This is a genomic window from Denitrobacterium detoxificans, assembly GCF_001643775.1.
GTDB classification, from domain to species: domain Bacteria; phylum Actinomycetota; class Coriobacteriia; order Coriobacteriales; family Eggerthellaceae; genus Denitrobacterium; species Denitrobacterium detoxificans.
On record NZ_CP011402.1, the window covers coordinates 1,604,727 to 1,662,397 of the forward strand.

Genomic DNA, 57,671 nt, shown 5'->3' on the forward strand with positions numbered 1-57,671 from the left:
GGGCGGCAACTCCACCAATGGCTCCGCGGGCACGGGCGGCAACGGCGGTACCTCCATTTCCGGAGAAACCGGCGCGGGCGGCGCGGGCGGCAGCTCCGTGAACGGATCCGCAGGCGCAGGCGGCGAAGGCAGCCCAGTGGGAGATTCCGGTTCCATTGACTACACCCCCGCCGAGGAGTTCGTGAACACCTACCTGAAGGCATCCGCCACGTCGACCATCTACGCCAACGCCGACGGCGATAACTACGCGCAGATAATGAGCGGATCGGATGCGTGGAACGCACTGTCCGAGGTGCAGCAGGCGCGAGTGAACCAGATGCTGACGGAAGCCGGCAATGCCGCAGATGCCGATACCTACCCCGAAATCTTGGCAACGGCCACGGCAGGCGACGCATTCGTGAGCCTGTACTTGACCGACGACGAAGTCATCTACAGCGAACCCACCGCTCACAATCACACGAAGATCACCATGGGCGCAGAGCCCTGGCAGACGCTCTCGGCCGCTTCGCAATCGGTCGTCAACGGCATTCTCGCCGACAATGGCAACGCGGAAGCATACGACACCTACCCTGAAATGCTCGCTGCGGCCCAAGGCATGGAAAACGACGCCCAGACGTTCCTCGATACATACCTGACTGGAACGAACGGCATCTACAAGTCACCTACCGCAGCAAACAATGCGCAGCTGTTGGCGGGCAAAGACGACTGGACGGCCCTTTCCGGCGAAGCCAAGGAACTCGTGAACCAGGCCTTGGCCGAAAACGGCAACGCCGAAGCCTATGACACCTATCCCGAAATGCTCGATGCGGCTTCAACGCAAGCCGAACACGCAAACGCGTTTATAGATGCCTACCTCGTCTCGGATGGAAACATGGTAACCGAGCCCAGCAAGACGACGGCAGCGCAGGTTGCCTCGGGCGGCGACACCTGGAGCCAGCTGACCACCGTCGAACAGGAATTGGTGAACGCAGCCCTGGCTGCAAACGGAAACGCAGCGCCCCACAACACGTACGAGGGCCTTTACACGCCCTCGCGCGCACTGGCCTTCGTGCTGAGCTTCCTCACCGAAGCCGATGGCTCAACTACGATCAGAGCTTCGGAGGAAAACGCCGTGCGCATCGCCTCGGGCGAAGCGGAATGGACGCATATGTCCATCAACGAGCAGACGCTCGTAAACCGCATCCTGTCTGAAAACGGAAACGCCCCCGAAAGCGACACCTATCCCGAACTGCTGACGCAGGCCAATGAGATCCTAGACGCGCTTTCCGGCATCGAGGTCTACCGCCTGTACAACCCGGGCTCGGGCGACCACCTGTACACCACGAGCGCAGAGGAGCGCCAGATCGTCATCAGGGCCGGATGGCGCGACGAGGGCGTGGCATTCGTGGCCCCCTCGCAGAAGGGCGACCCCGTCTACCGCGTGTACAACCCCGTAGTGGGCGGGCACCACTACACCACGAGCGCAGCCGAACGTGACGCGCTCGTGAGGGGCGGCTGGAACGACGAGGGCGTGGCCTTCCTGTCCGCCGACCCGGCCAAGGGCTCGCCGGTGCGCCGCCTGTACAATCCGAACCCGGGCACGGTGTGCCACCTGTTCACGACCAGCCTGACCGAGGCGAGCAACGTGGAGGCCTCGGGCTGGAGGGCCGAGGGCATCGCGTTCTACGCGCTCTCCTAGCCTGTGGATCCCCGGGGGCGGCGCGCCCGCCCCCCTCCGGGGCACCCGCTCCGCTGCTCGCACGGCGGGGCCGCAGAACGAACAAGGGAACGCTCGGTCAATCCGGGCGTTCCCCTTTTGCGTCCGAGGGAGCCGTGCTCGTGCGCTCGCTGGTTCATGCTTTCACTTGCGCTGCTTGGGGTTTGCTCAATGATTAGCCGGAAGCTTCGCTTCCTCCCCCATTGAGCAAACCCCAAGTTCAGCGCTTCTTTTTGCTTTCACAGTGCCCCTACGGGGAGCGGGTGCGCCGCCCTCGCGAGTCTATGCGGGGATCGGTAGAAGGCGCTGCCAGACTCGGAGGTAAACCTGGTTGGGGCGGCATCGCTTTGCTCGCCGCCCAACTGGCTGACACCCCTCTCCCACCGTAGAGCGAACAAGCCTCCGCCCCCTTACTCACGTCACCGACTTGCATTTTCACCCGCAGGGCTCATGCCGCCAGATTTCCATGCTGGCAAGGGGAGGCCCTCGGCGGCACTGTGAAAGCATTCTCTATACGCGCTACGTTTGGGATGCGGCGTAGAGGGCGGGAAGCGCAGCTTCACGCATATCTACGCCGCATCCCAAACAGCGCAAGTAAAAGCATGAGCCAGCGCAGCGCACGAGCGTAGGCTTAGGCCCGTGCGGGGCCTAAGCCACGCGAGCAGCGGAGCGGTGCCGCAGAGGGCCTCCCCTTGCCAGCCCAAGCGCCTCTCGGCATTAGCCCTGATAAAACCTCCCCACCCGCAAAACCACCCGCCCATTTTCCGCATTCCACCCGCCAACGTGTCTGCATGCCCCACGCGCAACCGCATAGGGTTGAGGCCACAGAAGGGACACCGCGCACAGCGGGTCAGTGGGAAGGAACAACATGGACAACATTACCTCGCGTCATATTTCGCGACGCTCGTTCGCGGGCCTCATGGGCATGAGCGTTATCTCCGCCGCGGCATTCGCAACGCTTTCGGGCTTCCGCGATGCCGAAAAGATTGCCGCTACGCACGACTACGATGTCGTAATCATCGGCAGCGGTGGTGCTGGCACGTCGGCCGCAGCCTTCTCCGCACAGGCGGGCGCCAAGACCATCTGCCTGGAGAAGCTTGCATGGCAGGGCGGCTCGAGCTCGCTGGCGCTGGGTACGTTCTACGGTTCCGGCACGGTACAACAGAAGGAACTGGGCATCGAGGACACCCCCGAAGACCTGTACAACTACTTCATGAAGAGCGGCGGCCAGTACGTGAGCGCCGAAATGAATCGCTTCATGGCCGACCACGCCGGCGAGACCATCGACTGGCTGCGCGAGGACCTGAAGGTCCCGTTCAAGGACACCATCAAGGGCAACGGCACCGACAAAGTGCAGCGTGGCCACATGTGCGCCAACGCCGCTATCGACGCGCTGACCGCCGTCCGCGCACTTGCCGACGGCAATGGCGCCGAATTCCGCTTCAACTGCGCCGCCGAAGCACTCATCAAGGATGAATCCGGCCGCATCGTAGGCGTGAAGACGCGCACCGACAAGGGCGTCGAAGTCTACAACGCCAAGACCGTCATCGTGGCCAGCGGCGGCTTCGCGCGCAACGAGCAGATGATCGAACAGTACTGCCCCGACTTCGAGGGCGTCTACACCGAGGTGGGCGTTGGCCTTACCGGCGACGGCGTCCGCATGGGCCTGGACGCTGGCGCCGCCTACTATGGCAACGGCGGCGTGAACGGCATCCTGGCATGCCAGGTCGACCCGGGCCAGTCCTCCCTCATCAACAAGAACACGCTGTGGGTAAACTCCCAGGGCGAGCGCTTCGCAAACGAAGCCGGTGAATCGCACTTCATCTTCTACACGGTCGCCAAGTATCCCGACCAGCACTTCTACGCCATCTACGACCAGGACATGGTCGACGCGCTGAAGGACGCCCAGAAGGGCAGCTTCCAACATGGCCTGGAAATGGGCATCTTCGCCCAGGGCGACACCGTTGAGGAAGCGGCTGCGAAGCTCGGCATCGACGCTTCGGCCACGCAGCAGGCATGGGACGCCTACAACGCTATGGCGGAAGCCGGCGAAGACACCCTTTTCCACAAGAAGGCCGAAATGCTCATCCCGCACACCAAAGCCCCCTACTACGTGCTCACCATGGGCGTTTGCACGCACGGAACGTTTGGCGGCCTGCAGACCAACACCGACTTCCAGGTGCTCGACAACGACGGCAATGTCATCCCCGGCCTGTACTCCGCTGGCGAGGTATGCTGCGGCACCTTCATCTACCAGAATTACCAGGCTGGTGGCTGCGGTCTGAACTTCAGCTACACCTCGGGTCGCTTCGCGGGCGCCAACGCCGCAAACGAGGCACTCGCCTAAAAACGGCATCACGCCGCATCCCCTCTGCGGATTATGCAAAACGGCCACGTCCCCCTGCAGCGGAACGTGGCCGTATTACATTTTGATTCTTCGTGCCGCCAGCAGACATTGCCCGTCTCAAATCCAGCAACGTTCTACCGCTTCCCCGCTAAAGATCGCGACAGCAGTGCGCCATACCCCCGTTGGAGAGAACCTAGAAACTACGAACGGTAATACTTCTCGCGCAGCTGCTCCTTGTTGTGCACGTCCATCTTGCTGTAGGCGTTCTTCACGTACCCACGCACGGTGTTTTCGGAGATGAAGAGCTCGCGCCCCACCTGGGCCTTGCTCTTGCCCTGCATGAGGTAATCGATTACCTCGGCCTCGCGTTTGGTAAGACCATATACCTGCACCAAATCGACGCGCTGTGGACCATCGGATGCCAAAACCGCAGAGGGCACGTCGGAAGCAAGAACGCGCTTGCCAGCATCGAAGCGCAAACCCTCGAACATCTCGCGCTTCACGGGAATGCGATCGGTGAACATAACGGCAATGCTCATGGTGAGCGCCAGAATCATGAGCACGTCAATGAACGTGACGAAGTCGTCATGCGGCGGAACCAGCATAACGAAGATGCGGCCCGCTTCACGCGCGAGCAGGAACACCGACCAAACAACGCCCAAGAACACGTACGGAATGACGCTAGCATGGCGCGCAATGTCGTAGCAGGTGAACCACAGCACGGAAAGCATGACAGTATTCACGATGGCAATGCTCGTGGAGCCAAGCGAAAGCCCATACCAGTTCAGCGACGTGAGCAAGATGATGCCCACCGCCACCAGCGCAAGCATGAAGCACCACAAGGTGCTATAGCGCATGAAGCGATTGCGCACGAGCACGATGTAGAGCCCCGCAAACGAAATGCCAATCACACCTACCTGGTGCAGCGTTTGGAACACAGGCGCAAGCTCGAATGACGAACCATGCGGAAAGCCACGGGCAATGCCCATGGCAAACTCGATAAAGGCCAAGCCCAGTAGCAGGCGCACCCACGTAGTGGCGGGCTCGCTATCGTAACGCGTATCTTGCGGTGCAGGATCGAGCCGCCCCTCCTCCAAACGCCCCTGCGTAAGACGAAGTGACCACGCGAGCATGGCAAACGAAACCGTGGGCATGACAACGCTCACCATAGCGCCCACCCGCTCGGGCAGATACCCCAGTACCATGCCGCCAAGAGAGCCCAACGCAAGTGACACCAGCGCATAGAAGAACGATTCATCAGGCGAAAGCCGCAGATAGAACTCCATCCACTGGCCACCACCCCATACAAGGCCGCAGCCAGCCAGAATGCAGGCGAGCGCATCAAACGTTCCTGGATGCAGCTGGGCGTCTACCAGGAATAGCACGCTGCCAAGCGTCATCGCGGAAACGGAGAACCACGAAAGAATGCGACGCGCATTGCGCGGAAAGCCGCACTTCAGGATGAATGCAATGACGATGGCCGTAAGAATGACGCGCGATGCGTTGATGACGACGCTCGTAAGACCGGCATCGGTGAAGGCGTAGCGATCGTAAATGGTGCATTGAATCCAAATGCGAACGGCGGCAAGCCCCAAAAAGGCCCAGGAGAAATCGCGCAGAATGGCGCGTATGCGGGGAGCGGAACCAAGGAAAGACCCCGCCTTGCCCGCCGAAGACGTGCCAGAATCAGCCGAAGAGGCGGAAGCGCGTACGTCTTCCGCCTCGTTGGCTGCAAAACTCATGTTCCCGCTCTCCCCCACAGCAGAAAACTACTTCTTGATTTGCGAGGGATGCGGTGCGAAGAAGTCGGTACGGGGAGGCAGCTCGCGCACCAAATGGCGCTTCTCTTCCAGTTCCGCCGTGCCGCACAGCTCTTCCATGCTGTCGAAATCGTAATTCCAGCTGAAGAACTCATCGAACTCGAAGTTCAGATAGTCGCAGATCTTTTCCGTGCCACGCGGGACCACGGGATGCATGAGCAGCGTGGCAATGCGCAGCAAGTAGAAGCAGTCGATGAGCAGCTGACGACGCGCTTCGTCGTCGGCGTTTGCCTCCACCACACGGATGCCATCGCTCCAATACTTGTTCGCATAGCGAATGAAATCGTCCATCTGCGAGAGGATGGAATGCAGTTCCACCTTCTTCATGGTTGCGTCGTAGAGCGAAAGCGCTTCGAGCGCACGATCGCGCACCTCGGGCGTAACCGCACCCAGGGGCATGTAGCAATCGAAGTGGTTCTTCGCCTCGTAGAGGCAGCTACGTGCCAAGCGGTTGAACACACGCGTGAGCAGCGCGCCTTCCTTCAGCACGGGGTCGGACACGCGCGGATCGGTGCGCTTGTCGGCATCGGGCTCGAACGCCTTGGGCTTGAAGCCCACGGAACGCTGGTCGAGACCCAGGGCAAGCCAATGCGCGCGAAGCTGCTCCACCGTGTAATGTTCCAGCAGCTGGTCGGCCGTGGGAGGCTTCACCTTACTGGAAGAGGAGGCCTTCTTGTCGCCCAGCAGCATGTGGTAGTTGGCGATGAGCTGCGTCTGACGCAGGTCGTCGTCTTCGGGATTCAGCAGGCGCTTGTTCTCCTTCTGCAGGGCCGCGAACAGCGCAGGCTGCGCAACGCCATAGAAGTAGATGTTGTCCTGGCCAATGAACTGGTACACCTTGGCATCGTCGTCGCACCAGAAGCTGCGCCATTCGTCGCGCGGCAGGCCCATCTTGTCGTTCGCCGCAATGGTGAACGAAATGGAAGCCCACAGGCTTTCGGGCCAGCACCAAACGGTAAGACCGTCGGTACCTTCCAGTTCGGGGGCCTTTACGCCCCACTCGATGTTGCCAGTAATGCGGAACGGCACGAGCGCCTTGCCCGTGCGGAAGCGGATGGACGCCCCAGCCAGCACGTCGCGTGCGGCATCGCGTGCTTCGATATCGGCAAATTCCAGCTCGAAGCTCTGCTTGCCATCCTGGGCCGGGCGATATGTATGCGCGGGCAACTGCGGCTGCACTTCCAGGTACGCCTCGTAGGCCTCGTTCTTGACGAAGATGATGGGCGGAACCAGAAACTCGCGCACGGTTTCAGTGACAACCGAACGAACGTCGGGGTCGAGCTCTTCCTGATGCACCAGCTCGCGCAGGTAATCGGCAAAGCCAGGCAGATCGAAATACCAGTTGACCACGGGGCGCATCTCGGGCACGGCACCCGTGATGGACGAACGCGGCGCGATGAGGTCGACCGGAGAATACTGATGGCCCAGATCGCACTCGTCGGCATAGGCGTTTTCGCTCTTGCAACCCTGCACGGGGCAGCGGCCATGCACCTGACGGCCGTTCAGGAACGTACCGGCTTCGGCATCATAGAACTGCAGCGTCTCCTGCTTGCGCAGGTAGCCGTTCTGATACAGGCGGTTGATGACGTCATTCGACATTTCCTGGTGTACTTCGCCCGCATGGTCGAGCCCACTGCCCTCGAAGATGTCGAGGCTGATGTCATAGGTGTCGAGCGTGGCCTTCTGGGCGTCGTGATTGCGACGCACGTAGTCGGCGATGGAGCCTTCGAACTCCCCCGCTTCCACGAGCTTGCGATAGCCCTCGTTGATGGGCGAACCGAAGCAGTCGGTGCCCGAGACAAAGCGCACGTTCTCGGCGCCAATGCGATCGCGCAGGAAACGGGCAAAGCAGTCGGCGGGAACGAACACGCCTCCCACATGCCCGAAGTGCAGCGGCTTGTTGCCATAGGGCATGCCCGCGGTAACGACCGCGCGCCGGGGCCACTCCACGCTACTGGGCGATTCCGTCATTCTCGTTCAGCTCCTTCAACGCCGCGGCAAGATCCGCAGCGGTAATTGACGTATTACTGCTTGACGATGATAGCAGGTCAAGCAGGCCGTAAAGGCTATCCTGTGAAATCTGCAGGTTCTTAGTGGAATACGAGTCATCCCTAATGCCCGCGAGCATGGCAGCGTAGGCAATGGCGTCTTCGCGCGTGCCCACTTCGTCAGCCAGGCCATTCTCAATTGCCTGCGTACCCGTGAAGGGCAAACCCGTGGCCAACGCGCGAACCTCGACTTCGGTCATATTACGACCATCGACCACGTTCTGCACAAACACGTCGTTGATCTGGTTAACCATGTCCTGATAGTACGCGATCTCCTCTTCGGTGAGGGGGCGCGTGCCGTACGAGGAATCCTTGCTGTCGGCGCTGGCGATGTTCGTTACGTCCACGCCCAGCAGCTCAAGCAGCTGCGAGTAGTCGATGGACTGCATGATGGTTCCGATGCTGCCAATCTCCGTGGTTTGAGCCACGTAGATGTAGTCAGCCTGCGAGGAGATCTCGTAGGCAGCCGAACAGTTTATCGACGCACTGGATACCACCACGGGCTTGCTGAATTCGCGCACATACGTAGCCATTTCCTCGCCCGCCGTAGCCGTGCCGCCACCCGAATTCACGCGCAGGACGACCGCGACGATGTTCGGATCGGATTCAGCCTGGTCGAGTAGGTACTTCAGCCCTTCGGGGCTGCACGACGTGCCATCGTACTCAATGGTGCCCGCCAAGTCGATAACGGCAACCGTGTTCGGCTGAGACGTTTCGACGGCACTGCCGCCCATCAGGGCATTCGTGCACGATGCAATGGAAAAGACGATGACGGCCACCAGAGCCAGAATAATGACGGGGACCACCCACCTGCGCTTACGCGGCGGTTCGGCATACGCCACCTGAGGCGGCTCGGGCGCACCCGAAGACGCAGGCGTTGGGGGTATGGGCGAAGCAGATGCCGACGAGGGCGCGACCGGCTTCGCGTAGAATTGATCGGCCACAATGCACTCCTCACACGAATCCCCGCGCCCACAGGACGCGGGGATGTCGGTTTACTACAGTTCGAACTTGTCGTCGGAACGGCGACCCTGCGCCTTCTTGGCAGTGCGCAGCAGGAATTCCTGGTTGGTTTCCGTTTGCTTCAAGGACTTGATGAGCATGTCCATGGCGCGTTCCGTGTTGTTCATATTCGCAAGGATGCGGCGAACGGCCCAGATGAGCGGCGCCTCCTGCGGATCGAGCAGCAGGTCTTCCTTGCGCGTGCCGCTGGCCACCGGGTCGATGGCCGGGTAGATGCGACGATCAGCCAGGTTGCGGTCGAGCTTGAGCTCCATATTGCCTGTGCCCTTGAACTCCTCGAAGATGACTTCGTCCATCTTCGAACCCGTATCGATGAGGGCGGAAGCCAGAATGGTCAGGCTGCCACCGTGTTCGATGTTACGGGCAGCACCCAGGAAGCGCTTGGGCGGATACAGAGCCGTGGAGTCGACGCCACCGGAAAGGATGCGACCGCTGGCGGGCTGCGCCAGGTTGTAAGCGCGCGCCAGACGCGTGATGCTGTCAAGCAGAATGACGACGTCTTCGCCCATTTCCACCAGGCGCTTTGCACGCTCGATGACCATTTCCGCAACCGCGATGTGGTTGTCGGAGGGCATATCGAACGTGGAGGCAATAACCTCGCCCTTGATGGAGCGCTGCATGTCGGTAACTTCTTCGGGGCGCTCGTCGACCAGCAGGCACATAAGGTGCACTTCGGGGTTGTTCGCCGAGATAGCAGCCGCAATCTGCTTCAGCACGGTGGTCTTGCCGGCCTTCGGAGGCGACACGATCAGGCCACGCTGGCCCTTGCCGATGGGAGCGACCAGGTCGATGACGCGCGACGTGGTGGTAGTGCGGCCATGTTCCATGTTCAGACGCTCGTCGGGATACACAGGCGTAAGGTCCTTGAAATGAGGACGACGGCCCATTTCCTCCAGCGGCACGCCATTCACGGCGTGAATATGCTGGATGGCGGCGAACTTCTCGTTCTCACGCGCGGGGCGCACCTGGCCACGGACGTAATCGCCCTTGCGCAGATGGTTGCGGCGAATGAGCGAGGTAGCCACATAGCAGTCGTGCTCGCCGGGCAGATAGCCCTCGGTGCGCAAAAAGCCATAGCCATCGGAAAGGATGTCGAGAACGCCTTCGACCTCGACGAAGCCCTCCTTCTTCACGCTGGCATCGTACACAGCCTGAACCAAATCGGCCTTCAGCAAGCCCTTCGAATCGATCTCGAGCTCGGCAGCCTTCTCGCGCAGCTCGGCCACCTTCAGCTTCGAAAGCTCTTCGAGGCTGGTCTTGGGCGCGACTTCGCGACGTTCGTTGCGGTTATTGCGGCCACGACGCTGATGGCGGTTGTTGTTCTTGCCGCCATTGTTCTGACCGTTGCCGTTGCTCTGGCCATTGCCCTTCTTGCCGTTCTGCTGCTTCTGGGAACGAGAGCCCGTCTGCACGCGAGAATGACGGCGCGGCGTGCGCTCACCCGCGGAAGAGGAATCGCCCTCTGGAGACTTCGCGGCGTCGGAAGACTGCGCGGGGGCATCGTCCTGCTTCGGAGCCTTTTCGGCCTTATCGGCCTTGGCCGCCTTTGCGGTCTTCTTCGGCTTTTCGGCCTGGCTCGATGCCTCGGCGCCTTCAGGCACAGGAGTATCAACCTGCTTGGAAGCACGACGAGCGCGAGGCTTGCGCTTCGGCGCTTCGGCGGCTTCCGCTACCGGCTGTTGTTCGGTTTCACTCATGCGTTCTGCACTTTCTCCCAGTCCTTCATGAAGGAATCAAGGCCACGGTCAGTAAGCGGATGCTGAACCATCTTCTTCAGCACGCCGAACGGAACGGTGGCAATGTCGGCACCCATGAGCGCGCACTGGGTAACGTGATTGGCGCTACGCACGGAAGCGGCGATGATCTCGACCTGCTCGCCGTTGACGGTGCTCGAGGTGAAGTCGTAGTTGTTGATGGCCGTTACGATGTTGGCCACCTGCTCCAGGCCATCTTCGGAGATGTCGTCGAAGCGGCCGATGAAGGGGCTGATGTAACGAGCGCCAGCGCGAGCGGCCAGAACGGCCTGCGGTACGCTGAAGCACAGCGTCATGTTAACGGGCACGCCATGCTTGGCGAGCTCCTTGGTGGCGGCCAGGCCTTCCACCATGGTGGGAACCTTCACGACCACGTTGTCGGCGATTTCGGCCAGCTGCAGGCCGTCGCGCACGATCTCGTCGCGCGTCATGGCAACGCTCTCGGCCGAAACGGGGCCGTCGACGATGTCGCAGATGCGCTTGATGTGATTGTGGAAGTCGCTCAGCTTGCCGCCGATGCGCGAATACAGCGTAGGATTGGTGGTAACGCCAGCAATGGCACCCCAGCTCGCTGCTTCCTCGATTTCATTCAGGTCGGCAGTGTCCAAGAAAAACTTCACTTGGATTTCCTCCTTAACGTGGGAATAGCTGCGCGAAACGCGCTGATACATCGGAATGATGTATATGGAAATGGGAAACGTTCGCGACACATGCGCTGCGCGAACGTTTCAATAGTACCAAACGTAAGTGCGGATGCAAGGAAAAACCCACGGAGCCCATATTCGAGGCACGCATGAAAAAACGATTGGCGCCCCTACTGGACGCCAATCGCTCGATGCCGGAGGGTGGCATCTTATTCCGAAACCCCTGCATGCAAAGCATGCGTCTGCAGAACGGGGCCTAACGGCTCAGTTTCCAACGTGCCGAGTGGGCACCTACAGGGAAGCAATGTAGTCACGCGCCGCGTTTGCCGCATTGCGTCCCGTGTTCACCTGATTGCCCACGGCCGTACCGGGCATGTTCTGCGTATACACGTTGCGCCAAAGCATGGCCCCATCCAGCCCCACGGCATAGAGGCCAGGAATGGGATTGAGCTCCTCGTCAAGCGCCTCGCAGCGAATGTTGGTCGTGATGCCGCCATCTACGACGACGATGTTGTTCACGATCTTGGCAATATAGAACGGAGGCGTCTGTATGGGGGCCAAGAACGAGGCGTCCTTACCCAGGTCGGCATCAAACCCCGCACTGGCCAGCTCGTTATAACGAGCAACCGTTTGCGCAAGCTGCGCTGTATCGAGCCCGAAATGACTACCAAGCTCTTCGATGCTGTTCGCGCTGAAGACGCTTTCGGGATATTCTCCCGCCGTAGCCTTGTCCAAGATGGCCTGGTCGTGCTCGTCCAAGCCAAGACCGTTAACAAACGCCTGGTCGAAGATTGCATAGTTTTCCTTGTTGCCCAGGCAAGCGCAGGCATTGGCCGCCATGTTGTAGACCACCGCAATGGATTCATCGCAAAAGCGATTGGCATCCTGGTCGACCCACAGCGCAGGCCCCAGGGCAACCAGGCCATTACCACCATTCAACGGGCTGTTGTAGGGAACCGTCTCGTCGTTTCCGAACGCCGTTACGCCTTGGAACGATTGAATGGCAGCATCGGAAAGGAAGCTCTTCGCGCCCATTTCGCTTGCCATGCGATACCCATCGCCCGCCACATTGGGAGAGCAGACGATCATCATCTCGTCGACTTTTTCCTGCGTCCAACCCGTTTCCTTCAGGTACTCCGGATTCGCGCCAATGCCACCCGAAGCGAGGATGATGGCCTTTGCCTGAATCTGGTACTCGCCATCCTTGCCATCGACCACGACGCCGACGATTTTGCCATCCTCCTCGATGAGCTGCGTCGCAGGGGAATTGAAGCGAAACTCGACGCCATTCGCTTCGGCAGCGGCCTGCATAGGCGGCACGTACCCAACCGCACCCGCGTTATCCTTCCACCAATGCATGGTGTTATAGAGACCAACATGATAATTGTCGACCACGCCGCTAAACTGCATGCCCTGTTTCTGCAACCACGCGAAGTTATCAGCCGACTTACTTACCAGGTCGTACCAAAGGGAGCCGCTACTGCGCCATTGCGATTCGCTCAACTCGGTATGCACGATTTCGCTTGCGGAAATCTCGATTCCCTGTTCCTTCTGAAGCGTGGAACCCACCGCGAAGATTCCCTCGGTTCCCATGCCGTTGCCACCGGCGGCTCCGCCCTTTTCGAGAACGATGACCGATTGGCCGTTTTCGGACGCCTGCACGCACGCAGCCAAGCCCGATATGCCCGCGCCAACCACGACCACATCCACCGATTCAGCCTGCGGGTCGAGCGAGACGCGTTGCACCTCGGCGCTCGCCTCCTTGGTCTTCGCGCTCTTTGCGGAAGGCGCACACGAAGCCAAGCCCACGGCAGACACCGCCGCCATCGCGGACCCCGCAAGAAACGCCCTACGATTCATCTTCACCTGCGTCATATGAAACCCTCTCTTATGTATGCCACCAATGACGCACATGGTAGAAACGAAAAATCGTTATATCAATTTGGATATGTGGCTATAAAACACCTGATGGAACTGTCATGACGACAGTCGAAGGCGCAGATAGTTACAGTCGTATGCCTATTTTCGGGAAGACAGACGCAGATTGCTGTGCATGCGGGTATACCACGCAGCCAACACGACTTCGCCCGACTCGCTTAACCCACAATGGGCCTTCTGCGTAACGGCATCGAGTTCATCACGTGCGCTCGAAGCCACACGCACCCCCTTCGGCGTACAGCGAAGAACCATACGACGCGCATCGAAGGGGTCGACGCGCTGCATAACGAGGCCCAGACGAATAAGATTGTCCTTATACAGGGAAAGGCCGCTCTTCTGCAGGCAGAGGTACGCGGCAACATCGCTCAGCATCATGCTTCCCCGACCCGATAGGACGTCGAGAATGCGATACTCATCGAAGGACAGCCCGCAACCATCACGCAGAATGCGCTTCCACTGGTCAACGAGAACGCGCCATTCCACAAAGTACCCCGAAGAAAAGAACTCGCCTTCCTCGTTCCGGCCGGCCCCATTACGCGCATCCATTCCAAAGCCCGGTACGTCATGCCCTCTCAAATTGACGAGCCCTCTGTCAATCATGGAAAAGAGCTCGAATTCGCTGGCTGGCAAAGCAGACAGAAATGTCTCTTGGAGCATAGTAGAAACGCCACGGCACGCTTCACGTACGAAGGCTTCGCCCGAATCGGTAAGAGCGCACATCATGTAGCGCGCGTCGGTCTCATCATCCGCTTTAGACACGAAGCCCCGATCTTCAGCATCCAAAAGCAGCGGCAGAACGGTATTGCGACTCAGCATGAGGTAGTCCACGAGCTCAGCAACAGAAACAGGTTGGCCGACCTCCAACATGCTCAGGAGCAGGGAGAAAGCGTTGTAACGAAGGGCGTACTCGCACTTAAGAAAACGCGAGATGCGCTTGACGTGCTCGTAGATAACCGTGGATGCTTGCATGCTAAACGGTATGGAAGACCCAGCCGGCACGTTGCCCTTTTCTTGCTTTAGGCTCATCGCCAAGACACGCTACCCCAGCAGGGCGCTTTCCCATTCGGCCTCGCGGAAGCCCAGCAACACGAAATCGGGGCCCACCACGACGGGCCGCTTCACGAGCATGCCATCTTCAGCAAGCAGGTTATAACAACCCTCGTCGTCAAGCCCGTCATCAAGCAGCGCCTTGATATTGCGCTGCCGGTAGAGCATGCCGCTCGTATTGAAGAAACGCCTGATAGGAAGACCGCTGAGCGCATGCCATGCACGAAGTTCGTCGGCCGTGGGATTCTGCTCGACAATATGCCTCGCCTCGAACGCAACGCCATGTTGCTCAAGCCATACGCGCGCCTTGCGGCACGTGCTGCATTTCGGGTATTCCAAAAACAAGACAGCCATGTTCAGCCCTTTCACGCGAGGATACTACAGTCGACGCAAGCCCTCCCAAGCCCACATCTCAAGCGGAGCTGGCAAGATTTTACCAGCGATGCGCATGATGACCCCGCTGACGCAACACGTGGCAACGGGATAGTTCACGCGATTCACGAACAGAGACCAACGCACGACGCGTTCGGGCGAAATGCTGGGAGCGGGATTCTTCACGGTTGTGCCATTGGCCGTCTGACGTGCCACATCGATGAATTCGGTGCGCACCCAGATAGGACATACGGCCGTCACGTAGATGCCACGACCCCGCAATTCAAAACGAAGCGCGCGCGTATACGAAAGCACGAACGCCTTCGTTGCCGCATACACGTCCAAACCTGGTAGCGGCTGAAACGCCGCGCTCGAGGCGATTTGCAGAATGCGACTTCCACGCGTCATGAACGGCAGCACCGCCTGAGTAAGGCAGACAAGCGCGTTGCAGTTCACGGTGATCATACTCGACACTTCGGCAGCGGTGAGGTCGGCGTACGTGCCGAACTTTCCAAAGCCAGCCGCATTGACCAACAAACCAACCGTAGGCTTTTCGCGCTGCAAGAGGGCGGATAGTTCTTCAATTGCATTCGCTTGGGCCAGGTCGAGGGAAATGGCGCGAACGGGCGTAGCGCACGCGTTCGCCAGCTCTTCCAATCGCTCGGCACGCCGCGCGATTACCCAAAGCTCGTCGTAGCGGCCGCTTTCATCGGCGGCACGCGCGTACTCACGGCCAAGACCGCTGGACGCTCCTGTAATGATTGCAATATTCATGGGGGCAATGGTAGCGCGACGCCCAAGGAAGCTCAATGCGAAACCCGCGCACATCACCAATCCGTTTCCTTTTTTGAAAAAGGCAGACCATTGCAGACGCAGACTGCCTTCGACCTGGGAGAACCAAACGTAGACCAGCACGAAAGCCGCTCTATCGTTTCCTTTTTCGAAAAAGGAAGAGGCACTATACATTCCTATCGAATACGTGAGAGAATACCCAAATCGCTATGCGAAGGAGGGTCGCATGTCGCAGATCGAACGCAAAGGAAACATGCCCTGGTACTGCTACACCGGGTTCAACTTGCTCGTGCTTTGGAACTTCGTCTCGTTTTCGCTCGACAGCACGCAAGTATTCTCACGCGGCGTTGCACTCGACGTCACGAGCGTCGCCTGGATTTCCTTTGCCATCGCGCAGGCCATTGGCATGATTGCCCTTGCCGACCTGTCGCGCACGGCGCGTATGAGAAGCGCCTTCGCATCCTCCCGCGCAACCATTGGCGCGGCCGCAGTCCTAGCATCCCTGGGAACCATCCTCATGACATGGGACATCACCGCAATTGGCATATGCGGCGCCATCGTCTCGGGGCTGAGCGTATCATGGCTCTGGGCGTCGTGGGCCCAGTTCTACGCAGCGCTCGAAACGGGCGAAGCCGAACACGCCATCCTGCGCTCGATGTTTGTTTCGGTAGTGGGCGCAGCCGTGCTCCTTGCCCTTCCCGCCACCATTCGTTTCCTATGCGCCCAGGCAATTCCGCTTCTATCGGCCGCTTGCTCCATCGCCGCCGTAAGCTGGTCGGCGAAGCGCACCCCGCATCTCCACGAACCACCCGCCAAAGAGAATCCAAGCAAAGACACGCTTGCCCATTCCGTGCTCAGCCTCATGTATGGGCCCGCCGACCGGCCCGAAAGCACGATTCGCATCGCCAAAATGGCGATGGGGCTCACCGCCCCAGCCTTCTGCGCGTTCCTCATCACGCCCTTCGTTGCTAACCCGCTCTCCGAGCTGGGAAGCCAGCTCTACCCTCTCGTCGTTCTGTCATCGTTTCTGCTTGCCGCGTTGCTCACTTGGCTTTTCCTGCGCGTTTCGCCAAGCGTTACGCTCGCATTCATCTTTCGATGGCAGATGCCCCTCATCGCACTTGCATGCTCGCTTATCATCATTGGTGCGCCCATGGCGCTATCGTCGCTCGCACTCAACGCAGCGCTCATCGTCATTTCCGAATTCACGTGGATTTGCCTCTGCCGCGCCATGCGCACAAACGCAGCGCAAGCACTTACGGTATTCTTGGGCGGATACGCCTTGTTTGACATAGGATCGGCCCTTGGCTCGCTTGCAGCCGCAGGGTACACACGCGCCTTCGGCATCGCCCCCATCCCCACAATGCACATCTCCGGTGTTGCGCTGCTCATCATCGTCATCGCCCTTGTGGTCATGCTTCCGGGCCTTGCAAGCAATAGGCAGGCAAAGGGAGACACAACGACCGCATCCATGTCGAACCCCGCTGCGGCCATCAATTCCACGCCCGAAGCTTCGGTACAACTCGACGCACCCATACCAAACGAGAAAGCCACCCCAGCCGAAGAATCCGACGAGCCCATTGAACCCGACGAGGAGTTCTATCGCTTCTACGGCATCACGCCACGCGAACGCGAAATCATCGCTTACCTCATGCGTGGTCGTTCGGTTCCCTACATCCGCGACGAATTGTTCATTTCGCAAAACACCGTGAAGACGCATATCAAGCACATCTACGCAAAGACGAACGTGGGCAGTCGCCAAGAGCTGCTCGACCTTATCGAGAGCATGCGCCCCTAGCGTTTGCGCGGTACCCCAACGCGAAATCGCACCCCGTGCAGCGCACCATTTTCCTGCAACCAATCACCCAATTACCCTAGAACACGCACTTCACCTGGGATAACAAATATCACCCTTTTAGCGGTATACGCTCCTCCGCCGAAATTCCTACACTCGCCCCGAAGGCATTCGCAATGGCTTGCCCACCGCGAATGCAAGGCATCGAATGGAGGAGAATATGAATCATTCCGTATCACGTAGGTCGTTTCTAACGGGAGCTGCAATCGCGGGAGGGTCGCTTGCAACCACGGCTCTCGCGGGATGCGCATCGCCCAAGGCGGCTTCCACGCGCACGGCCGAAGCAAGCACGACTACCACGTCTGAAAACTGGTGGGGCGAACCCGCCGACGAATCGTCGTTTACCATTTCTCAGGAAATCGAGACCGAGATCCTCGTTTGCGGCTGCGGTCATGCCGGCATGACGGCAGCACTCGTTGCCTCGGAGCAGGGAGCCGATGTTCTGGTCATCGAGAAGACGGGCACCTATGGCCTCTTCCGCACCTTCCCCGGTGCCGTCGATTCGCAGGTGCAGAAGGACGCGGGCGTGACAATCGACAAGCAAGCGCTCGCCAACGACATCATGCGCTACGCAAGCGGTCGCGCCAACCAATCGCTCATCAACCTGTGGATCAACGAAAGCGGCGAATGGTTCGACTGGTTCTGCGGCGTCGTCGAGCCCGAAGGCGTACGCATGACGGCCGAACCCGACGTGGGAAGCGGCTGGCATGGCTGCTATCGCGCATGGCCCACTTCGATGGTCGAGCATATCCCCGAGGAGAAAGCCGACAATTCGGCGGCCACGCCCAGCATGGGCCCCATTCTGGTGGAAATCGCCCAGAAGCAAGGCGCGCAGTTCATGTACAACACCGAGCTCGTGCAGTTCGTAAAGGAAGGCAGCAAGGTCGTAGGCTGCATCGCAAAGACGAAGGATGGCTACGCGCGCATCACCGCCAGCAAGGGCGTGCTGCTCTGCACGGGTGGCTACGAAGGCAGTGCCGAGCTCATGGAAACGCTGAACCCGGCCGCCTCCGTCACCGTTGCCTGCGCGCAGTATATGATGCAGAACGACGGCGCAGGCATGAAAGCGGGCATTTGGGCTGGCGGCGTAAAGGACCCCGACCCCACCGCCATGCTCTTCGACCGCGGCGGCCTGGCGCCTGGCGCCGAAACGGGCTTCCCCGTTCAGGGCCAGCTCTTTTGGATGGGAAGCCAGCCGTTCCTGAAGGTAAACACGCAGGGCAAGCGCATTGGCAACGAAGATGTTCCCTATGACAGCATGATTGCATCGGCGAGCATCCAGAAGGACCATGTATGGTGCTCCATCTGGGACGCAAATTGGAAGGACCACGTAAAGCAGTTCCACACGCTGTGCTGCTCGCGCATCGAGCCAAGCCCCACGCCCGACGCCTGGTCGTTCACCTACGAGGCCATCGAGGGCATGAACATGGGCCTGAAGCAGCAGGGCATCATCTTCGAATGCGATACGCTCGAGGAACTGGCCCAGAAGCTCGAGATCCCCGTCGATGAGTTCGTGAACACCGTGAACGAGTACAACGCCATGTGCGCAGCAGGCGAAGATACGCAGTTCGGCAAGGACGCGAAGGACATGCTTGCCCTTACCACTCCGCCCTACTGCGGATGCCGCGTGGGCAGCGCGCTGCTCTGCACGCTCGACGGCCTGCGCATCGACACCGACTGCCACCTGATCACCGAAGACGGCGAGATCATCGAGGGTCTCTGGGCTGCGGGCAATTGCACGGGCGGTTTCTTCAGCGACAACTACCCCGAGCTCATCCCCGGCATCGCCAGCGGTCGCACCGCCACCGAGGCGCGCCACGCAATCCTGAACATGCTCGGTATGAAGTAGCCAATCCCTTTGCACCCCGCTGGTCTCCCCCTACGCCAGCGGGGGTTGCAACAATAGAATGCACGGACAACCCCCTCACCGTGTTTCTCGCGACCCGGCATCGTTTCCCTCCCACGCGATTGCCGGGTCGCACGCTTTGCGCGCAAGGGGTTCCTAGGGCTCCTATCCCCTTGGAGCCCTACCCCTGGGATTTCCGGAAATTCCCTTCGAAAGGAAACCCCACCCATCCTGCTTATCCCACTCACCCCACTCATCCGAAGGATGGCACGCACGCGTCGGTACGAGTGCTACACTCTGCCCGTGAGAGTAGAAAGGTGCACTATGTTCGCTGACGCTATCGTCATTACGAAAAACCTGTTCACGGGCCTGGACGACACGGCCCAACCCGGAGCCTTCGCCATTCAGGGCGAACGTATCATGGCCGTGGGCAGCGAAGCGGACATGATGACCTACGCGCAATGTTCTACGCGCATCATCGACGCAGGCGAAGCATTCGTCTGCCCTGGGCTACACGATTCGCACCTGCACTTCTTCCATTCCGCGCTCTACGCATCGCCCCTGGCCATGCGCTACTGCGGAACAAGCGAGCAGGATTGCGTCGCCGCGCTTGCGCCCCTGGCCGCACGACGTCCCGAGGGCAGCTGGCTACTCTGCCAAGGCTGGCGCAACGCCCACTGGAACCCCTCGACGCTTCCCACCAAGCACTCGCTCGACGCCGTCTACCCTAACCAGCCCGTTGCCATGTACTCGGGCGATGCCCACACGCTCTGGCTGAACAGCTACGCCTTGCAGCAGCTGGACATCCGTAACGACTCGCCCGACCCCGAAGGCGGCAGCTACGAACGCGACGAAAAGGGCGAGCTCACGGGCCTTGTCCACGAAGCAGCCGCCATGGCGCTCATGCCCCGCATCGTGGAATCATTCACGCCCGACGAACTGGCAAGCGCATACCGCGCGCTCATCAATCGCTGCGTGGCGCATGGCATCACAAGCATCTGCGATATGTCGCTCATGGCACTGCCCGGCCTCGACTTCGTACGCGACGACATCTTTGCAGAGCTCGAACGACGCAACGATCTGAACATCCGTGTGCACATGTTCCCCACGCTCCTGGAAGACACGAGCCGCCTTACGCGCATGCAGGAATCCTATACGGAAGGCAAGATGCGCGCCTGCGGGTTCAAGCAGTTCTTCGACGGCGTTTCGAGCCAGCATACCGCCTGGGTGAAGGAGCCCTACACGAACGCGCTCAGCGAGCACGACTGCGGCCGACCCACTATCGACCCCAACAAGATGCGCGAACTGGTAATGAAAGCCCAGCGTATGGGCCAGCCTGTTCGCGTGCATGCAATTGGAGACGAAGCGATTCACGTCATCCTCGACATCTTCGAAGATGCACGCGAGGCAGCAGGGCCACTTCCCCAGGGAAAGCACCACTGCATCGAGCACCTGGAAAACTTCCAGCCCGCCGATATCGCACGGCTAGCGCAGCTCGATGTCGTAGCCGCCGTGCAGCCCATGCACATCACGCTCGACCCCGGCGCCCCCGAAGCCGACCTGGGACCGCAGCGCGTACCGTACATGTGGCCTTTCCGCACGCTGCTAGACACGGGCGCAACGCTCGCCTTTGGCACCGACAGCCCCGTCGTGGACATCGATCCGCGCGCCGGCCTGTTCACCGCCGTAACGCGCCAGTTCCTACCCTCGCAGCAACCCGAAGAAGGCTGGCTGCCCACCGAGCGCATTACGCAAGCAGAAGCCCTGCGCGCCTACACGCTGGGCAGCACACGCGCCTGCGGTCGCGAAGACGAACTGGGAACCATCGAACCCGGTAAGCTCGCCGACTTCGTCATCTGGGACACGAACCTCATATCCTGCGAGCCCGAAGCCATCCTAGACGCAACCGTCCAAGCCACCTACCTCGGCGGCCGCTGCGTCTATCAAGGAAAATAGCAAACCATCGCCCTGCGACCCCGAGCTTTCGCTACCGAGAAAACGAGCGGGACCGAAAAGCGTGCAGCTGGCGAGCGCAGTAGGCCCGACAAGCGAAGGAGTTGGCTAAGGCCAACGACTAGAGCTTGGAGCGCCTAATGCGCCGCCAGATGTGCGCGCTAGGCTTGGTTTTCTTCGGCGACCAAATGCTCCACGCCATACATTTGGCGCAAACGCGGCTTTTCGATCTTGCCCGTGGCATTGCGGGGCACGTCGGCGAAGATAACCTTGCGCGGACGCTTGTAGCGCGGAAGCGATAGACAGAAGTCGTTGAACGCGTCCTCGCTCAGCTGCTCGCCCGGCTTTAGCTCCACCACAGCACACGTGATCTCGCCCAGGCGTTCGTCGGGCAGACCAATAACCGCCACGTCCTTGATGGCCGGATGCGCGGAAAGGAAGTCCTCGATCTGAACGGGATAGATGTTCTCGCCACCGCTAATGACCACGTCCTTCTTGCGGTCGACCAGCCATAGGAAGCCATCGTCGTCGAGTCGCGCCATATCACCCGTGAACAGCCAACCATCGCGAATGGTCTTCGCCGTTTCCTCGGGATCGCCATAATAGCAGCGCATGATGCCCGGGCCCTTCACGGCAAGCTCGCCCACCTGGCCCTGTGGCACCTCGTTGCCCGCTTCGTCAACCACGCGCGCTTCCCAGCCGTAGCCAGGCACGCCAATGGCGCCCACATGATCGATGTTCTCCACGCCCAAATGCACACAGCCAGGACCCGTCGATTCGGAAAGGCCGTAGTTCGTATCGTACTGATGATGCGGGAAATGCGCTCCCAGCGGCTGATGAGGCTCTTCGGCACCGGCTGCGCGCCAATGTGCATGAGGCGCCACTGGTCGAGTTCGAAATCCTCCAGCTTCAGCTGACCCGATTCGATTGCCACCAAGATGTCCTGCGCCCAGGGAACGAGCAGCCATACGATCGTGCAATGCTCTTCGCTGATGGCGTCAAAGATGATGTGGGGCTTGATGCCACGCAAAATGACCGCAGGGCTTCCCGCCACCAGGCTGCCAAACCAGTGCATCTTCGCACCCGTATGGTAAAGCGGCGGAATGAGCAGAAACGTATCGTCGTGCGTCTGACCATGGTGCTTCTGCTCCATTACGGCCGACTGCGACAGGCTACGATGGGCATGCAAAATGGCCTTCGGGAAGCCCGTGGTGCCACTGCTGAAGTAGATGGCCGCATCGTCATCTTCCGTAATGGGAATCATGGGGTCGGAGCTGGGGCAGTTGTTGGCCAGCACGCCATAGTTTTCCGCGAACGTGGGGCAATCGTCGCCCACGTAGAACAGCAGGCGATGCGCAGCGTGGCGCGGAACAATCTCTTCCACACGACCCGTAAACTCGGGCCCGAAGACAAGCACGTCGACGTTCGCCTTGTCCATGCAGTAGGCAATCTCGTCGGAGGTATAGCGGAAATTGAGAGGAACAACCGTTGCGCCGCATTTCAGCACGCCAAAGTAGATGGGCAGCCATTCCAGGCAGTTCATGAGCAGGATGGCCACCTTGTCGCCCGAACCCACGCCGCGGGAAAGGAGCAGGTTGGCAAAGCGATTCGCCTTTTCGTCGAACACGCCCCACGTAATGGTGCGGCGATACGGCTGCGTTTCCGTGGACTGGATGAGGTCGTAATCGCGCCAGGTCACACGGATGGGTTCTTGAATGGCAGGATTGCGCTCGATGAGGGCAATCTCATCGCGGTACTGCACTGCATTGCGTCGCAGAAGGTCGGTAATGGGCATGTGGTTTCCTCTCGCTTTAGCACTATGCAGCATAGTAGCGCACGCGGGGCGAAAACGCCCCGCGATATCGATGAACTGCTGGTTTACACAAGGATACGAAGACTAGCGCGTCTCCCACATATGGTCGATGGGGCCACTTCCCTGCCCCAAGCCCGGATCGTGCTCGAGCGCACCCGTGATGTAGGTCTTCGCCTTCGAAACAGCAGACTGCATATCGAAGTCGCGCGCCAGGCCACAGGCGATGGCACTGGAAAGCGTGCAGCCCGCACCATGCGTATTCGGCGTATCGATATGCTTATGACGCAGCCACACCTCGCGACCATGCTCGGTAAGCAGCAGGTCGTCAGCGGCATTTTCCAGATGCCCGCCCTTCACCAGAACCCACTTGCCTTCCCCGCCCATGGCTTCCTGAATCTTGCGAGCAGCCGTAGCCATATCCTCTTCGCTGGAAATGGCGTGCTGGGCAAGCACGACCGCTTCGGGGATGTTGGGCGTAACGATGTCAGCCAGGGGAAGCAGCTTCTCAATGAGCGCGTCGACCGCTTCGTCGGCCATGAGCACCGAACCACTGGAGGCAACCATCACCGGATCGAGCACGATGTTCGTGGCCTGTGCTTCCACGAGCGACTCGGCAATGGCATTCACGATGCCGCTCGACCCCACCATGCCAACCTTCACCGCATTGGGGCGAATATCGTCGAATACCGTTTTCACTTGCAACGAAACGAACTTCGGATCGCATTCCACCACGCCGAAGACACCCTGGGTGTTCTGAGCCGTGACGGCGGTTATGGCCGTTTCGGCGTAAAGGCCATGAGCGATAATCGTCTTTATGTCGGCCTGGATGCCTGCGCCGCCACTAGAATCGGAACCCGCGATGGATAGCACTGCCGGAATCATGCGCATCTCCTCTTTCCCCCGATGATGCGGCCAATTGCCGCGTTCCTTTGTCCTAGTGTAGCCCATTTTCGTACACAGAACGTCCACATATTCGAGAGCGGCGTTAATTGAGAAAGACACAAAGCGCAGAACGCGAAAGCAAGGAGAATGAAGCGGGTCTATAAGCCGGGTTCTGTCGTTTAAGACAACTATTTATCTAGGACGCATCTTGCGATGCGCCTCGAGCACGCAACCCGAGTGCACGGCGGGCCACCGCATAGCACTCCTATTTGCGCTTGCTTCGGATGGGGTTTACCAAGCTACGCCGTTGCCGACGCACTGGTGCGCTCTTACCGCACCGTTTCAGCTTTTCCAGCCCGAAAGCTGGAGTCTTCTTTTCTGTGGCACTTTCCATCGGGTCGCCCCGCCCAGCCGTTAGCTGGCATCCTGCCCTATGAAGCCCGGACTTTCCTCATGCCTAAAAGGCCCGCAGTTGTCCGACCCGCTTCAGGTACGGTATTCTAGCAAACATACCAAGGCCATATCCCGAAGTACAAACAAGGAGCACGTATGCGCAGGGCCGCACTGGTGGGAGCCGTAGATTTCAATGCTGATCACTACGCCAAGCAGGACATCCACTGCACGATTGCCGTCGATGGCGGATATGCGCAACTTGAACGTGCGGGCATCAAGCCCGATATCGCCCTGGGCGATTTCGACTCGCTGGGATACGTACCCACGCTTGGCAGCACGCGCGTCTTTCCCCCTATCAAAGACGAAACCGACATGGAACTCGCCTGTCGCGCCGCACGCGAGGAAGGCTGCGATGAACTGCTGCTCTATGGCTGCCTGTCGCGGCGACTCGATCACACCATCGCGAACCTGCAGCTGCTGGCCGGCCTTGCCAGCTTTGGCGTACGCGCCTTTGGCATTGGCGATACCTTCGCCATCACGGCGCTATCCGCGCAAGGCGTGCGCCGCATCGACTTCGAGGCATTCGACCCTACCCCGCTCGACGAGGGTAGCTACGGGCGCTGCATTTCTGTCTTTGCCTGCGGCGGACCAGCCGACTGCGTTACCGAACAGGGTCTCGCCTATACGCTTGAGCACGAACCACTCCGCAACGACATCTCGCGCGGAGTCTCGAATGAATTCACTGGCACCGAGGCAAGCGTACTAGTGGAAAGCGGTTCGCTCCTCGTATGCTTCCCTCTGGGCGCCTGGGAACACATCAAGCGTTAGCTTGCTCCGCATCGGGCCCTAAAGACAACCGCGCAGACGACATGTGCCAATAGGCGCTATTGCGCATGCGCGCGAAAGCGAACGAAAGCGCACTGCCCACCCAAACATGCCATAACGCCGCATGTGGGCGCAAAAAAGCGGGGCTGGTTTCCCAACCCCGCATGCTAGGCAATTGGATTGCGCTTAGTCGACGTCGTCGAATTCGAAGCCGTCGTCGGTATCACCGAAGCCGCTGAAGTCCTTTTCCACGTTCGTGGCCTTGGGCGTAGCGGGCGTAACCACGGCAGCGGAGGAAACCGTAGGCGTGGTGTACGCAGCGGCGGTAGATTCGCCAGCGTAACCGTAGGCATCGGCACCCGAGGAAACCGGCGGCGTAAGGGTGCGGCTGGAAGAGATGATGTGGCTACCGCGAGCGGCGCCAGCCTTGCCAGCCTGCAGGTCGGACAGGATGTCCTGAGAGCTGCCGATGAAATCGGAAAGCATATCGGTGAAGCGGTCGCGCGCGGCCTCGCGGTCGTCTTCGAGCTTCTTGATCTGCTCGAGCACGCGCTGCTTTTCCTCGTTCGCCTTGTCCAAAATGCGCTGAGCCTCGTTCTGGGCATCTTGACGGGTGGTTTCCGCAGCGCCATTGGCGTTTGCCAGGATTTCGTCGGCAGAACGCTGAGCGATGATGAGCGCCTGGGCGATGGCGGAGTCTTCAGCCTTGTGGTCGGCAACCTGAGCTTCCAGCTCGCGGATGCGGGCGTCGCGCTCGGCAATATCGGCGCTGGTAGCGCCACCGCCAACGATTTCGGCCTTCACGGGCTCGGCAGCCTTGGCGCTTGCGCGCTTGGCGTCTTCGAGCTCGACCAAAAGCTGTTCAATGCGATGGGCCTGGTCGTCGAGTTCGGCAGCGATGCGCTCCAGGAAGACATCGACCTCGTCGACGTTGTAACCCTTGCGGTCGATGGAGAAGCTCACATTGTTCACATCAGCAGAAGTGAGTGCCATGGGAAACCCTTTCATTTCTTATGCTGTTCAGAGCGCCTAGAACAGACGAACCAGCAAACCTACGAGTAATTGTAATACAACCAGCGCAATTATGGGCGAGACATCGATTGCGCCGCCAATGGGCGGAAGCAGCTTCCGGAAGAGATTGAGATACGGATCGCAAATCTTCTGGAAGAACCTGAAGATGTCGGCCATAACGCCATCGCGCCTAATGGGGAACCACGTAAGCACGCAATACACCAAGATGAGAAGCGAATAGACCTGGCCTACCTGGTAGATGACATAGGCGACCACTACATCACGCCCTTCGAGCGGAGGTCGCGAATCTCATCTTCCGTAAGCGCGTTGCCGCGCGTGATGGCAAATACCTTCTCGGCGATGGCATCGACGCCCGCATCGAGCGCGGAAGCCACGCCAAACGAGAAGTCGAGGATGCGCTTGGAAAGCTGGTTGGGCGTATCGTGCAGGCTAAGCACCACGGCGTCGCCCGCCTTCAGGTTACGCGCCACGCTTTCGACCTCGGCGTACTCGTGCGGAGCGATGACAATGACCTTGCGCGAGGGAGCATGGGAGGAAACGCCCGTACCCTCGTAGGCCTTGTAGGGATCGTACGAACCGGTAGGACGGTTGTAACGCGCGGCATGCGTGCCCTGCCCCACGGCAGAGCCGGGAGCGCTTTTCTCCTTGCTGGTGGGCTGGAGGGCCGCACGCGTGGGCGAAGAATCGAAAAGCGAGTTGTAGCCGCCAGAACGCGCGGTGCGCGTGGTGGATGCAATGGGATCTTCCTCGGGACGCTCCTGCGCGGGAATGCCGTCGATTTCAGCACCCGAAGGGGTGAAGTCGCTGGCACGACCAACGCTTGCACGACCCAAGCTGGAAGAACGACGCGACGTATCGCGCGAAAGAGAACGCGGACGCGGCGTGTTCGCACGCACGTCGTCGATGCTTACCAATGCGGGATGAGAGGCCGTGGTGCGGCGCTCGGTTACATCGCCCGTGGAAGCGCTACCGTAGGTACTACGGCGACGCGACCCAGCGGAACGCGTGGTAACGGGCTGATACGAATCGTACGCAGAACCCGCAGGGGCATCCTCGTAATCGTCTTCGTATTCTTCGTACTCGTCATATTCATCGTATCCGTCGGCGTACTCATCGTCGTAGGCGCCATTGCCGCCCAGGCCGAGCTTGTTCTTGATGCCGTCAAACATGCCCGAGCCCTGCCCCGAACGTCCGAATCCTGACAATGCCATGGCTGCTCCATCCTATCCGAATGCGCGTTATGCGCGATTCTCCAACAAATTCCGCCGTGGCGGATTAACTACCCCTTCTCAGGCGAAATCCTCACTGAAGATAGCGCGTCCAATACGTACTATAGTAGACCCCTCTGAAATGGCACAACGCCAGTCTTCACTCATGCCCATAGAAAGTTCAGACAAGGGCGAACCCTGTGCACCGCGCCATTCGCGGTTGATCTTATGTTCCAATTCTCGCAGATGAGCGAACGTTTCGCGGGCGATTTCCATATCGCCGCGAGGCGCCATGGTCATAAGACCACGCACGCGCACGTGCGCCAGACCCTCGGCCACGGAAAGCAGATCGTTTATCTGCGCGGGAGCGATGCCACCCTTGCTCTCCTCACCCGAGACGTTCACTTCAAGCAGGATATCCTGCACCTTTCCCACCTGCTGCGCAGCCGCATCAATCTTGGGAAGATGAGAGGCCTTGTATACCGAATGCATGAGCGTGGCGCAGGGAACGATGTCGTGAATGCGCCTCGACTGCAGGTTCCCGATGAAATGCCATTGCTGGCTGGGATACGCGGCATGCTTTTCCATAAGCTGTTCGGGGCGATTCTCGCCGAAAGCGCATGCCCCGGCGTCGATGGCCTCCTGCACACGCGGAGCCTGCACCGTCTTGGAAACCGCCAAGAGCGTGACCTGGGAAGGATCGCGTCCGCAATCACGGCATGCCTGGGCCACTTCGGCGGCAACGCGCGTATACTGCTGGGAAATTGTCATTACTCGGTAAGCCTTCTTTCTCGTTTATAGTTCATTTCGGCTTAAATCGTACTTTCGCTATTGTCTCACAGCGAGAGCCCCATGTCTTCCGCAAATGCCCTGCTGGGCGCGATACGAATAGAACTTGCTGGTGTTACAGGCAGTGCAAATGTCCACATCGGCAATACGCTCGGGAACAATGCCAGCATGCTGCAAGTCGGAGGAAACCACGCGACCCAAGTCGACATGACGCGCATCAGGCGCGCAATCCTCGCCGAAAGCGATGGAAAAACGCTGCATGAGGTCGTTGCTTACCTCGAAGCATTCGGCATGAATGTAAGGGCCAATATAGGCATTGCATTCGCCAGGCTGGCAGCAGGAATACTCGCAAAGCGCAAGCAACGCACGCACGGCTACATGCCCATACGCACCACGCCAGCCCGCATGGGCCACGGCAAACGCGCCATTGGGCGCAACGAGGATAACGGGCATGCAATCGGCGAAGACGAGCAGGGCCGCACATTGGGCATCTTCCACCACCAGGGCGTCGGCTCCCTGCTGGGCGGTCTGACGAACGAGATTTGTCTCGTTCATGTAACGCCAAATGGCCACATCGGTGCCATGCACCTGCTTGGGCGAGATAATCTGCGCATTCGGAAAGCCAAGCGCCGAGAGCAGTTTTCTGCGATTCCCCTGCACCACCGCCGGATCGTCGTCGACGTATTCACCCAGGTTGAGCGAATCGAACGGCGAGACGCTAAAGCCACCGGCGCGCTCGGTGAAGGCAATGCGCACGCCGGAAGCTTCGAAGAGCGCTTCGTCGGTATACGCATAGATCGCCTCTTCGGAAGCAGAGGCATCGGAACGCAGAAAACGGCCCCGGGACAAGCTTGGAAGCGGAAGTCCTTGGGCCGTTTTCATGAGTGCTTCTTTACGTTAGCGCTGGCGTTTCAGGAAGTCGGGGATGTAATCCTCGTCGGAGAAACGACCGTTGCCGTTACCCGAAGGAGACGAGTACGCCGGCTGGCTGGGTGCCGCTTCTGCAACGGCGTTCGCAGTGCTGGCGAACAGATCGCGCTGGTAGTTCATGGCCGCCTGAGCAGCTTCCATCTTGAAGCCCGTGGCGATGACCGTAATGCGAACCTGGTCTTCCAGGGAATCGTCGACGATCTGACCGTAGATGATGTTGGCGCTTTCGTCGGCGCAACCTTCCACCACGCGAGCGGCTTCGTCGACCTCGGAAAGCGTGAGGTCGGGACCACCGGCGATGGAGAACAGCACGCGGGAAGCACCAGCGATGCCGGCTTCCAGGAGCTTGGAGTTCGTGGCCTGCTGGGCGGCGTCGAGTGCACGGTTTTCACCGGAGCAGATGCCAATGCCCATCATGGCGGTGCCAGCGTCCTTCATGACCGTGCGGATGTCGGCGAAGTCGAGGTTAATGAGACCAGGAATGGTGATGAGGTCGGTTACGCCCTGGATGCCCTGACGCAGGGTATCGTCGGCAATGCGGAACGCCTCGAGCATGCTGGTCTTCTTGTCGACCACTTCGAGAAGACGGTCGTTCGGGATGACGATGAGGGTGTCGACCTTCTGAGAGAGCAAATCGATGCCCTGCTCGGCCTGGTTGCGACGAAGGCGACCTTCGAAGCTGAACGGCTTGGTGACAATGCCGACGGTAAGAGCGCCGATTTCCTCGCGGGCAATTTCGGCAACAACGGGAGCAGCACCCGTACCGGTGCCACCACCTTCGCCAGCGGTAACGAAGACCATGTCGGCTTCAGCCAGCGCGTCGCGAATTTCGGTACGGCTTTCCTCGGCCGCCTGGGCACCAACTTCCGGGTTCGCACCTGCGCCGAGACCACGAGTGAGCTCTTCGCCGATGTGAATCGTCTTGTCGGCATCCGACATGAGGAGAGCCTGATGGTCGGTATTGATTGCAATGAATTCAACACCCTTGATTCCGGCTTCCACCATACGGTTTACGGCGTTCGTGCCGCCACCGCCGACACCTACGACTTTGATGACCGCCAGGTTGTCAGGTCCTTTGATATTCGGCATATTTTCCTCCACAGTGCTGCGTTTGCTCTGCTGCGTTTTTTCAAATCCTTGGGTGTATCTGCGTACAAAAAACTGCACACTACGGGAATTGTACACGATGAATAGGCGTTTGCAAATGCTTAGGCGCTGCTCACGCTATTAATTGCGTTCGCCGTTCACAATTATGGAGAAAGCGGACTGCGCTTGAAGCAATTCCAGGCCCCTCAACGCCCCGCGAAAGCAGCGCAATCGCCCACCTGCGCAAAAGCCCCTACGACGAGAGTGCTCGATACGTGGGGCTGGTAACGACGCGCACGTTGATGTAGGAGATTGCGTCGGGATGCTGCTCCATGAGCTCCAGGCACACGCGTTCCTTGTCGCGAATGTTCTCGGCCTCGCCGAAGGCGATCTGCACGCCATTGCTGAGCGTAAGCACGGTATTCGCCGAGTCGGTAGCCGACACCGTGGTCACGGAATCGGCGAGCTCGGTGGAAAGCGACGACACGATAGTAAGGGCGTTGAGCACGCTCTCATCGGTGCACACGGAACCTACCTGCGGGTTTACGCCATACGGCACATCGGTGATGTGCAGCACGCTTTCGGCGTCCTCGTAAATCTGCTGGCTGATGTTTGCCGCTTCGGCACTCCCCTGCTCGGGAATCTTCATGAGCCACGTGCCATCGGACGCGATGGCCCAATCTTCAGATTGCTGGTCGGAAACGGAAGTAATCGTAACGACCGCAGCAATGCTGCGTTCGGTGATAACGAGCTCGAGCGTATCGGGGAAGATGCGGTTCACTGCAGCGTCTTCCACCCATGCGTCGGATTCCAAGCGCTTCTCGATAGCGCCCGCATCGACGCGCAAGAGCGTGGTACCCGAGGGAACCTGCGCCAACTCGGTCATTTCGCTCGCCGTAAGATGCGTGCAACCGGAAACGGTAACCTGCGAAACGGTGAACAGACTCGACCAATACACGACCGTACCCGCGATAGCCAGTAGAACCAGCAGCACGAACACGATAATGACGCGACGAATGCCACCCGAAGAAACGGAAGGAGAAGAAGACCTGCGCCCCGCCGACGAGGCACGGTTCAATTCGCCAATGGATACCGACGAAACGCGCTGCGTTGGACGGCGCGACGATGTACGTGAAATGTTCGAAGGACGGTACGCGGCACGCGAACCCGCACTGCGCTGAGAGGCGCGCGCTCGGCTAGAAGCGGAACGCGCAGTAGGGCGGGAGCCCGAAGACGAGGAGCGACGGCGCGCCCTAGAATCCGAGGAACCGTACCTCCGGTTTGAGTTCGATGCCATGTTCCTGCTTCACCTTATGCTGTGCCAACTGGATAAGTTCAATTACGTCGTGCGCGGAAGCTTCGCCGGTGTTCACGATGAAGTTGGCGTGCTTACCCGAAATCTGTGCCCCGCCGATGCGCGTACCCGACAGGCCGCAGCCCTCGATGAGGGCGCCAGCATGCTGGCCGCTGGGGTTACGGAACACGCTACCACACGAAGGGAAATCGAGCGGCTGCGTGCGCTTGCGACGCGCGAGCGACCCCTCCATTTTCGCACGGATGAACGCTTCCTGCCCGGGCTTCACGGACAGAACGCATTCAAGGATAACCTCACGGGGCGAAAACGAGGTACTGCGATAGCCCCACTGGATGTCGCTCGCCGCATAGCGCTTCAGCCCGCGGTCGGGATCGTACGTGGTGACCGAGACGACGCGCGTGCTCATGCCGCGCTCGCTCGTACCCGCGTTCATGCGGATGGCACCGCCAACCGTACCTGGCGTTCCCACGGCGAATTCCATGCCGGAAAGACCACGACGAAATGCCTCCTGCACGATGCGCGAAAGCGAAACGGCCGCGCCCACCGTAAAGTGAAGCGACTCCTCGTCGTAATTCCACGTGCGAAATTCACCGCACAAATGCACGACCACGCCGGGAAACCCCTGGTCGGAAACGAGCAGATTGCTTCCGCCGCCAATAACCGTCCAAGGAATGCCGGCTTCCGAGCACACTCCAAGCACGCGCTTCAGATCGCCAAACGTAGCCACCTGGGCCCAGCATGCGGCAGGCCCACCCACGCGCAACGTGGTACGACGCGCCAGGCGCTCGTCGAAGCGAAGCTCGCTTTTGGGGGTCAGGCTAAGCTGGCGCAGCGCGCCAATCTGCGAGGGCGTCATAAACCTATGCGTTCGCCTTGTCCTGCAGGGCCGCAAGCAAGCTGGGACCCATAGCAGTAACATCGCCCGCACCCATGGTGATAACCAGGTCGCCGGGCTTCACGCGTTCGACGAGCGAAGGAACGACATCGAGGCGATGGTGAATATACGTAAGCGAAGGATGGTCGCTGGAATCTTCCAGCACGTCCATGAACGTCTTGCCGTTCACGCCAGGCACGGGCACTTCGCCCGCAGCGTACACGTCCATGAACGTGACGGAATCGGCCTGATCGAAGGCATGTGCGAAATCGGAGCGCAGCACTTCGGTGAACAGGGGAAGACGGGAATAGCGATGCGGCTGGAACAGCACGTGCACCGCATTGAAATCGAGCTTGCGAGCCGCCGAGATGGTGGCTGCGATTTCCGTGGGATGATGCGCGTAATCGTCGACGATGGTAACGCCATTCGCCTCGCCCACTAGGTCGAAGCGACGACGTACGCCCGCGAATTCCGCCAGGGCATCGGCCGCAGCCTGCACGTCTTCGCCCACGCCCCACAGAAGGGACAAGGCACCCGCGGCATTCAGCACGTTATGACGGCCGGGATTCTGCTTCACGCGACCCTGCACAGTGGTACCGTCGGGCATCTGCAGCACGAAGATGCTGCCCACGCCCGAAGCACCCCACGAGAGGATCTTCACGTCGGCGGTCTTCGTCTGGCCGTAGGTAATTACGCGACGACCCGTGCCACGAGCCAGCTCCACGAGCTCGTGTTCCTCGTCGCACACCACGACGACACCCTCTTCGGGAACGGACGCCATGAACTCGGCGAACTTCGCGTAGATCTCATCCAGGTCGGAATAGTGATCCAGGTGGTCAGCTTCCACATTCGTCACGAGCACGCCCAGCGGATCGAGATACGTAAAGCTCTTGTCGCTTTCGTCGGCCTCTACCACGTAGTACTCTCCCGAGCCGGAATGGGCGTTGGTCTGGTAGGCGCGCACGATACCGCCAATGAGAAACGTGGGGTCAGCGCCCATGCCATCCAGGATGGAAGCGACCATGGAAGAGGTAGTGGTCTTGCCATGCGTGCCGGCAACGGCAAGCGTCTTCTTGCCCATGCCCAGTGCAGCGAGCATGCGAGCGCGATGCACGACGGGAATGCCCAGGCGCTTGGCTTCAACCAGTTCGGGATTGTTCTCCATGATGGCCGTAGACACCACGACTACATCGGGCAGCGGATCGGTGGGGATGTTTTCAGCTGCCTGGCCCACGAACACCGTGATACCGGCTTCCTCGAGCTGCTTGGTATAACGGCTTTCCTTCAAATCGGAACCCGTGACAACCATTCCCTGGTCATGGGCTACGCGAGCGATGCCGCTCATGCCCACGCCACCGACGCCAATAAAATGAACTCTCTCGATTTGATTCTGCGTCATGACGACCCAATGTACCTTTCGCGCTTCTGCTTTTGGAAACACCTATTCTAGACCGCTGCGTCTAGCGTGTAGCGCCTATCACAACATCTGCCAATTTGCTTGCCGCCTCATTCGTCCGAAACGAAGCAGCCGCCGCATGCATGCCCTCGCGAACCGAGGCGTCGTCGACGAGTTTCGCCAGCAAGTCGGCAAATTCGGGAGACTCCACCTGATCGTCGGCAATCACATACGCCGCACCGGCATCAACATACTCGCGTGCGTTAGTAGTCTGATGATCGGCCGTGGCATAGGGGAACGGAACGAGCAGGGCGGGAATGCCCAGCGCGGAGATCTCGGCAAGCGACGTAGCGCCCGAACGGGAAACAACGCAATCGCACGCGGCAAGCACGTCGCCCATGCGATCCTCGTAACCCACGACCGTCCAGCGATCCTTCAGCTCCTCGGGAATATCAAGCTGTTCGCACACGGTGTCGTATTCCTTTGGTCCCGTAATGTGACGCACGTAGAGATTCGGGCGCTTCAGCAGTTCGCGAGCCTGCTGGCAAAGCGCCGTATTGATATGGCGCGCACCCAGGCTACCGCCAAACACCACAAGCATAAGGGCGTCCTCGGGCACGCCCGCATACGCACGACCCGCTTCGCGCGTGGCGTCGAACACCGACGAGCGCACAGGATTGCCCGTAACCACGAGCTTGGAAGCGTCCCCTACCGCATCGCCGGCAACGCGATACGTAAGCGCCACGGCTGCGGCCTTCTTCGACAGGTACTTATTCGCCAGGCCCATGATGGAGTTCTGCTCGTGCACTACCACGGGAATGCCAAGCTGCTCTGCAGCACGGCCCACGGGAATGCACACGTAGCCGCCAAAGCACACCACGCAATCGGGCTTCACCTCGTTGAACCAGGCGCGGGCCTTCTTCGTGGAGGAATTCATGAGGCGCAGGGCCTTCACGATGGTGGCAGGATGGTTGCGGTTGAACCCCGTAGCGGGAAACGCCGTGAACGGGATACCAGCCTGGGGCACCAAGCGGGACTCCACGCCCTGGGGCGTACCCGCGAAGTACACGGTATGGCCGCGACGCTGCAGCTCGTCGGCAAGGGCGAGCGCGGGATTGATATGACCGGCGGTACCACCGCCAGAAACGACGATGTTCATTGTCTATCTCCTTCTACGGGACCGCTGCGTTGAACGTGAGGAGCGCGAGCTACTCGTATTGCGCGGCCTTGTCGATGAGGAACGCGGACGTTCGGAAGAACGGCGGGGACGCTGCGAGGAACGGGAAGACGTGCCACGCGACGAAGACGTCGGGGATTCCGCGCGCACAACGCGCAGGTTCTCGCGACGCTTCTGGTACAGCCCCGATTCGCTGCCCGACGCGAACGAAACGGAAAGAATCATGCCCACAAGCAAATACGAGCCAATCATGGACGAACCACCCGAGGAAATGAACGGCAGCGGCTTGCCCGTAGTGGGCAGAAGGCCGATGACGCAGCCAATGTTCAGGAACGCCTGGAAGACGAGCATGATGGTGCAACCGCCGGCAATCATGGTGCCGAACAGGTCGGGGGCATTACGCGCGATGCGCAGGCCCGCCCACAGCACGCAAATGAACAGTGCCACGATGACCACGGCACCCACCAAGCCAAACTCCTCGCCAATGATGGCGAAAATGAAGTCGGTCTCGGCTTCAGGCAAATACAGGTACTTTTCCGCGGAATTGCCCAGGCCCACGCCGAACAAGCCGCCTTCGCCAAACGCATAGAACGCGCGGATGAGCTGGTAGCCGGATCCATACGGATCGGCCCACGGGTCCAGGAACGCAAAGCGGCTGGAACGATAGGCTGCCGAGGCGATACCGAAAATGGCAACGAGCACAATGAGGATGAGGAAAACCACGAAATAGCGGATCGGCACCTCGCCCAGCCACAAAACGGCGACGATGCCCACCAGGCAGATCATAGTGGTACCAAGGTCGGACTGCGTGATGAACAGCAGCCCCAGGGGCAGGACCACGAGCAAGCCAGCGCGAATGAGCGCCTGACCCAGGTCTATTTCACCCTCGACAAGTTCGGCGTACACGCGAGCCGCCATGGCCAGGAAGGCGACCTTGGCGAATTCCGACGGCTGGAAGCTAATGGGGCCAATAGAAAGCCAACGCTGCGCACCCAGCCCCACCGTGCCAATGAGGGCCGTGAGCAAAAGCAAGATGATGGTGCCAAGCATGAAGGCATCGAGCAAACGCCCACGCCAACGGTAATACGGAATGAAAATCGACATAGCCGCGCACATCACCAAGCTAAACAGAACGATGCCCAGCTGCTTGAACAGATAGCTCGTTACGCTCGCGTCCTCGTTTATGGCTTCAATCGTGGAAGACGAGAAGACCATGATCAGGCCGAACACGGTCAGCACGATGACCGAGGCAACCAGGGCCACACGCGGAATGACAACATCACGCGAACCGCCGAACAGCACCGACGAAGAACGTCGTGCACTGCCGGCCTGGGATGCAGGCAAAGAAGAGTTTTTCCTATCGCGCGCCATCGGCTACCTATGCTTGGGCCCGCTGGGCAACCATCGCCTTGAACACGCGACCGCGCTCCTCGAAACCCGAGAACTCGTCGAATGATGCGCACGCAGGGGAAAGCAGCACGATGTCGCCTTCCTGGGCGTGGCTCAGGGCCTCGTCGAGGGCATCTTCCAGATGATCGGCCAGATAGACCGGAATGGTGGCCGCCTGGAACGCTTCGGCGAAACGGTCGCGCGAAGCGCCAAACAGAACCACGGAGGCACAATGCTCGTTCGATTGCGCTACCAGCTCGTCGAGCGCGGTAAGCTTGTCGGTACCGCCCAGCAGAACGATGGGACGACGCGGGTCGAAGGCGGCAAGTGCCTTGAGCGTGGCATCCACGTTCGTAGCCTTCGAATCGTTGTAGCAAGACACGCCATGAATCTGCCCACAGCCCTCGAGACGATGCTCAAGCGAGGAAAACGTGGCGAGTCCCTCGGCAACCGCTGCGGGAGCCGCACCTGCGGCAAGCGCGGCAGAGGCGGCGGCAAGCGCGTTAGACACGTTGTGCTCGCCAGGGATAAGCAGGTCGGAAGCCTTGCAAAGCGCATGTTCTTCCCCACCCAGGGCAACCACGAGCATGCCGTCTTCGCGCAGGAACGCGGCATTTTCGCTACCGCATGCAGCGCGCATGTCGCCCGCGATGCCGCGGGCGGTTCCCACGGGAACGTAGGCAAACCCACGTTCCTGAGCAGGCTGTGCCTTCAGCGAGCGAACCGTGGCACGCACAGTGTCATTCACGGCATCGAGCACCGCGGTGGCATTCGGGGTGGCAGAAAGATTGGCCAGTACCTTCAGCTTCGCATCGACGTAGTTCTGATGCGTACGATGCCAGGTAACGTGATCAGGCGTGATGTTCAGCAGAACGGCAACATTGGGCGCAAAGCGCACGGTAGAAGCCAGCTGATACGAGCTAACCTCGGCAACGTAGACATCAGTCTCGTCCAGACGCACGGCATCCAGGCACGTATCGCCAATGTTGCCCACGGCATTCGCCTTCATGCCCGCATGTTTCAGCAGGTGGGCAATGAGCGAAGTCGTGGTGGTCTTACCGTTGGTGCCCGTGATGGCCACCCAAACGGAGCTTTCGGCGCTTTCGCGCCACGCAAATTCAACTTCGCTGATGATCTCGGTGGAAGCCGCCTTTGCAGACAAATAGAAATCGCTGAACTCGGAAATACCAGGCGAGGCAATGCACAGGTCATACGAGCCGGTAATCACCTGCGTGTCAAATTCAACGGTTGCGCCCGCCTCCTGGCACGTGCGCGCAAAGGCGATGGCGTCCTCGTTCGAGGTACCACCCGCAATGTGCAGCGACTCGACGCGCGTACCCATAAGGCTCGCACAATAGGAGGCTGCAGCCTTGCCGCTCTTGCCAAGACCCAAAATGAGAACGCGCCCCAGATGTGCCGGGGCGCTCTTACGACCGGAGATGAAACTAGAATCCATGCGTTTACACTCCCATTTCCACGAGGGATTCCGCGAAATAGATGATGAAGCCAATGGCTGCCAGCGTGCCCGAGACGATCCAGAAGCGGATGACCACCTTCACTTCGCTCCAGCCCTTCTTCTCGAAATGATGATGAAGAGGCGCCATGAGGAAGATGCGCTTCTTGGTGCGCTTGTAGTAGAACACCTGGATCATGACGGAAAGGGCCTCGGCCACGAACAGTCCGCCCATGACCAGGGAAAGCACTTCCGTCTTCGTGAGTACGGCCAGGCAGGCAAGCGCCGTGCCCAGAGCCAGCGAACCGGTGTCGCCCATGAAGATGTCGGCGGGATACGCGTTGAACCACAAAAAGCCAATGCAGGCGCCGCACAGAGCGCCGGCAAAGATGGACACGTCGAGCATGTCGGAACGATACGCGATGATGGCCATGAACAGCATGACGACCATGACCGTACCGCTGGCCAGGCCATCCAGTCCGTCGGTGAGGTTCGTGGCATTGCTCATGCCGGCAATGAGAACCGTAACGAACAACACGTAGAGCCATGGGATGGAGATGCCATCGCCAATGGGCAGCACCGTGGTAAGCACTCCCATGTCGATGTCGACCACAAACGGAATGCTCACCGTGGGAGAAACACCCACCCAATTCACTGCTGCGATAACGAATACGATGGCAATGAGGAACTGAACGACCAGCTTCCCCTTCGGAGAAACGCCTTCGGTGTTCTGGAAGCGAACCTTGGAATAGTCGTCGATGAGCCCCAAAAAGCCCGTAAGCAGCGTGGCTGCGAGCAGTAGTACCGTAGCCGGCGTGAAGTCGTTGATGAGCACGACGGCAACGAGCAAGCCCACGAGCATAACGAGGCCGCCCATGGTGGGCGTTCCCTGCTTGATGAGATGCGTCTGGGGGCCATCGTCACGCACCTGCTGGCCAATGTGGTCGCGTTTCATAAGGCGAATGAACGCAGGCATGGCCACCAGGACGACCACAGCTGCCACCACGGTTGCCAGGAACAGCTGGAACGACGGATAGGGAGCGTAAAGATTCAGCATACTAGGACACCAGTCCTTCAACGACGACTTCAAGGCCCACGGAATGCGAAGCCTTCACGAGTACGGCGTCGCCCTCATGGAGCGAGCCTTCAAGCTGGGCAAGCGCGGAAGCAGCATCGTCAACGCACGAGATGGCGCTTTCCGCTAGACCCTCTTCGGCAGCCGACTGCGCGATGATGCGCGCCAGCGGCCCCACGCAAATGAGGCGGTCGAGACCCGCCTGGGCAGCAAGTTTGCCCACGCGACGATGACCGTCTTCGGCGAACGAGCCAAGCTCGCCCATATCGCCCAATACGGCAACGCGGCTACCCTGCGTGCGCATGGCCGCAAATGACGCAAGCGACGCACGCATGGAATCGGGGTTCGCATTGTACGCATCGTCGATGACGATAACGCCCGAGGGCGCGGTAATGACATTCTGCCTGCCCGTCTGAGCCCGCGCTTCACCGAGCACGCGCGTGATGAGAGCAGGATCCATACCCGCGCTTACGCCGCACGCGGCAGCCGCACAGGCATTGTGAACGTTATGCACGCCCGGCATTGCCAAAGAGCACGGCGCACTTCCCGCGGGCGTGTGCAGCACGAAGGAAGCGCAGCCATTGTCGGCAACCTGAATGTCGGACGCCCACACCGAAGGACGCAGCGACTCGGGGCGCTCTTCGGGGGCGCAACCCGAGCCGTCAAAGTGAACGAGCGTTGCACCATGCTCATTCACCTGGCCATATTCGGCAAGCTGCACAGCGTAATCATCACTGGAGTTCACGAAGGCCAAACCGCCTTCGGGTACCGCGAATAGGGCCTCGGCCTTCGCATGGGCAATGCCATCGCGGCTGCCAAGCAGCTCGATATGGCTTTCCCCAACGTTGGTGACGAGTGCCCAATGCGGCTTCACGAACGTGCAAAGCTCCTGCAGTTCGCCCAGGCCACGCATGCCCATTTCCACGACAACGAACTTCGTGTCCACGTCGGCACGAAGCACGGTAGCGGGAACGCCCAGCTCGTTATTCTGATTGCCCTGGGTAGCCACGGTAGAACCATGCGCCAAAAGCACGTCACGCACCAGGTTCTTCGTGGTCGTCTTGCCCGAGGAACCCGTTACCGCGATAACCGTGCCCTGCAGCTTCTCGCGCCACGCAGCAGCAAGCTGCGTAAACGCAGCTTGTACGTTGGGAACGAGCACAAGCGCAGCGCCAGCCTGCGCGATCTGGGCTTCCTCAGCTTCAGGAAGTCGATGCTCCACCAGGCACGCAACGGCGCCAGCCTGCGCGGCGGAAAGGCAGAACGTATGCCCGTCGACGCGCTGACCGCTAATGGCAATGTAGAGCGTCCCTGCTTCGACGTGGCGGGAATCCCACGTAAACGAGGTGCAGGTCGATTGACCCTGCACCCCATTGCAAATGCTTCCGCCCGTTACGGCGGCTATTTCTTCGGGGGTAAAACGCATGAAAACCTACTTCTGGCCAAAAGCCCTCTCAAGCTCTTCCGCCACGACTTCCGCGTCGGAGAAATGAAGCGTCTTGCCGCCAACGAGCTGATAATCTTCGTGACCCTTGCCCGCAACCAAAATGCTATCGCCGCTATTCGCTTCCGCGATAGCACGCGCAATGGCGCTGCGACGGTCGGGCTCCACGCAGAAGCGACCTTCGCCCTCGCCCATGCCGGCCACGATGGCGTCGATGATGGCGTTGGGGTCTTCGGTACGGGGGTTGTCCGACGTAACAACGGCGTAATCGGCGGCAAGCGACGTGCGGCCCATAATGGGGCGCTTCGTGGCGTCGCGATCGCCACCGCAGCCAAACACCACGATGGTGCGACCCGAAGAAAGGTTCTTCACGGCCGAAATAGCCTTTTCAAGGGCGTCGGGCGTATGCGCATAGTCGACGAATACCGACACGCCCCCGTCGTGCTGCGCGGAAATGCGCTGCAGGCGACCGGGCACCTGCGGAGCGGACTTCAGGGCATCGACGATGGTGTTCGCAGGGATGCCCAGCTCGAGGCCAATGCCAAACGCAAGCATGACGTTCGAAACGTTGAAGCGGCCAACGAGCGGATAGGTAAACGCATAGCGATTGCCGCGCACGTCGAGCTCGATGTCGGTATGCGTGGTGGCATACGTAACGCTCACGGGATGAATGAGCGCCTTCTCGTCGAAGCCCGTGGAGATGACCTCGTCACCCGCAGCGGCGCAACGACGCAGCAATTCCTGGCCCCAGGCGTCGTCGATGCAGATGACGCGCTTGGCAGGGTAATCGGAGGAAAAGAGGAGCGCCTTCGCCTCGAAGTAGGCCTCGAACGTCTTGTGGTAGTCGAGGTGATCCTGCGTGAGGTTCGAAAACGCGGTAACCGCGAAACGGGTGCCCCACACGCGCTTCAGGTCGAGTGCGTGCGAGCTAACCTCCATGGCAACGGTGTCGCACTTCGCATCGCGCATCTTGGCAAACAGCGCCTGCAGATCGCACGATTCGGGCGTGGTGCGCTCGGCGTGTTCGAACCGCTTGTCGATACGCACGCCCACCGTACCAATGACGCCCGTGCGCGCGAGCGCAGTGTGGGCGATATGCTCTACCAGGTAGGTGGTAGTGGTCTTGCCATTCGTGCCGGTAATGCCCACCAGGTCGAATGCGTTGGCGGGATGGCCATAGAAGTTGGCCGCGGCCTGCGCCATGGCCTTGCGCGAATCGGAGACGATAACCTCGACGACATCGGTTGCGTCGGCAAGATACACCTTGCGCTCTGCGACGATGACGCGTGCGCCATGGTTGATGGCGTCCTGTGCAAACGAATGACCGTCTACACGCAAACCGACGATGCAAAAGAATGCATCGCCGGAAGAAACGGTATTGCTGCTATAAGAAAGCCCTTCGACGACTTCCGAATCGTTGCCGATGATGGTGCAATCGATTCCCTCGAACAGCTCTCTGCATGTCATTCCCATAAAAGCCTGTCCTTTACTGAGCGGCGATTTTGTAGTGGTTTATAGCAAACGTCATTATATCCTTAAAGGCATTGGCAGTAGACCGGTCGCCAGGAACCTCCGTTACCCCTACAAAACAGACCAAATCGGAATCGGTATCGGGCAAATAGCCGATGAAGCTGATGTCGTACGACCCATCCACATACGTACCCGAATCGCCGGCATACTGGGCCGTGCCCGTCTTACCCGCTACGCTGTAGCCATCGATTGCCGCCTTCGTACCCGTACCTTCAGTAACAACTGCCTCCAACATGCCCGTAAGGCTGTCGACCGTGCTGCTGGTGATGAGCTTCGTGCCCTCGTACGTTGGCTCCTCGCCCGTTTGCGGGTAGCTCAACAGGAAATGAGGCTGATAGGCCACGCCATCGTTCGCCAAAGCGCCATAGAAGCGTGCCATCTGCAACGGCGTCACGGAAATACCCTGGCCGAAGCTCACGTTGTACGAGCGAACGAGCGACCACGTGCTCTGCTCGCTGCAGGAACCCGCCGATTCACCTGGGAAGTCCACGCCCGTCTTCTGAGCGAAGCCGTACTCCAGAATCTTGTCGTAGAGCGGCCCGAACCCGAGTTCAGCGGCGGCGAGTGACGTACCAACGTTGGACGATTCCGCCAAGATCTGCGTGAGCGTGAATGTCTGCGACGCACGGGCATGGGCATCCGACACGGTGTACTCGTCGGCTTCCAAGTACGCGGGGCAGTAAATCTCGCTTTCAGGCGTGAGCACGCCAGCCTCGAGCACAGCAGCCATGGTCACGCTCTTGAAGATGGAGCCTGGTTCGTACATCGTGTTAATGGGCATGAGCGTCGTGGCGCCCTCCTCCACCGTGGAACGGTCGGAGGGATTCAGGTAGGGCGTGGAGGCGATGGCCAAGATCTCGCCCGTGGCACCATCGTAGATAATCGAATCGCCACGATTGCCTTCGATATCCGACACTGCCTGGGTCAGGCGCTCTTCGAGATACTCCTGCATCTCGATGTCGATGGAGACAACGATGTCCTGCCCATCGGTAGCAGCAACCGTCTGCTGCTGGCCACCGGCGATGGGATAACCACCCTTGCCGTACTCGGCAACGATTTCGCCATCTTCGCCCGAAAGGACGTCATCGTAATACAGCTCCAAGCCGGCAATGCCATTGCCATCGGTATCGCACAGGCCAATGACCTGCCCCGCCGTTTGGCCATATGGGTAGACGCGCTTCGAGTCGCTTAGGAAGTACACGCCGTCGTAGCCCATGTCCTTCAAGGTGCTCGCCACATCCACGTCGGCCTTCTTGTAGAGGTACACGAACGTGGAAGTCGACGTGAGCTTCTTCGTATAGTCGGACTTCACGCCACCAAACAGCTGCACGAGCGTATCGGCCAGCCCACGCGGGTCGGTCACTTCGGAGGGATTGCAGTAGATGGTGGTTGCATCCACGCTCGTGGCAAGCACGTTGCCGTTTCGATCGTAGATAGTGCCGCGCTTCGCTTCCACGGTGATGGTCTCCGTACGACCCGAAATGGCGGTCTCGGCGTTTTCAGGCCCCACGATGAGCGTAAGGTAGAACAGGCGCCCCACAAAGAAAAGCACGACAAGCAGAAACAGTCCAAACACGACTGCCATGCGCATAGACGGGTTACCCGCCACCACATAAGGCGCGCGTTGACGCGACGATGAGGCGCGACCGCGCGAGCGATTGCGTTGGGAGGTTCTACGGGAAGACGCCATGAGATACGGCTAGATTCCTGCCGCGGCCGAAAGGCTAGCCGAAAGCGAAAGATTGCCCTGGCCGTCGTAGGTAACCACGTCGGTGTCAAGCGTAACGCTCTCGACGGAGGAGGCCTCCACCAGACCCAGCTGGGACGCACGCTCCTTCACGTGGCTGGGGGAAGCCAGCACGCTCTTCTGAACCTGCAGCGATTCGCTGCTCGAGCGAATCTGATCGACCTGCGAAGAGGTGACCTGGGATTCCAGCAACGTATTCACCGTGGCGGCCGTGAACCATACGCGCACGCATGCCACGACGGCGAACACCATGAGCACCGCGAAAGCGGCCTTTACTACGGTAACGAAAAGAGGAGAAACGGCATCGGCCTGTCGCGTGCCGGGAACGACGCGAACCTGCGTATTGCGTTCGCGACGCGGTTGAACCGGAGCGGCGTCATACCTATATGCTCGAGCGGCGGTTGCCAACGGTATCCCCTCCTTCCGAGGTTGATTCGCTTCGACCCGCGCTCGCTAGCATCACGAGACGGGCAGCTTCTGGGCAACGCGAAGTTTCGCGCTGCGCGCACGGGCGTTCCGTGCGACTTCTTCGTCCGACGGCAAGACGGGCTTGCGCGTAAGGACCTTGACTATCGGCACATTGCCGCACACGCACACCGGAAAATCCGGAGGGCATGTGCAACCCTTCGCGTATTCGGCGAAGGTGTCCTTCACAATGCGATCTTCCAGCGAGTGATAGCTGATGACCGCAATGCGACCCCCTGGGGCAAGCCAACGAATCGCAGCTTCCAAGCCGCTGCGCAGAACATCGAGCTCGGAATTGACCTCGATGCGCAACGCCTGGAAGGTCCGCTTGGCGGGATGACCGCCGCTGCGGCGCGCCGACGCGGGGATGGCCGCCTTGATGATCTCCACCAGCTGATCGCTCGTGGTGATCCTCTCGCGCTCCCGAGCCGCCACGATGAATTCCGCAATGCGACTCGCCCACTTCTCGTCGGAATACGTACGGATGACCCGAGTGAGATCTGCTGCGTTATAGGTGTTGATGATCTCTTCTGCGGTTAGGGTTTGTTTACCCGGATCCATCCGCATATCAAGTGGCGCCGTCTCCTTGAAGGAGAAGCCACGAGATGGCGTATCAATCTGCACGCTCGAAACACCCAGGTCGAACAAGAAGGCGTTGACCTCGGGAACTTCGGCTTGCAGGAGAAGGTTGTCCATCTCCCCGAAGTTACCGCGCAGTAGGTGCAGCTCGGGGCGCTGCTCGTCGGGAAGGGCCTGGAGCCGAGTTCGAGCAGCCGCAAGGGCCACTTCATCCTGGTCGATTCCGATAAGCGTTCCCTGCGCACCTATGCGCTTTGCTACTTCAAGGGAATGCCCTGCCCCGCCGAGTGTTGCGTCCACGAATGTGTGCTGTGGTTTGGGGTCCGTGTATTCGAGGCACTCGGCGAGGAGGACGGGGGTATGCCGATATTCGCTTGTCATATTGCTCACGTCTTGGTCCTAATCGCTGAACAGATCGGAGAAATCGATGCTGTCCATGAACTCGTCCCAACGCTTTGCATCCCAAATCTCCAGGTGGTCGTCGTTACCCGTAAGCACGACTTCCTTTTCCAGGCCAACGGCTTCGCGCAGGTCGGCGGAAAGGCCGATGCGACCCGAGCCATCCACTTCCACGTCGCGAGCGCGTGCATTCAAAGCGCGACGCAGGTTGACGTGACGGGAGCTCGTAGCCTTGTAGCCACCCTCGCTCTCGAAGAACGAAGCAACCCACGCGCTGAAAGCCTGGGGCTCGAACACGTAGAGGCATTCCTTCTTCGGGGACAGGGTTACCTTGAGATTCTTCGGAAGCACCTTCCTAAAGTCGGAGGGCATAGACACACGGCCTTTGGCGTCGAGCTTGTGATGATGCTCGCCAACCAGCTCGGTCATGCTGCCTCCTTCCTGGAACCGCTTCAGTGATTGACATTCTATCCCACTTTGCCCCACTTTTCAACACAACCATGCCCCACGACCACAAAATACTTGGGTTGATATGGGGTTATGTATTCCCCATTTTTCAGCTCAAAACAACATGCAGGGCCAGCAAAAGACCTGGAACTAGATATAGTGGGGCCTTGTGTAGAACTAAAGTGGGATGAAGTGGGATGAATTTGGAGACCGTGTGGTGCACGGTGGCATAAGGTTACGAGAATGAACTAATGCATGCGATTTCAGGGGGATTTCGTGTCTCGTAGGGCACTCTTCGACAAAAGGGCATGCCCTTTTCCACGTTTTACGAGGGTGTGACAATTTGGGACAGCCTATATACCAGTTGAGGCAATGACTACGTATAATCGTATGTAGTTGAATTTAGCTAACAGTTATAGAGGAACTTTACATCGCAAAAGTCAAAAACCTCGGAAACGAGAACTCGTCTCGAACCGTAAAACGTATGTGCGCTCGACAAATATCTTGAGAGAAAACAACTTGAATGACGATGGATCGGCATGGGGGCCGCGGCGAAGAGCGCAAAGAGTGTGACAGGTAAAGATATTCGTCGGTTAGGACGGAGGGGGCTATACCATGAAGGAAACAGCGAGAAAGTCGGAGAGGCTTTTGCTAGCATTAGTGCTGGCCATGGGGTTCTTGTTTGCGACGAGCGGGACAGCATATGCAAACGAGGCTGTCGCCTATGTCGAGAAGAGCTGGGACAGCGCAAAGGCGGAGGTCGTGTCGGAAACGAAGACCGCGGAGTGCACGCCCATTACAAGCAGCACGACCGGCATCAGCGGATGGTATGTTGTCAACGGAAACATCGAAAGCTCCAAGAGGCTGGTCGTCAGTGGAACGGCCAACATCGTCCTTGCCGATGGCGCCAAACTCTATCTGGAAGACGGTATCAACGTGCCTGCTGGCGCGACGCTCAACATCTACTCCCAGTCGGAAGGGGACAGTGCCGGCGAGCTATACTGCGACGCCGACACCAACGACAACGCGGCCATCGGCGCCAACGAGACTTCAGGCGACTGCGGCACCATCAACATCCACGGCGGCAAGGTGACGGCCGACACTAAGACGAAGGGCGAAGACGCGGCCGGCATCGGCGGCGGTGAGGAAGGCAACGGCGGCACCGTTACCATCTACGGCGGAATCGTCAAGGCCTACGGAGGCTCTGTGAACGACGAGGGCGGCGCCGGCATTGGCGGCGGCGACTGCGACGACGGCGTCGGCGGCAACGGCGGCCTGGTCTACATCTACGGTGGCGATGTGACCGCCCAGGGCGGCGCTAATGCGGCCGGCATCGGCGGCGGCGACGACGGCGGCAACGGCGGCCTGGTCTACATCTACGGTGGCACTGTGAACGCCACCGGCGGCTCGGTAAACAGCCGAGGTGGCGCCGGCATCGGCGGTGGCGGCATCGGCAGCGGAGATTGGATCGAAATCTACGGCGGCGATGTGACCGCCCAGGGCGGAGCCAATGCGGCCGGCATCGGCGGCGGCGACGAGGGCAAAAGCGGCGCTATAAGAATCTATGGCGGAACCGTTAACGCTACAGGCGGCTCGGACAACTATGACGGCGGCGCCGGCATCGGCGGCGGCAACGAGGCGGCTGGCTACGACATCTTCATCTACGGGGGCAACGTGACCGCCCAAGGTGGCTGCGACGCTGCCGGCATCGGTGGTGGTGATGATGGCGAAGGCACCAGCATCGGGATCAATGGTGCCGATACCATCGTCAACGCGATTGGCGGCAAATACGGCGCCGGCATCGGCGGCGGCCAGGGCAAGGGCAGCGACAAAATCTACATCAGGAATGGCAGTGTTACGGCTCAGGGCGGCGCTAACGCAGCTGGCATCGGCGGCGGCGAGTCGGGCGCTGGCGGCACCATCACCATCAGCGGCGGGACCATTACCGCGACGAGCGTCTCCGACGGCGCAGGCATCGGCGGTGGCGATTCGGGCGCCGGCGGCACTATCAACATATCAGGCGGCATCGTCGAAGCGACCGGCGGGGCGTATGGTGCAGGCATCGGCGGCGGAGATGCCGCTAACGGTGGCGAGATTAACATAAGCAGTGGCACCATCACCGCGACGGGCGGCGAAGATGCGGCCGGCATCGGCGGCGGCGAGGATGGCAACGGCGGCACCATTAATATCACCGGCGGCACGATCACCTCGTCGGGCGGCAAGAACGGCGCCGGCATCGGTGGAGGCCAGCACGGCACCGGCGGCACCATCACCATCAACTCCGCCACCGGCGAACTCATCACGGCCAAAAGCCCCGAAGACGGTGCCGGCATCGGCGGCGGCGACCTGGCAGGCGGAGGCAAGATCACGATAGAGAACGGCAAGATCAAGGCTACAGGCGGCAGCAGTCATGTAATCGTACCGTTTGACGCTTATGATTTCGGCGGCGCAGGCATCGGCGGCGGCGACGGCGGTGACACCGGCGGCAGTGGTCCCAGTGGCGAGATAACTATCAACGGTGGCGACATCGAGGCGCAGGGCGGCTACAGCGCGGCCGGTATCGGTGCAGGCAAAAGGAGCTCTTGCGAAACAGTGACCATCACCGGCGGCAAGATAATTGCGAAGGGTGGTACAGGGACAGCCTTTAGTACGGGCCGCGGTGGCGCAGGCGTAGGCAGCGGCTCCTTGGGTAGCGGCAGCGGCGCGATTACCATCTCGGGTGGCGACGTCACTGCCACAGGCGGCGCTAACGCTGCAGGCGTTGGCGGTGGCTACGAAGTCGCTGCCGGCACTATCAACATCAGCGGGGGCAAGGTCAGCGCCACAGGTGGGGCGTACAAAGATTTAGGCTCCTCGAGCAGCTGGGACGGTGGTGCAGGCGCCGGCATCGGTGGCGGCCAGGGCAAGAGCGGCGGCACCATCACCATCAGCGGCGGCACCATAGAAGCCACGGGCGGCGCTTCCGAGAACACCAAGGCGGCCGGCATCGGCGGCGGCCAAGACGCGGAAGACGCTACCAACATCACGCTGAGGTACGACGAAGCCGACTACGACATCAGCGTCAAGGCGAGCTCGTATCGTTATAGCAGCGAAGACACGTCGGTCACGTTGACGATGGAGAAACCCTTCATGGACAAGGACACGAGAGAGGGTTTCGAGGCCAAAAGCTATACCGAAAACAACCTTGATACGTTCGACAATAGAACTTTGGTCCGCGCGAACACCTACGGGGTCATGGTGCCTGAGATTCAGGGTGGCAGCATCGTTCCCGACAAGTCCCGCGCGGTAGAGAGCAGCACGGTGACCCTCACCGTGACGCCCGATGCGGAAGGCTGGGAGTTGAAGTCCGGCACGCTGAAGGCCGTTGCCGGGACAACAGAGCAGACGCTCACCCAGGATACAAGCGATTCTTCCAAATACACCTTCGCCATGCCCGCGTCGGATGTTACGGTAACGGCAGATTTCGAGCTGAAGGTCCGCGCGGACAGCATCTCGCTTAACAAAAAGTCCGCTACTCTTGCCGTGGACGGCTCAGAAACGCTGACGGTTACCGCCTTGCCTGAAGAGGCAAACAACGAAGCGCTGCCCGACACCCTCACCTGGACGAGCAGCGATGAAAGCGTCGCCACGGTAGACGACGCCGGCAAGGTGACCGGTGTCGCCCCGGGCACGGCGACCATCACCGTCACCACGAACAATGGAACGGAAGACACAACCGACGACAAGTCAGACACCTGTACTGTAACGGTAACCCAGGCTCAGGTGGCCGCGCCCGCGATAGACTCCAAACCCTACACGGGCGAAAAACAAGTCGCCGACGTGCCCGAAAGCAAAGCCTATACCGTGACGACCAACGAAGGCGGCACGGATGTTGGCAGCTACAGCGTCGTGTTGACGCTTGCAGACCCTACTAAGTACAAATGGGCGGACAGCGACGATGCTGTCAAAACGCTTACGTTCGAAATAACCAAGGCGGTGCTCGATGTGACCGTGCCGGAACTGGCCGCCGTGACTTACGACCCGGCCAAGACCCTTGCAAATGTGCCGCTTCCCGAGGGCTGGGCGTGGGCGAATAGCGCCACTGTGCCCACCGTGGGCAATAGCGGCTACCGGGCTGTACTTGCGGTCGACGACACGAACTACGACTGCGCCGGCGTCGAGGGCTACGACGCGGCCAACCACAAAGTTACGCGGACCGTCCCCCTTACCGTGACCAAGGCCACTGTGGCCACGCCCGAGATTGCGAGCAAAGCTTACACGGGTGAAACGCAGACTGCTGACGTGCCGGCAAGCGACCTGTACACCGTGACAGAGAACGAGGGCGGTACGGAGCCCGGGACCTACGACGTCGTGCTCACGCTGAAGGACCCCGCCAACTACGCGTGGGAAGGCGTCGAGGGCCCGACCGTGACGCTGGGCTTCGTGATCCGCGAGTGCGAGCACGACTGGAACGAGCCCATCTACACATGGAACGAAGACAATACCAAGGTCACGGCGAAGCGCGTCTGCAAGAAGGATGCAAGCCACGTGGAAACGGAGACCGTGGACGTCACCTCCGAGGTGACCAAAGAGCCCGCCGGAGACGAACTCGGCGTGAGGACGTATACGTCGGGCCCCTTCGCCAATCCGGCCTTCACCGTGCAGACCAAGACGGAAACGATTTCGGCAGAGGGGCACGCACATAGCTGGACGGAGCCGACTTACGAATGGGCGGCCGACAACATGGAAGTAAGAGCCTCGCGCGCCTTGACGAATGACCCAAGCTTCGTAGAGGTCGAGACGGTCACTCCCATCGTTACGGACGTGAACCCGAAATGCACCGAGGCGGGCACGAGGACCTACACGGCAAGCTTCAAGAACATCGCCTTCGCGACGCAGACGAGGACGAGCGAGATTCCCGCGACGGGCCATGCGGCCGCCGCGCCCCTGCGCGAAAGCGAGGTGGCGGCCACGTGCGAGAAGGCCGGAAGCTATGACGAGGTCGTCTACTGCTCGGCTTGCGGCGCCGAGCTTTCCCGCGTGGCAAAGGCCATCGACCCGCTCGGCCACGACTGGGGCGATCCGGCCTACGAGTGGGCGGCCGACAACGGCAGCGTGACGGCGACGCTTGCCTGCAAGAGGGACGCAAGCCATGTTGAGACGGAAACCGCCGAGACCACGTCGGCGGTAACCAAGGAGCCGACGGAAGCCGAAGAGGGCGCAAGGACCTATACGGCGACCTTCGCGAACCCCGCCTTCGAGACCCAAGCCAAGACCGAGCCGATCCCCAAGCTGGAGCCAGATGGGGGCGTTTCCTACAGGAGCGCCGAGGGCGACGGCCTGCAGTGGACGAGGGGCAGCTCGGCGACGGCGGATTTCACCTTCAAGCGCTCGGTGGACGACGACGCGACCTTCTCCCACTTCACCGGCATCCAGGTGGACGGGGAGGACGTCGACGCGGCCAACTACACGGCGGAGCCTGGCAGCGTCATCGTGAAGCTGAAGCCGGCCTACCTCGAGACGCTGGCCGTGGGCGAGCATACCCTGACCGCGATGTTCGATGACGCCGGCAGCGTGGATGCGCGCTTCGAGGTGCTTGCGGCGCCCGCGGCGAAGGGCGCCGCCTCGAAGGCCAACTCCGCATCAACCAACTCCGCATCAGCCAACTCCGCGTCAGCCAAGACCGGCGACGCCATGCCGGTCGCGCTGCTTGCGTCGCTCGCCGTCCTGAGCGTCGCCGCGCTGATCGTGGCCGGGGTTGCGAACCGCGCCCGCCGTTCAGCGCATGTCGGCAAGCATGCCCGCCTCTAACCTGCAGGAGATGCTTCTCGCCGCGTAAAATGCGGAAAAGGGGCGGCGCCCCTTTTCCGCATTTTGGTTATACCAACGCTGCGAGAACTCGCTCCAATACTGAAAACGTGGAAAAGGGAATCCTCCCCAAAGCGACAGCCGTGGCCAAGGACCCTACCGAAGTATGGGATGCATGGCCTAATGCGCGCGAGGATGCGCGTGCAGATATTCCTCGACCAAATGCGCGCGCTGCACGTGCGTGTAGATTTGCGTGGTGGAGATATCGGCATGCCCCAGCATGTCCTGGATGACACGCAAGTCGGCGCCACCCTCCAGCATATGCGTGGCACAGGAATGACGAAGCGTATGAGGATGCAGGTCGTCCACGCCTATCGCCTGCCCCGCCTTGCGCACCAACGCATGCACCGCTTGGCGGGTGAGCCTGCCACCGCGGGCATTCAGGAACACGGCGCTCGTTGGCTGCGTAGCGCGCGCAAGGTGCGGCCTACCCTCGGAAAGATAGACCCTCAGCGCGCGCTCCGCCGCACCCGAGACGGGAACCACGCGCTCCTTGCTGCCCTTCCCCATTACCAGCAGGAACCCATCACTCAGGTGAACGCGGTCGACATCCAGGCCGCACAGCTCGCTCACACGCAGCCCGCAGCCGTACAGCACCTCAAGAATGGCGCGGTCGCGCAGCTCGCGCGGCGTATCGCCGCAAAAGAGGTCGATCATGCGACAGGCCTGCTGCACGCTGAGCACGTCCGGCAGATGCTGGGGCTTGCGCGGCAAGCCCACCGTCTCGGTTGGATTAGCCGTGGCATAGCCCTCACGCACCAGGAACTTGTGAAACGTCTTCAACGCGGAAAGAATGCGTGCCATGGTAGAGGGCGCATAATGCAGCCCATCCTTCAGATAGCGCTCGAAGTCTACGACCACCGTACGCGTAACCTGGGAAAAGCCATGTGCGGGGGCAATAGGGCACCCAAAAGCAGGGTTCGTAAGATAGCGCAGGTAGATAGCCAAATCATGCTCGTACGCCTCGACCGTGAGCTCGGCGGAGGCGCGTTCCACACGCAAGTATGAGATGAATTCGGCAATGATGTCTTCCATGCGCCCAGTGTACTACGCTCGGCGCATGGCACGGGAAACGCCCCAGTAAAAAAGATCGGGCTGGAGAGGAGTAGCTCCAGCCCGACATAACGGCATGCTATGAACGTCGCATGCGCATACCCAAAGGGAACCTTACGCCCCGGCGTTTTCCTTCGACGCCGAAACGAAACCGACAAACAGAGGATGAGGCCTGGTGGGACGGCTCTTGAACTCAGGGTGACCCTGGCTGCCCACGTACCACGGATGGCCGGGAACCTCGATCATCTCGACCAGGCGACCATCGGGCGACTGACCGGAAATGACCAGGCCAGCTTCAACAAGCGCAGGACGGAAGGCATTGTTGACTTCGAAGCGATGACGATGGCGCTCGTAGATGACGTTCTCGCCATAGGCCTCGAATGCACGCGTATCGGGAGCAACCGTGCAGGGGTACGCGCCCAAACGCATGGTGCCGCCCTTGTCTTCCACGTCTTCCTGCTCGGGCATGAGGTCGATAACGGGATATGCCGCTTCCTCGTCGAACTCGGTAGAGGTGGCACCCGGCATGCCAGCAACGTGGCGTGCGAACTCACACACGGCCGCCTGCATACCCAGGCAGATGCCCAGGAACGGAATATTATTCTCGCGTGCGAAATGGGCGGCGCAGATCTTGCCCTCGAAAGCACGCTGGCCAAAGCCACCGGGGATGAGGATGCCATTCGCATCGCCCAGGATGTCGCGCACGTTCTGCTCGTTCACCGTCTCGCCATCGACGAGCTGGACGTCGACGTTCACGCCATTGGCCACGCCGGCATGACCCAGAGCCTCGATAACGGACAAGTATGCGTCGGGTAGGCTAACGTACTTGCCCACCACAGCGACCTTCACCATGGAAGAGCAGCTGTTCTTGGCGTCGAGGAATGCCTGCAGCGGAGCCAGATTAATGGGCTTCGCCTCCAGGTTCAAGCGCGCGAGCACGGCCTCGTCAAAATGCTGCTCGTGCAGGCCCAGGGGCACGTCGTAGATGCTGGGGGCGTCGGAGCACTCCAGAACGTCTTCGGGAGCAACGTCGCAGAACAGGGCGATCTTCGCGCGAACCTTCTCGGAGACTTCATGGTCGCTGCGGCACACGATGAAATCGGGCTGCACGCCCATGGAGCGCAGCTCCTTCACGGAATGCTGCGTGGGCTTCGTCTTCACTTCGTGAGCTGCGGAGATGTAGGGCACGAGCGTACAATGCACGAACACGGAATTGCCCATGCCGAGCTCCTTACGGAACTGGCGAGCGGCCTCGATGAACGGCTGGCCCTCGATGTCGCCGATGGTGCCACCGATTTCCACGATGACGATATCGGCCTGGGTCTGCTCGCCCACGCGACGCAGACGTTCCTTGATGGCTTCGGTTACGTGAGGAATGACCTGCACGGTGCCACCCAGGAAATCGCCGCGACGCTCGCGCGCGATGAGGGTCTTGTAAATGGAGCCCTGCGTGAAGTTGGAAGCGCGGGTAAGGCTCTCGTCGATGAAGCGCTCGTAATGGCCCAAGTCGAGATCGCCCTCATGGCCGTCGTCGGTAACGAACACCTCGCCATGCTGAAAGGGGCTCATGGTGCCCGGGTCCACGTTCAGGTAGGGATCCATCTTCTGCATGGTCACGCTGTAACCGCGAGCCTTCAGCAAGTGGCCCAAGGACGCAGCGGTGATTCCCTTGCCCAACGAGGAAACGACGCCGCCGGTAACGAAGATATATTTGGACATGATGCTCCTCACGATAGAATTCAGCAGGAGCGTATCGCGTCCGCGATACGCATGCGGCGCACGCGGACAGCACTAAACCACGCGGCACACACGTCTTTCTATTGTAGCGAGCGAGAAAGCGTCGGGCGATAGAGAAGGGCACGTGTTAACACATGCGTAACAAAGAACTGAAAGTTATCGGCGCTTCAGGCGACGCATGAAGCGCTCTACGATGCTGAACTCCTCAACGCGGAACAGGCGACATGCGCCAAAGACAACCGCCAGGCCGACGATGCCGCAGATGGCAAGCTGGATGATGGCATTCGCCATAGCGCCAATGCCAGGAATGGTGGGGATGAACGCCAGCAGCAACGCCGTGGGCACGCAGCCCACCACAGTGGCAAGCACCGTTCGAATGGTAGTCTGCACCGTCTTGTTCTGCGGGTCCTTCCCCACGTAATGATTGAGCAAGACCACCGAAGCGACCGCACGCACCGTGAAGTAGATGAAGTCGGCCACGGGCACGCCCATGAGGCCCAGCACGCCACGCTGGCACAACACGGCATACAGAATGAGCTGCAGCACAACGATGGCGCAGTTCATGAGCGCGAACGCCATAAGCTTGCGCAACGAGGCAAACGCCTTGTACAAATACATGCCCACCGAATACAAGGGCAAGCTGAGAATCCACACCTGCAGAATCTCGCTTACCTGGTACACGTCATCGCCCGTGAAGGCGCCGGCATGGAACAGCGAGATAAGCGGCTGGGCAAGCACGAACAGCAGACCCGTGAGCGGGATAATCATGAAGAGCGTACCGCGCAGGCCCTGCCCCACCTGCGAGCGGAAGCGCGAAATATCGCCACGCGCCACCGAATCGCTCATTTCGGTAAACATGGTGCTGGAAAGCGACACTGCCACCACGCCATAGGGCAGCTGATACCACATCCAGGCATACGACAGCGTCGACGGGCCATTATCGGCGCCGACCAAGCTGAAGGCGTTGCGGAAGCTCACTGCCACGACATTCGCCACAATGTAAATGAGTGAGGGCACGGCAATCTTGATGGTCTCGGCGATAGCCGGGTCCTTCAAGTTAATGTAGGGACGCCAACGATACCCCGTCTTCAAGAGCGCGGGGATCTGAATCACGAACTGAACGGCAACGCCTAGCGTGGCACCCACGCCCAGCATGATGAGGGCCGCCGTGGAATTAACCTGCGAAAGCGGCACGTACGCGAAAAACGTGATGATGACCACGATATTGTTGAGCGCCGGCGCCACGGACGTAAGCAAGAACGAGCGCTTGGCGTTCAGCACGCCGGTGATGACGCCACCCAAGCCATAGAACACCAGCTGGAACGCGAAGATGCGGAAGAACATAACCGTCTGCTGGTACACGTCGGAATCAGCGCTCTGCGTGAACGTCTGCGTAGCTACTACCTGCTCGGCAAAGATGCTGCAGAGCACGGAAAGCGCACCCAACAGGATGAGCGTGATATTCAGGATGTTCGAGGTGTACTTGCTCTCGCCTTCCTTGCCGAAGCGTTCGCGCTCCAGAAGAAGCACGGGCAGGAACGCCGTAGAAAGAAAGCCACCAGCCACCAGCTCGAACACCACATTGGGCAGATTGTTGGCAACCTGGTAGGCGCTCGTGAGCATGGAATTGCCCAGGGCGAACGCCATGGCCCACGTGCGAATAAGGCCCGACGCACGCGATAGCAGCGTGCCGAGCGTCATGAGGCCGGTATTCTTGATAACGGAGTTGCGCGCGTCGTCGCGCGATGAGCTTTGCGTATCCATAACGGGGAAAATGGTAGCATATAGGGGCATTTATTGATTACGAACGCAGACGAGGTCTCTATATGCACATCTTGGTAGTACGCAACGACGAAGGCGCAAAGGCAATCGATGCGTCGCTGATGATTTCCGCCTACCTTACCAGCCAGGGAATCACCTGTTCCATCACGAATTCGATCGACGTGACGCCCGATTACATCGAAGGCGCCGACATGGCGGTCGCACTGGGCGGCGATGGAACCATCCTGCGCACGGCGCACATCGTGGGCTACACGGGCATCCCCATCCTGGGCATCAACTTTGGCCACCTGGGCTTCCTGGCAAACGACCCCACCGACAGCGTCATTGCCATGGTGGCAAGCGCACTCGCCGGAGAATGCACGAAGGAAGAGCGTACCAACCTGCGCATTAGCGTGCTGTGCGAAGGAGACGACGAGGACGCCTTCGACCACCTGAGCACGAGCCCTTTCGACCGCTCCAACGACCGCAGCTTCTTTGCGCTGAATGAGATTTGCGTCTCACGCGGAGCTTCGGGCCGCATCATCGGGTTCGACGTGGCGTTCAACGGCGATCGCCTGGCCAACATGCGTGGCGACGGCATGGTGGTAGCAAGCGCCACGGGCTCCACCGCCTATGCGCTTTCCGCTGGCGGCCCGCTCATCGCCCCCGGGTTCCAGGGGCTGGTCGTGGTGCCGCTGGCGCCGCATTCCATCTCGGCGCGCGCCGTAGTCACCGACCCGAACGACATCGTCGACGTCACCCTCTTCGATACGCCTTCGGAAAAGGACGCAACGCTCTTCATTGATGGCTGGCACGACGAACTGCCCGCCCCCATTCGTGCCGTGCGCGTCCAACGCGGCAGCACGCCAACCACCCTTCTTCGCTGCAACTACAAGGGCTTCTACGTTCAGTCGAAGAAGGCGTTCTTCTAAACGCAAGATCGCAAGAACGAAGCAAGCACGGGTTATGCGGACAAGGAGCAGACAATGGGCACATGGATGGATGCAACGCTGGGAAAGCTGGGGTTTGGCTGCATGCGTCTGCCAAAAACCGATGATGAACTGGACATGCCCGCCATCTGTGCCATGTTCGACGCGTTTCTAGAGGCTGGGTTCAATTACTTCGACACCGCCCACGTGTACCTGGGAGGACAAAGCGAGGTAGCACTGCGCGAATGCCTCGTAAAGCGCCACCCGCGCGACTCCTTCTTCCTTGCCGACAAGCTTTCGAACCAGAACTTCGAGGTCGAGGAAGACATCGACCCACTCCTCGACCTCGAGCTAGAAACGCTGGGCGTGGACTACATGGACATGTTGCTCCTGCACGCCCAGAATGCAACCAACTACGAGAAGTACACCGCAACCCACGCGTACGAGCACGCCTTCGCTTTCAAGGCGGCAGGTAAAACCCGATACGTGGGGATGTCATTCCACGATTCTCCCGACGTGCTCGAGCGCATCCTGAACGACCATCCCGACCTTGACGCCGTGCAACTGCAGGTGAACTGGGCCGATTGGGAAAGCGCTTCCGTCCAGAGCCGTGCGTGCGTAGAACTATGCGCGCAGCGAAACATCCCCGTCATCGTGATGGAGCCACTCAAGGGCGGAAACCTCGTGAGCGTTCCCGAGCCCGTTCAGCAGATCATCGACGACATGGACAACCCAGAGGGGCTTTCCAACGCGGGGCTCGCGCTACGTTTCGCAGCGACGCACCCCAGCATAGCCATGGTACTTTCGGGCATGCGCACCATCGAAGACGTGCGCGACAACGTACGAGCGATGCGCACCCCAACGCCTCTCTCGAAAGCGCAAGCCGAGTCGCTGCAACAGGCCGCCGAGAAAATCGCCTCGATGGGCATGATTGCCTGCACGGCATGCCACTACTGCACCG

43 protein-coding genes and 1 other RNA gene (2 of these 44 cut by a window edge) are annotated in these 57,671 nt (G+C 60.1%); 9 read left to right on the forward strand and 35 right to left on the reverse strand.

The window, feature by feature from the left end:
* Positions 1-1,678, forward strand: the 3' end of a protein-coding gene (locus tag AAY81_RS10455) for a hypothetical protein (RefSeq protein WP_156501506.1). It extends 2,570 nt beyond the left edge of the window; 1,678 of the gene's 4,248 nt are visible here — the last part of the coding sequence; its start codon lies beyond the left edge, outside the window; it ends in the stop codon at positions 1,676-1,678.
* An 886-nt stretch (positions 1,679-2,564) separates the two neighbouring features.
* Entirely contained in the window at positions 2,565-4,043 is a 1,479-nt protein-coding gene (locus AAY81_RS06810) for an FAD-dependent oxidoreductase (RefSeq protein ID WP_066663072.1), read from the forward strand.
* Between the two features lie 200 nt (positions 4,044-4,243).
* Here the strand turns inward: AAY81_RS06810 and AAY81_RS06815 are convergent, their stop codons facing one another.
* The 9 genes from AAY81_RS06815 to AAY81_RS06855 all read right to left on the reverse strand — a co-directional run bounded on the left by AAY81_RS06815 (position 4,244) and on the right by AAY81_RS06855 (position 15,463).
* Complete coding sequence (locus AAY81_RS06815; RefSeq protein WP_066663075.1) at positions 4,244-5,785, reverse strand: helix-turn-helix transcriptional regulator; 1,542 nt, start codon at positions 5,783-5,785, stop codon at positions 4,244-4,246.
* 27 nt (positions 5,786-5,812) lie between these two features.
* Positions 5,813-7,834 carry a class I tRNA ligase family protein gene (locus tag AAY81_RS06820; RefSeq protein ID WP_066663078.1) on the reverse strand — a complete coding sequence of 674 codons (2,022 nt, stop codon included), beginning with the start codon at positions 7,832-7,834 and terminating at the stop codon, positions 5,813-5,815.
* Entirely contained in the window at positions 7,815-8,855 is a 1,041-nt protein-coding gene (gene sppA / locus AAY81_RS06825; protein WP_177168507.1) for a signal peptide peptidase SppA, read from the reverse strand. The genes AAY81_RS06820 and sppA overlap by 20 nt, the downstream gene beginning before the upstream one ends.
* A gap of 54 nt (positions 8,856-8,909) precedes the next feature.
* Positions 8,910-10,631 (reverse strand): transcription termination factor Rho, encoded by a 1,722-nt coding sequence (gene rho, locus AAY81_RS06830; RefSeq protein WP_066663083.1) that lies wholly within the window; start codon positions 10,629-10,631, stop codon positions 8,910-8,912.
* Positions 10,628-11,308 (reverse strand): fructose-6-phosphate aldolase, encoded by a 681-nt coding sequence (gene fsa, locus AAY81_RS06835; RefSeq protein ID WP_066665088.1) that lies wholly within the window; start codon positions 11,306-11,308, stop codon positions 10,628-10,630. The genes rho and fsa overlap by 4 nt, the downstream gene beginning before the upstream one ends.
* A 315-nt stretch (positions 11,309-11,623) precedes the next feature.
* Complete coding sequence (locus AAY81_RS06840) at positions 11,624-13,207, reverse strand: FAD-dependent oxidoreductase (RefSeq protein WP_066663084.1); 1,584 nt, start codon at positions 13,205-13,207, stop codon at positions 11,624-11,626.
* A gap of 144 nt (positions 13,208-13,351) precedes the next feature.
* A complete protein-coding gene (locus tag AAY81_RS06845; RefSeq protein WP_066663095.1) occupies positions 13,352-14,296 on the reverse strand; it encodes a MarR family winged helix-turn-helix transcriptional regulator in 945 nt (314 codons plus the stop codon).
* A gap of 12 nt (positions 14,297-14,308) precedes the next feature.
* Positions 14,309-14,671 (reverse strand): arsenate reductase family protein, encoded by a 363-nt coding sequence (locus tag AAY81_RS06850; RefSeq protein WP_066663098.1) that lies wholly within the window; start codon positions 14,669-14,671, stop codon positions 14,309-14,311.
* 24 nt (positions 14,672-14,695) lie between these two features.
* Entirely contained in the window at positions 14,696-15,463 is a 768-nt protein-coding gene (locus tag AAY81_RS06855) for an SDR family NAD(P)-dependent oxidoreductase (protein ID WP_066665092.1), read from the reverse strand.
* A gap of 244 nt (positions 15,464-15,707) precedes the next feature.
* Between AAY81_RS06855 and AAY81_RS06860 the strand changes: the two genes are divergently transcribed.
* From AAY81_RS06860 to AAY81_RS06870, 3 genes are all read left to right on the forward strand, one after another.
* A complete protein-coding gene (locus AAY81_RS06860) occupies positions 15,708-17,279 on the forward strand; it encodes a response regulator transcription factor (protein ID WP_066663101.1) in 1,572 nt (523 codons plus the stop codon).
* 217 nt (positions 17,280-17,496) lie between these two features.
* The gene (locus AAY81_RS06865; protein ID WP_169815803.1) at positions 17,497-19,185 is read left to right on the forward strand and encodes an FAD-binding protein; all 1,689 of its coding nucleotides are present in this window, start codon (positions 17,497-17,499) and stop codon (positions 19,183-19,185) included.
* A 321-nt stretch (positions 19,186-19,506) separates the two neighbouring features.
* The gene (locus tag AAY81_RS06870; RefSeq protein WP_066663106.1) at positions 19,507-21,138 is read left to right on the forward strand and encodes an amidohydrolase; all 1,632 of its coding nucleotides are present in this window, start codon (positions 19,507-19,509) and stop codon (positions 21,136-21,138) included.
* 158 nt (positions 21,139-21,296) lie between these two features.
* Here AAY81_RS06870 and AAY81_RS10700 read toward each other — a convergent pair whose 3' ends face one another.
* The 4 genes from AAY81_RS10700 to rnpB form a co-directional block, all read right to left on the reverse strand.
* On the reverse strand, positions 21,297-21,881 hold the full coding sequence (locus AAY81_RS10700; RefSeq protein WP_256210022.1) for a class I adenylate-forming enzyme family protein: 585 nt from the start codon (positions 21,879-21,881) through the stop codon (positions 21,297-21,299).
* A complete protein-coding gene (locus tag AAY81_RS06875) occupies positions 21,764-22,930 on the reverse strand; it encodes a class I adenylate-forming enzyme family protein (RefSeq protein ID WP_256210023.1) in 1,167 nt (388 codons plus the stop codon). The genes AAY81_RS10700 and AAY81_RS06875 overlap by 118 nt, the downstream gene beginning before the upstream one ends.
* A gap of 102 nt (positions 22,931-23,032) precedes the next feature.
* Positions 23,033-23,830, reverse strand: coding sequence for a bifunctional hydroxymethylpyrimidine kinase/phosphomethylpyrimidine kinase (gene thiD / locus AAY81_RS06880; protein ID WP_205630815.1), 798 nt, complete (start codon positions 23,828-23,830; stop codon positions 23,033-23,035).
* A 145-nt stretch (positions 23,831-23,975) separates the two neighbouring features.
* An RNA gene (gene rnpB / locus AAY81_RS06885) (RNase P RNA component class A) lies at positions 23,976-24,318 on the reverse strand.
* A gap of 61 nt (positions 24,319-24,379) precedes the next feature.
* Here rnpB and AAY81_RS06890 point away from each other — a divergent pair.
* Positions 24,380-25,051: a thiamine diphosphokinase gene (locus tag AAY81_RS06890; protein ID WP_066663109.1), complete on the forward strand. Its 672-nt coding sequence runs from the start codon at positions 24,380-24,382 to the stop codon at positions 25,049-25,051.
* A gap of 183 nt (positions 25,052-25,234) precedes the next feature.
* Here the strand turns inward: AAY81_RS06890 and AAY81_RS06895 are convergent, their stop codons facing one another.
* The 19 genes from AAY81_RS06895 to AAY81_RS06985 form a co-directional block, all read right to left on the reverse strand.
* Complete coding sequence (locus tag AAY81_RS06895) at positions 25,235-26,041, reverse strand: DivIVA domain-containing protein (RefSeq protein ID WP_066663112.1); 807 nt, start codon at positions 26,039-26,041, stop codon at positions 25,235-25,237.
* Between the two features lie 36 nt (positions 26,042-26,077).
* Positions 26,078-26,335 (reverse strand): YggT family protein, encoded by a 258-nt coding sequence (locus tag AAY81_RS06900; RefSeq protein ID WP_066663115.1) that lies wholly within the window; start codon positions 26,333-26,335, stop codon positions 26,078-26,080.
* Positions 26,335-27,291, reverse strand: a complete 957-nt coding sequence (locus AAY81_RS06905; protein ID WP_066663119.1) for a cell division protein SepF — start codon at positions 27,289-27,291, stop codon at positions 26,335-26,337. Before AAY81_RS06905 ends, AAY81_RS06900 begins: the two co-directional genes overlap by 1 nt.
* A 78-nt stretch (positions 27,292-27,369) precedes the next feature.
* Complete coding sequence (locus tag AAY81_RS06910) at positions 27,370-28,059, reverse strand: YggS family pyridoxal phosphate-dependent enzyme (protein ID WP_066663122.1); 690 nt, start codon at positions 28,057-28,059, stop codon at positions 27,370-27,372.
* Positions 28,060-28,116: 57 nt separating this feature from the next.
* A complete protein-coding gene (locus AAY81_RS06915) occupies positions 28,117-28,959 on the reverse strand; it encodes a purine nucleoside phosphorylase YfiH/LACC1 family protein (protein ID WP_066663124.1) in 843 nt (280 codons plus the stop codon).
* A gap of 15 nt (positions 28,960-28,974) precedes the next feature.
* On the reverse strand, positions 28,975-30,096 hold the full coding sequence (gene ftsZ, locus AAY81_RS06920) for a cell division protein FtsZ (protein WP_066665098.1): 1,122 nt from the start codon (positions 30,094-30,096) through the stop codon (positions 28,975-28,977).
* A gap of 250 nt (positions 30,097-30,346) precedes the next feature.
* Complete coding sequence (locus tag AAY81_RS06925) at positions 30,347-31,171, reverse strand: cell division protein FtsQ/DivIB (RefSeq protein ID WP_240480566.1); 825 nt, start codon at positions 31,169-31,171, stop codon at positions 30,347-30,349.
* A 175-nt stretch (positions 31,172-31,346) separates the two neighbouring features.
* A complete protein-coding gene (gene murB, locus AAY81_RS06930; protein ID WP_066663130.1) occupies positions 31,347-32,264 on the reverse strand; it encodes a UDP-N-acetylmuramate dehydrogenase in 918 nt (305 codons plus the stop codon).
* A 4-nt stretch (positions 32,265-32,268) separates the two neighbouring features.
* Positions 32,269-33,681: a UDP-N-acetylmuramate--L-alanine ligase gene (murC, locus tag AAY81_RS06935; RefSeq protein ID WP_066663133.1), complete on the reverse strand. Its 1,413-nt coding sequence runs from the start codon at positions 33,679-33,681 to the stop codon at positions 32,269-32,271.
* 61 nt (positions 33,682-33,742) lie between these two features.
* Entirely contained in the window at positions 33,743-34,837 is a 1,095-nt protein-coding gene (murG, locus tag AAY81_RS06940; protein WP_066663135.1) for an undecaprenyldiphospho-muramoylpentapeptide beta-N-acetylglucosaminyltransferase, read from the reverse strand.
* 3 nt (positions 34,838-34,840) lie between these two features.
* Positions 34,841-36,199 carry an FtsW/RodA/SpoVE family cell cycle protein gene (locus AAY81_RS06945; protein ID WP_240480567.1) on the reverse strand — a complete coding sequence of 453 codons (1,359 nt, stop codon included), beginning with the start codon at positions 36,197-36,199 and terminating at the stop codon, positions 34,841-34,843.
* Between the two features lie 34 nt (positions 36,200-36,233).
* Positions 36,234-37,700, reverse strand: a complete 1,467-nt coding sequence (murD, locus tag AAY81_RS06950; protein ID WP_066663140.1) for a UDP-N-acetylmuramoyl-L-alanine--D-glutamate ligase — start codon at positions 37,698-37,700, stop codon at positions 36,234-36,236.
* Between the two features lie 4 nt (positions 37,701-37,704).
* On the reverse strand, positions 37,705-38,754 hold the full coding sequence (gene mraY / locus AAY81_RS06955; RefSeq protein ID WP_066663142.1) for a phospho-N-acetylmuramoyl-pentapeptide-transferase: 1,050 nt from the start codon (positions 38,752-38,754) through the stop codon (positions 37,705-37,707).
* A 1-nt stretch (position 38,755) separates the two neighbouring features.
* Positions 38,756-40,198 carry a UDP-N-acetylmuramoyl-tripeptide--D-alanyl-D-alanine ligase gene (locus tag AAY81_RS06960; RefSeq protein WP_066663144.1) on the reverse strand — a complete coding sequence of 481 codons (1,443 nt, stop codon included), beginning with the start codon at positions 40,196-40,198 and terminating at the stop codon, positions 38,756-38,758.
* A gap of 6 nt (positions 40,199-40,204) precedes the next feature.
* Entirely contained in the window at positions 40,205-41,689 is a 1,485-nt protein-coding gene (locus AAY81_RS06965; RefSeq protein ID WP_066663147.1) for a UDP-N-acetylmuramoyl-L-alanyl-D-glutamate--2,6-diaminopimelate ligase, read from the reverse strand.
* Positions 41,690-41,702: 13 nt separating this feature from the next.
* Positions 41,703-43,331: a peptidoglycan D,D-transpeptidase FtsI family protein gene (locus AAY81_RS06970; protein ID WP_240480568.1), complete on the reverse strand. Its 1,629-nt coding sequence runs from the start codon at positions 43,329-43,331 to the stop codon at positions 41,703-41,705.
* 114 nt (positions 43,332-43,445) lie between these two features.
* On the reverse strand, positions 43,446-43,901 hold the full coding sequence (locus AAY81_RS06975; protein WP_066663151.1) for a hypothetical protein: 456 nt from the start codon (positions 43,899-43,901) through the stop codon (positions 43,446-43,448).
* 51 nt (positions 43,902-43,952) lie between these two features.
* Positions 43,953-44,918, reverse strand: a complete 966-nt coding sequence (gene rsmH, locus AAY81_RS06980) for a 16S rRNA (cytosine(1402)-N(4))-methyltransferase RsmH (RefSeq protein ID WP_066663153.1) — start codon at positions 44,916-44,918, stop codon at positions 43,953-43,955.
* An 18-nt stretch (positions 44,919-44,936) separates the two neighbouring features.
* Positions 44,937-45,365, reverse strand: a complete 429-nt coding sequence (locus tag AAY81_RS06985) for a division/cell wall cluster transcriptional repressor MraZ (RefSeq protein ID WP_066663155.1) — start codon at positions 45,363-45,365, stop codon at positions 44,937-44,939.
* Positions 45,366-45,998: 633 nt separating this feature from the next.
* On the opposite strand from AAY81_RS06985, the gene AAY81_RS06990 reads away from it, so the two are divergent.
* Entirely contained in the window at positions 45,999-51,173 is a 5,175-nt protein-coding gene (locus AAY81_RS06990) for an Ig-like domain-containing protein (protein ID WP_143117344.1), read from the forward strand.
* A 177-nt stretch (positions 51,174-51,350) separates the two neighbouring features.
* Here the strand turns inward: AAY81_RS06990 and AAY81_RS06995 are convergent, their stop codons facing one another.
* From AAY81_RS06995 to murJ, 3 genes are all read right to left on the reverse strand, one after another.
* Complete coding sequence (locus tag AAY81_RS06995; protein WP_066663160.1) at positions 51,351-52,265, reverse strand: site-specific tyrosine recombinase; 915 nt, start codon at positions 52,263-52,265, stop codon at positions 51,351-51,353.
* Between the two features lie 132 nt (positions 52,266-52,397).
* Complete coding sequence (locus AAY81_RS07000) at positions 52,398-54,002, reverse strand: CTP synthase (RefSeq protein ID WP_066663163.1); 1,605 nt, start codon at positions 54,000-54,002, stop codon at positions 52,398-52,400.
* Between the two features lie 174 nt (positions 54,003-54,176).
* Positions 54,177-55,784: a murein biosynthesis integral membrane protein MurJ gene (gene murJ / locus AAY81_RS07005; RefSeq protein ID WP_066665100.1), complete on the reverse strand. Its 1,608-nt coding sequence runs from the start codon at positions 55,782-55,784 to the stop codon at positions 54,177-54,179.
* A gap of 62 nt (positions 55,785-55,846) precedes the next feature.
* Here murJ and AAY81_RS07010 point away from each other — a divergent pair, with 62 nt between their 5' ends.
* Together AAY81_RS07010 and AAY81_RS07015 are read left to right on the forward strand one after the other, a co-directional pair.
* On the forward strand, positions 55,847-56,713 hold the full coding sequence (locus tag AAY81_RS07010; protein WP_066663166.1) for an NAD(+)/NADH kinase: 867 nt from the start codon (positions 55,847-55,849) through the stop codon (positions 56,711-56,713).
* A 54-nt stretch (positions 56,714-56,767) separates the two neighbouring features.
* Positions 56,768-57,671, forward strand: partial view of an aldo/keto reductase gene (locus tag AAY81_RS07015; RefSeq protein ID WP_082867910.1) — the 5' portion only. Its footprint extends 230 nt past the window's final position; 904 of the gene's 1,134 nt are visible here — the first part of the coding sequence; the start codon lies at positions 56,768-56,770; its stop codon lies beyond the right edge, outside the window.

Excerpts from the sequence above, each read along its gene's own strand:
- AAY81_RS06810 (WP_066663072.1), top strand. The coding sequence starts at position 2,565 with ATGGACAACATTACCTCGCGTCATATTTCGCGACGCTCGTTCGCGGGC.
- AAY81_RS06815 (WP_066663075.1), bottom strand. The coding sequence starts at position 5,785 with ATGAGTTTTGCAGCCAACGAGGCGGAAGACGTACGCGCTTCCGCCTCT.
- AAY81_RS06820 (WP_066663078.1), bottom strand. The coding sequence starts at position 7,834 with ATGACGGAATCGCCCAGTAGCGTGGAGTGGCCCCGGCGCGCGGTCGTT.
- rho (WP_066663083.1), bottom strand. The coding sequence starts at position 10,631 with ATGAGTGAAACCGAACAACAGCCGGTAGCGGAAGCCGCCGAAGCGCCG.
- AAY81_RS06840 (WP_066663084.1), bottom strand. The coding sequence starts at position 13,207 with ATGACGCAGGTGAAGATGAATCGTAGGGCGTTTCTTGCGGGGTCCGCG.
- AAY81_RS06845 (WP_066663095.1), bottom strand. The coding sequence starts at position 14,296 with ATGAGCCTAAAGCAAGAAAAGGGCAACGTGCCGGCTGGGTCTTCCATA.
- AAY81_RS06850 (WP_066663098.1), bottom strand. The coding sequence starts at position 14,671 with ATGGCTGTCTTGTTTTTGGAATACCCGAAATGCAGCACGTGCCGCAAG.
- AAY81_RS06855 (WP_066665092.1), bottom strand. The coding sequence starts at position 15,463 with ATGAATATTGCAATCATTACAGGAGCGTCCAGCGGTCTTGGCCGTGAG.
- AAY81_RS06860 (WP_066663101.1), top strand. The coding sequence starts at position 15,708 with ATGTCGCAGATCGAACGCAAAGGAAACATGCCCTGGTACTGCTACACC.
- AAY81_RS06865 (WP_169815803.1), top strand. The coding sequence starts at position 17,497 with ATGAATCATTCCGTATCACGTAGGTCGTTTCTAACGGGAGCTGCAATC.
- AAY81_RS06870 (WP_066663106.1), top strand. The coding sequence starts at position 19,507 with ATGTTCGCTGACGCTATCGTCATTACGAAAAACCTGTTCACGGGCCTG.
- AAY81_RS06875 (WP_256210023.1), bottom strand. The coding sequence starts at position 22,930 with ATGCCCATTACCGACCTTCTGCGACGCAATGCAGTGCAGTACCGCGAT.
- thiD (WP_205630815.1), bottom strand. The coding sequence starts at position 23,830 with ATGATTCCGGCAGTGCTATCCATCGCGGGTTCCGATTCTAGTGGCGGC.
- AAY81_RS06890 (WP_066663109.1), top strand. The coding sequence starts at position 24,380 with ATGCGCAGGGCCGCACTGGTGGGAGCCGTAGATTTCAATGCTGATCAC.
- AAY81_RS06895 (WP_066663112.1), bottom strand. The coding sequence starts at position 26,041 with ATGGCACTCACTTCTGCTGATGTGAACAATGTGAGCTTCTCCATCGAC.
- AAY81_RS06905 (WP_066663119.1), bottom strand. The coding sequence starts at position 27,291 with ATGGCATTGTCAGGATTCGGACGTTCGGGGCAGGGCTCGGGCATGTTT.
- AAY81_RS06910 (WP_066663122.1), bottom strand. The coding sequence starts at position 28,059 with ATGACAATTTCCCAGCAGTATACGCGCGTTGCCGCCGAAGTGGCCCAG.
- AAY81_RS06915 (WP_066663124.1), bottom strand. The coding sequence starts at position 28,959 with ATGAAAACGGCCCAAGGACTTCCGCTTCCAAGCTTGTCCCGGGGCCGT.
- ftsZ (WP_066665098.1), bottom strand. The coding sequence starts at position 30,096 with ATGCCGAATATCAAAGGACCTGACAACCTGGCGGTCATCAAAGTCGTA.
- murB (WP_066663130.1), bottom strand. The coding sequence starts at position 32,264 with ATGACGCCCTCGCAGATTGGCGCGCTGCGCCAGCTTAGCCTGACCCCC.
- murC (WP_066663133.1), bottom strand. The coding sequence starts at position 33,681 with ATGACGCAGAATCAAATCGAGAGAGTTCATTTTATTGGCGTCGGTGGC.
- murG (WP_066663135.1), bottom strand. The coding sequence starts at position 34,837 with ATGAACATCGTCGTTTCTGGCGGTGGTACCGCCGGTCATATCAATCCC.
- murD (WP_066663140.1), bottom strand. The coding sequence starts at position 37,700 with ATGGATTCTAGTTTCATCTCCGGTCGTAAGAGCGCCCCGGCACATCTG.
- mraY (WP_066663142.1), bottom strand. The coding sequence starts at position 38,754 with ATGCTGAATCTTTACGCTCCCTATCCGTCGTTCCAGCTGTTCCTGGCA.
- AAY81_RS06960 (WP_066663144.1), bottom strand. The coding sequence starts at position 40,198 with ATGCGTTTTACCCCCGAAGAAATAGCCGCCGTAACGGGCGGAAGCATT.
- AAY81_RS06965 (WP_066663147.1), bottom strand. The coding sequence starts at position 41,689 with ATGGGAATGACATGCAGAGAGCTGTTCGAGGGAATCGATTGCACCATC.
- AAY81_RS06970 (WP_240480568.1), bottom strand. The coding sequence starts at position 43,331 with ATGGCAGTCGTGTTTGGACTGTTTCTGCTTGTCGTGCTTTTCTTTGTG.
- rsmH (WP_066663153.1), bottom strand. The coding sequence starts at position 44,918 with ATGACAAGCGAATATCGGCATACCCCCGTCCTCCTCGCCGAGTGCCTC.
- AAY81_RS06985 (WP_066663155.1), bottom strand. The coding sequence starts at position 45,365 with ATGACCGAGCTGGTTGGCGAGCATCATCACAAGCTCGACGCCAAAGGC.
- AAY81_RS06990 (WP_143117344.1), top strand. The coding sequence starts at position 45,999 with ATGAAGGAAACAGCGAGAAAGTCGGAGAGGCTTTTGCTAGCATTAGTG.
- AAY81_RS06995 (WP_066663160.1), bottom strand. The coding sequence starts at position 52,265 with ATGGAAGACATCATTGCCGAATTCATCTCATACTTGCGTGTGGAACGC.
- AAY81_RS07000 (WP_066663163.1), bottom strand. The coding sequence starts at position 54,002 with ATGTCCAAATATATCTTCGTTACCGGCGGCGTCGTTTCCTCGTTGGGC.
- murJ (WP_066665100.1), bottom strand. The coding sequence starts at position 55,784 with ATGGATACGCAAAGCTCATCGCGCGACGACGCGCGCAACTCCGTTATC.
- AAY81_RS07010 (WP_066663166.1), top strand. The coding sequence starts at position 55,847 with ATGCACATCTTGGTAGTACGCAACGACGAAGGCGCAAAGGCAATCGAT.